Origin of the sequence: Micromonospora sp. NPDC005806 (assembly GCF_042871425.1) — a bacterium.
Taxonomy (GTDB): domain Bacteria; phylum Actinomycetota; class Actinomycetes; order Mycobacteriales; family Micromonosporaceae; genus Micromonospora.
In genome coordinates, this window is sequence record NZ_JBIAIL010000011.1 from 1 (window position 1) to 56,438 (window position 56,438).

The 56,438-nt window shown below is 73.1% G+C and carries 52 protein-coding genes (1 of these 52 running past the window's edge); 41 read left to right on the forward strand and 11 right to left on the reverse strand.

The features are described from left to right. Positions 1-197 precede the first annotated feature (197 nt). Genes ACFYOS_RS14095 through ACFYOS_RS14105 form a run of 3 tightly spaced genes read left to right on the forward strand, consistent with a single transcriptional unit; the run spans position 198 to position 3,399 of the window. Positions 198-851, forward strand: coding sequence for a TetR/AcrR family transcriptional regulator (locus ACFYOS_RS14095; RefSeq protein ID WP_387140152.1), 654 nt, complete (start codon positions 198-200; stop codon positions 849-851). Positions 852-883: 32 nt separating this feature from the next. Further along, a complete protein-coding gene (locus ACFYOS_RS14100; protein ID WP_387140155.1) occupies positions 884-2,326 on the forward strand; it encodes an aldehyde dehydrogenase family protein in 1,443 nt (480 codons plus the stop codon). Beyond that, the gene (locus tag ACFYOS_RS14105) at positions 2,323-3,399 is read left to right on the forward strand and encodes an alcohol dehydrogenase catalytic domain-containing protein (protein ID WP_387140158.1); all 1,077 of its coding nucleotides are present in this window, start codon (positions 2,323-2,325) and stop codon (positions 3,397-3,399) included. The genes ACFYOS_RS14100 and ACFYOS_RS14105 overlap by 4 nt, the downstream gene beginning before the upstream one ends. A gap of 35 nt (positions 3,400-3,434) precedes the next feature. Here the strand turns inward: ACFYOS_RS14105 and ACFYOS_RS14110 are convergent, their stop codons facing one another. Continuing rightward, on the reverse strand, positions 3,435-4,364 hold the full coding sequence (locus tag ACFYOS_RS14110; protein WP_387140161.1) for a TetR/AcrR family transcriptional regulator C-terminal domain-containing protein: 930 nt from the start codon (positions 4,362-4,364) through the stop codon (positions 3,435-3,437). Positions 4,365-4,532: 168 nt separating this feature from the next. Here ACFYOS_RS14110 and ACFYOS_RS14115 point away from each other — a divergent pair, with 168 nt between their 5' ends. From ACFYOS_RS14115 to ACFYOS_RS14140, 6 genes are all read left to right on the forward strand, one after another. Beyond that, complete coding sequence (locus ACFYOS_RS14115) at positions 4,533-5,732, forward strand: FAD-dependent monooxygenase (protein WP_387140164.1); 1,200 nt, start codon at positions 4,533-4,535, stop codon at positions 5,730-5,732. Between the two features lie 228 nt (positions 5,733-5,960). Beyond that, positions 5,961-6,722: an ABC transporter ATP-binding protein gene (locus ACFYOS_RS14120; RefSeq protein ID WP_387140167.1), complete on the forward strand. Its 762-nt coding sequence runs from the start codon at positions 5,961-5,963 to the stop codon at positions 6,720-6,722. Beyond that, positions 6,709-7,401: an ABC transporter ATP-binding protein gene (locus ACFYOS_RS14125; RefSeq protein ID WP_387140170.1), complete on the forward strand. Its 693-nt coding sequence runs from the start codon at positions 6,709-6,711 to the stop codon at positions 7,399-7,401. Before ACFYOS_RS14120 ends, ACFYOS_RS14125 begins: the two co-directional genes overlap by 14 nt. Before the next feature lie 40 nt (positions 7,402-7,441). Continuing rightward, positions 7,442-8,701, forward strand: a complete 1,260-nt coding sequence (locus tag ACFYOS_RS14130; protein WP_387140173.1) for an ABC transporter substrate-binding protein — start codon at positions 7,442-7,444, stop codon at positions 8,699-8,701. Positions 8,702-8,708: 7 nt separating this feature from the next. After that, on the forward strand, positions 8,709-9,590 hold the full coding sequence (locus tag ACFYOS_RS14135) for a branched-chain amino acid ABC transporter permease (protein WP_387140175.1): 882 nt from the start codon (positions 8,709-8,711) through the stop codon (positions 9,588-9,590). Further along, positions 9,587-10,606 (forward strand): branched-chain amino acid ABC transporter permease, encoded by a 1,020-nt coding sequence (locus tag ACFYOS_RS14140; protein WP_387140178.1) that lies wholly within the window; start codon positions 9,587-9,589, stop codon positions 10,604-10,606. The genes ACFYOS_RS14135 and ACFYOS_RS14140 overlap by 4 nt, the downstream gene beginning before the upstream one ends. A 68-nt stretch (positions 10,607-10,674) precedes the next feature. Here the strand turns inward: ACFYOS_RS14140 and ACFYOS_RS14145 are convergent, their stop codons facing one another. Beyond that, positions 10,675-11,232, reverse strand: a complete 558-nt coding sequence (locus ACFYOS_RS14145) for a TetR/AcrR family transcriptional regulator (RefSeq protein WP_387140181.1) — start codon at positions 11,230-11,232, stop codon at positions 10,675-10,677. A 54-nt stretch (positions 11,233-11,286) separates the two neighbouring features. Between ACFYOS_RS14145 and ACFYOS_RS14150 the strand changes: the two genes are divergently transcribed. The 3 genes from ACFYOS_RS14150 to ACFYOS_RS14160 all read left to right on the forward strand — a co-directional run bounded on the left by ACFYOS_RS14150 (position 11,287) and on the right by ACFYOS_RS14160 (position 14,705). Next, the gene (locus ACFYOS_RS14150) at positions 11,287-12,348 is read left to right on the forward strand and encodes an FAD-dependent monooxygenase (protein WP_387140184.1); all 1,062 of its coding nucleotides are present in this window, start codon (positions 11,287-11,289) and stop codon (positions 12,346-12,348) included. Positions 12,349-12,519: 171 nt separating this feature from the next. Beyond that, entirely contained in the window at positions 12,520-14,085 is a 1,566-nt protein-coding gene (locus ACFYOS_RS14155) for an MFS transporter (RefSeq protein ID WP_387140187.1), read from the forward strand. Positions 14,086-14,096: 11 nt separating this feature from the next. Then, positions 14,097-14,705, forward strand: coding sequence for a TetR/AcrR family transcriptional regulator (locus tag ACFYOS_RS14160; protein WP_387140190.1), 609 nt, complete (start codon positions 14,097-14,099; stop codon positions 14,703-14,705). 7 nt (positions 14,706-14,712) lie between these two features. On the opposite strand, the gene ACFYOS_RS14165 is transcribed toward ACFYOS_RS14160, so the two are convergent. Together ACFYOS_RS14165 and ACFYOS_RS14170 are read right to left on the reverse strand one after the other, a co-directional pair. Continuing rightward, positions 14,713-16,632 (reverse strand): helix-turn-helix domain-containing protein, encoded by a 1,920-nt coding sequence (locus ACFYOS_RS14165; RefSeq protein ID WP_387140192.1) that lies wholly within the window; start codon positions 16,630-16,632, stop codon positions 14,713-14,715. A 14-nt stretch (positions 16,633-16,646) separates the two neighbouring features. Next, positions 16,647-17,429, reverse strand: a complete 783-nt coding sequence (locus ACFYOS_RS14170) for a 3-hydroxybutyrate dehydrogenase (protein ID WP_387140195.1) — start codon at positions 17,427-17,429, stop codon at positions 16,647-16,649. Between the two features lie 151 nt (positions 17,430-17,580). Here ACFYOS_RS14170 and ACFYOS_RS14175 point away from each other — a divergent pair, with 151 nt between their 5' ends. The 10 genes from ACFYOS_RS14175 to ACFYOS_RS14220 all read left to right on the forward strand — a co-directional run bounded on the left by ACFYOS_RS14175 (position 17,581) and on the right by ACFYOS_RS14220 (position 28,940). After that, positions 17,581-17,940 carry a DUF1905 domain-containing protein gene (locus ACFYOS_RS14175; protein ID WP_387140199.1) on the forward strand — a complete coding sequence of 120 codons (360 nt, stop codon included), beginning with the start codon at positions 17,581-17,583 and terminating at the stop codon, positions 17,938-17,940. A gap of 104 nt (positions 17,941-18,044) precedes the next feature. Next, positions 18,045-18,572 carry a crossover junction endodeoxyribonuclease RuvC gene (gene ruvC / locus ACFYOS_RS14180; RefSeq protein WP_387140202.1) on the forward strand — a complete coding sequence of 176 codons (528 nt, stop codon included), beginning with the start codon at positions 18,045-18,047 and terminating at the stop codon, positions 18,570-18,572. 155 nt (positions 18,573-18,727) lie between these two features. Beyond that, complete coding sequence (locus ACFYOS_RS14185) at positions 18,728-19,990, forward strand: RNA-guided endonuclease TnpB family protein (protein WP_387140204.1); 1,263 nt, start codon at positions 18,728-18,730, stop codon at positions 19,988-19,990. Between the two features lie 14 nt (positions 19,991-20,004). Next, the gene (ruvA, locus tag ACFYOS_RS14190; protein ID WP_387140207.1) at positions 20,005-20,607 is read left to right on the forward strand and encodes a Holliday junction branch migration protein RuvA; all 603 of its coding nucleotides are present in this window, start codon (positions 20,005-20,007) and stop codon (positions 20,605-20,607) included. Then, positions 20,604-21,668: a Holliday junction branch migration DNA helicase RuvB gene (gene ruvB / locus ACFYOS_RS14195; protein WP_387140209.1), complete on the forward strand. Its 1,065-nt coding sequence runs from the start codon at positions 20,604-20,606 to the stop codon at positions 21,666-21,668. Before ruvA ends, ruvB begins: the two co-directional genes overlap by 4 nt. Before the next feature lie 124 nt (positions 21,669-21,792). Next, the gene (yajC, locus tag ACFYOS_RS14200) at positions 21,793-22,155 is read left to right on the forward strand and encodes a preprotein translocase subunit YajC (protein ID WP_387140212.1); all 363 of its coding nucleotides are present in this window, start codon (positions 21,793-21,795) and stop codon (positions 22,153-22,155) included. A gap of 221 nt (positions 22,156-22,376) precedes the next feature. After that, a complete protein-coding gene (secD, locus tag ACFYOS_RS14205; protein WP_387140215.1) occupies positions 22,377-24,293 on the forward strand; it encodes a protein translocase subunit SecD in 1,917 nt (638 codons plus the stop codon). Between the two features lies 1 nt (position 24,294). After that, positions 24,295-25,482, forward strand: coding sequence for a protein translocase subunit SecF (gene secF / locus ACFYOS_RS14210; RefSeq protein WP_387140218.1), 1,188 nt, complete (start codon positions 24,295-24,297; stop codon positions 25,480-25,482). A 122-nt stretch (positions 25,483-25,604) separates the two neighbouring features. After that, entirely contained in the window at positions 25,605-26,171 is a 567-nt protein-coding gene (locus ACFYOS_RS14215; RefSeq protein WP_387140221.1) for an adenine phosphoribosyltransferase, read from the forward strand. Between the two features lie 291 nt (positions 26,172-26,462). After that, complete coding sequence (locus ACFYOS_RS14220; protein ID WP_387140224.1) at positions 26,463-28,940, forward strand: RelA/SpoT family protein; 2,478 nt, start codon at positions 26,463-26,465, stop codon at positions 28,938-28,940. Positions 28,941-29,016: 76 nt separating this feature from the next. Here the strand turns inward: ACFYOS_RS14220 and ACFYOS_RS14225 are convergent, their stop codons facing one another. Further along, on the reverse strand, positions 29,017-29,859 hold the full coding sequence (locus tag ACFYOS_RS14225) for a peptidylprolyl isomerase (RefSeq protein ID WP_387140227.1): 843 nt from the start codon (positions 29,857-29,859) through the stop codon (positions 29,017-29,019). Between the two features lie 66 nt (positions 29,860-29,925). Then, positions 29,926-30,783, reverse strand: coding sequence for a peptidylprolyl isomerase (locus tag ACFYOS_RS14230; RefSeq protein ID WP_387140230.1), 858 nt, complete (start codon positions 30,781-30,783; stop codon positions 29,926-29,928). Positions 30,784-31,044: 261 nt separating this feature from the next. Between ACFYOS_RS14230 and ACFYOS_RS14235 the strand changes: the two genes are divergently transcribed. The 3 genes from ACFYOS_RS14235 to ACFYOS_RS14245 are packed head-to-tail and all read left to right on the forward strand — an operon-like array spanning position 31,045 to position 34,143. After that, complete coding sequence (locus tag ACFYOS_RS14235; protein ID WP_387140232.1) at positions 31,045-31,764, forward strand: MBL fold metallo-hydrolase; 720 nt, start codon at positions 31,045-31,047, stop codon at positions 31,762-31,764. A 51-nt stretch (positions 31,765-31,815) separates the two neighbouring features. Next, positions 31,816-33,156 carry a histidine--tRNA ligase gene (gene hisS / locus ACFYOS_RS14240; RefSeq protein ID WP_387140235.1) on the forward strand — a complete coding sequence of 447 codons (1,341 nt, stop codon included), beginning with the start codon at positions 31,816-31,818 and terminating at the stop codon, positions 33,154-33,156. A gap of 51 nt (positions 33,157-33,207) precedes the next feature. Continuing rightward, complete coding sequence (locus ACFYOS_RS14245; protein ID WP_387140237.1) at positions 33,208-34,143, forward strand: acyl-ACP desaturase; 936 nt, start codon at positions 33,208-33,210, stop codon at positions 34,141-34,143. A gap of 20 nt (positions 34,144-34,163) precedes the next feature. On the opposite strand, the gene ACFYOS_RS14250 is transcribed toward ACFYOS_RS14245, so the two are convergent. After that, entirely contained in the window at positions 34,164-34,676 is a 513-nt protein-coding gene (locus tag ACFYOS_RS14250) for a PaaI family thioesterase (RefSeq protein WP_387140240.1), read from the reverse strand. Positions 34,677-34,732: 56 nt separating this feature from the next. Between ACFYOS_RS14250 and ACFYOS_RS14255 the strand changes: the two genes are divergently transcribed. From ACFYOS_RS14255 to tnpB, 3 genes are all read left to right on the forward strand, one after another. Next, positions 34,733-35,206: a winged helix-turn-helix transcriptional regulator gene (locus tag ACFYOS_RS14255; RefSeq protein WP_387140243.1), complete on the forward strand. Its 474-nt coding sequence runs from the start codon at positions 34,733-34,735 to the stop codon at positions 35,204-35,206. A 109-nt stretch (positions 35,207-35,315) separates the two neighbouring features. Continuing rightward, positions 35,316-35,897 carry an IS607 family transposase gene (locus ACFYOS_RS14260; protein ID WP_387140246.1) on the forward strand — a complete coding sequence of 194 codons (582 nt, stop codon included), beginning with the start codon at positions 35,316-35,318 and terminating at the stop codon, positions 35,895-35,897. Further along, entirely contained in the window at positions 35,894-37,273 is a 1,380-nt protein-coding gene (gene tnpB, locus ACFYOS_RS14265; RefSeq protein WP_387140250.1) for an IS607 family element RNA-guided endonuclease TnpB, read from the forward strand. The genes ACFYOS_RS14260 and tnpB overlap by 4 nt, the downstream gene beginning before the upstream one ends. Before the next feature lie 12 nt (positions 37,274-37,285). Here the strand turns inward: tnpB and ACFYOS_RS14270 are convergent, their stop codons facing one another. Continuing rightward, positions 37,286-38,116, reverse strand: coding sequence for an SGNH/GDSL hydrolase family protein (locus tag ACFYOS_RS14270; RefSeq protein WP_387140253.1), 831 nt, complete (start codon positions 38,114-38,116; stop codon positions 37,286-37,288). A gap of 244 nt (positions 38,117-38,360) precedes the next feature. Here ACFYOS_RS14270 and ACFYOS_RS14275 point away from each other — a divergent pair, with 244 nt between their 5' ends. Then, positions 38,361-39,419, forward strand: coding sequence for a S1 family peptidase (locus tag ACFYOS_RS14275; RefSeq protein ID WP_387140256.1), 1,059 nt, complete (start codon positions 38,361-38,363; stop codon positions 39,417-39,419). Here the strand turns inward: ACFYOS_RS14275 and ACFYOS_RS14280 are convergent. Both ACFYOS_RS14280 and ACFYOS_RS14285 read right to left on the reverse strand, forming a co-directional pair. Continuing rightward, positions 39,413-39,550: a hypothetical protein gene (locus ACFYOS_RS14280; protein WP_387140259.1), complete on the reverse strand. Its 138-nt coding sequence runs from the start codon at positions 39,548-39,550 to the stop codon at positions 39,413-39,415. The genes ACFYOS_RS14275 and ACFYOS_RS14280 overlap by 7 nt on opposite strands. Further along, positions 39,543-40,301, reverse strand: coding sequence for a DUF998 domain-containing protein (locus ACFYOS_RS14285; protein WP_387140262.1), 759 nt, complete (start codon positions 40,299-40,301; stop codon positions 39,543-39,545). Before ACFYOS_RS14285 ends, ACFYOS_RS14280 begins: the two co-directional genes overlap by 8 nt. A gap of 147 nt (positions 40,302-40,448) precedes the next feature. On the opposite strand from ACFYOS_RS14285, the gene aspS reads away from it, so the two are divergent. From aspS to ACFYOS_RS14305, 4 genes are all read left to right on the forward strand, one after another. Continuing rightward, on the forward strand, positions 40,449-42,272 hold the full coding sequence (gene aspS, locus ACFYOS_RS14290) for an aspartate--tRNA ligase (RefSeq protein ID WP_387140265.1): 1,824 nt from the start codon (positions 40,449-40,451) through the stop codon (positions 42,270-42,272). Positions 42,273-42,339: 67 nt separating this feature from the next. Further along, entirely contained in the window at positions 42,340-43,149 is an 810-nt protein-coding gene (locus ACFYOS_RS14295; RefSeq protein WP_387140267.1) for an SDR family oxidoreductase, read from the forward strand. Between the two features lie 84 nt (positions 43,150-43,233). Continuing rightward, positions 43,234-43,833 carry an ArsR/SmtB family transcription factor gene (locus ACFYOS_RS14300; protein ID WP_387140270.1) on the forward strand — a complete coding sequence of 200 codons (600 nt, stop codon included), beginning with the start codon at positions 43,234-43,236 and terminating at the stop codon, positions 43,831-43,833. Next, positions 43,830-45,203 carry an MFS transporter gene (locus ACFYOS_RS14305; protein WP_387140273.1) on the forward strand — a complete coding sequence of 458 codons (1,374 nt, stop codon included), beginning with the start codon at positions 43,830-43,832 and terminating at the stop codon, positions 45,201-45,203. Before ACFYOS_RS14300 ends, ACFYOS_RS14305 begins: the two co-directional genes overlap by 4 nt. Positions 45,204-45,328: 125 nt before the next feature. Here the strand turns inward: ACFYOS_RS14305 and ACFYOS_RS14310 are convergent, their stop codons facing one another. Then, the gene (locus tag ACFYOS_RS14310) at positions 45,329-46,069 is read right to left on the reverse strand and encodes a GNAT family N-acetyltransferase (RefSeq protein ID WP_387140276.1); all 741 of its coding nucleotides are present in this window, start codon (positions 46,067-46,069) and stop codon (positions 45,329-45,331) included. 465 nt (positions 46,070-46,534) lie between these two features. Between ACFYOS_RS14310 and ACFYOS_RS14315 the strand changes: the two genes are divergently transcribed. The 8 genes from ACFYOS_RS14315 to alaS all read left to right on the forward strand — a co-directional run. Further along, positions 46,535-46,702: a hypothetical protein gene (locus tag ACFYOS_RS14315; protein WP_387140279.1), complete on the forward strand. Its 168-nt coding sequence runs from the start codon at positions 46,535-46,537 to the stop codon at positions 46,700-46,702. Between the two features lie 59 nt (positions 46,703-46,761). Next, on the forward strand, positions 46,762-48,180 hold the full coding sequence (locus tag ACFYOS_RS14320) for an RNA-guided endonuclease TnpB family protein (RefSeq protein WP_387140282.1): 1,419 nt from the start codon (positions 46,762-46,764) through the stop codon (positions 48,178-48,180). A gap of 77 nt (positions 48,181-48,257) precedes the next feature. Further along, the gene (locus tag ACFYOS_RS14325) at positions 48,258-48,470 is read left to right on the forward strand and encodes a hypothetical protein (RefSeq protein ID WP_387140285.1); all 213 of its coding nucleotides are present in this window, start codon (positions 48,258-48,260) and stop codon (positions 48,468-48,470) included. Between the two features lie 74 nt (positions 48,471-48,544). Further along, on the forward strand, positions 48,545-50,050 hold the full coding sequence (locus ACFYOS_RS14330; RefSeq protein WP_387140288.1) for a replication-associated recombination protein A: 1,506 nt from the start codon (positions 48,545-48,547) through the stop codon (positions 50,048-50,050). Positions 50,051-52,203: 2,153 nt separating this feature from the next. Next, positions 52,204-52,821, forward strand: a complete 618-nt coding sequence (locus tag ACFYOS_RS14335) for a hypothetical protein (protein WP_387140593.1) — start codon at positions 52,204-52,206, stop codon at positions 52,819-52,821. A 151-nt stretch (positions 52,822-52,972) separates the two neighbouring features. Continuing rightward, positions 52,973-53,434 (forward strand): DUF948 domain-containing protein, encoded by a 462-nt coding sequence (locus tag ACFYOS_RS14340; protein ID WP_387140291.1) that lies wholly within the window; start codon positions 52,973-52,975, stop codon positions 53,432-53,434. Between the two features lie 25 nt (positions 53,435-53,459). Next, entirely contained in the window at positions 53,460-53,765 is a 306-nt protein-coding gene (locus ACFYOS_RS14345; RefSeq protein ID WP_387140294.1) for a DUF6167 family protein, read from the forward strand. Then, positions 53,762-56,438, forward strand: partial view of an alanine--tRNA ligase gene (alaS, locus tag ACFYOS_RS14350; protein ID WP_387140297.1) — the 5' portion only. The gene runs 2 nt beyond the window's last position; the window shows 2,677 of its 2,679 coding nt (coding positions 1-2,677); its start codon is at positions 53,762-53,764; the stop codon is cut by the window's right edge — 1 of its three bases falls inside, at position 56,438. Before ACFYOS_RS14345 ends, alaS begins: the two co-directional genes overlap by 4 nt.

The window sequence follows — 56,438 nt, forward strand, 5'->3', positions numbered from 1 at the left end:
AACCGACACCGCGCACCCCGCCACGACGTCGGCAAAACCCTCCACCGCGCCCGCACCCAAGCCGACCAGCAAAAACGCAAAGGTTAAAAAACAAGACTAAGGTGCGTGAGCAGGTGGCTCCCAGGAGAGGGGTGGCATGGCGGAACTCGTCCGACGGCGGGCGCACCTCGACGGCGACCCGGCGAGGGTGGGATAGCATGCCGCGACCCCGCCGGGCCCTGCTGAGCCGGGATCGGATCGTCGCCACTGCGCTCGCGTTGATCGACGCCGACGGGCTCGCCGCGCTCTCCACCCGGCGGCTGGCCGCCGCGCTCGGCGTGCAGGGCCCGTCGCTCTACAACCACTTCGCCACCAAGGACGACATCCTCGACGCGGTGGCGGACAGCGTCACCGCGACCGTCGACGTCAGCGGCTTCGGCCGGTACGACTGGTGCGAGGCGTTGCGGCACTGGGCCCGGTCCTACCGCGATGCCCTCGCGGCGCACCCGAACATCGTCCCGTACCTGGCCCAGGGGCCGGGCCGGCGCCCGGCCGCGCTCGCCATGGCCGACGCGGTCTACGGCGCCCTGGTCCGGGCCGGCTGGCCGCCGGCGCGGGCCACCCACATCGGCGCCGCGCTGCGCTACTTCGTGGCCGGCTCCGCGCTCGGCTCGTTCGCCCGGGGTTTCGTCGAGGACCCGGCGCTCTACGCCGCGCACCCGCACCTGGGCCAGGCGCACCGGCTCGCCGGCCATCAGCAGCGCGTCGACGAGGGTGCCTTCGCCCTCGGCCTGGACGCGCTGCTGCACGGCCTGTCCGCCGAGTACGAGCGGACCATCGCCGGGCTGGAGCGCGTCGCCGGCACGGAGTAGCGTCCGAAACCTGCCCCTTCCGGAAGGACGCCATGGAGCTCGCCGCCGCGCCGCCCGCCCTGCTGGTCCGCCGTCACCTGCACGTCGCCGGGGAGTGGGTCGATCCCGCGGACGGCGCGTCGATCCCGGTCGAGAACCCGGCCAGCGGGGAGGTCGTCGGGCGGGTCCCCGCCGGCACCCCGGCCGACGTCGACCGGGCCGTCGCCGCCGCCCGGGCCGCGTTCTCTGGCTGGGCGGCCACTGCCCCCGCAGAGCGGGCCGCCCACCTCGACCGGCTGCACGCCGCGCTCGCCGCCCGGGCCGACGAGATCGCCCGCACCATCGCCCTGGAACTGGGCACCCCGCTCAAGCTCGCCACCCGGGTGCAGGCCGGCCTGCCGTTGACCGTGCTGCGGAGCGTGGTCGACCTGGCCGCCCGCCCGCCGGCCGAGGAGACCGTGGGCAACTCGCTGGTGGTCCGCGAACCCGTCGGCGTGGTCGGCGCGATCACCCCGTGGAACTACCCGCTGCACCAGGTCGTCGCCAAGCTCGCCCCGGCCCTGGCCGCCGGCTGCACCGTGGTGCTCAAGCCGAGCGAGCTGACCCCGCTCACCGCTTACCTGCTCTTCGACGCGGTCGCCGAGGCCGGGCTGCCGCCCGGGGTGGTCAACCTGGTGCCGGGCACCGGGCCGGTCGTCGGCGAGGCCCTCGCCGCCCACCCCGACGTCGACCTGGTCTCGTTCACCGGGTCCACCGCCACCGGCCGCCGGATCGCCCACCTCGCCGCCGACCGGATCGCCCGGGTGGCTCTCGAACTCGGCGGCAAGTCCGCCAACGTGATCCTCGCCGACGCCGACCTGCCCACCGCGGTGAAGGTCGGCGTCGGCAACGCCCTGCTCAACTCCGGACAGACCTGCACCGCCTGGACCCGGATGCTGGTTCACCGGGACCGCTACGCCGAGGCGCTCGACCTGGTCGCGTCGGCCGTCGAGGCGTACCGGCTCGGTGACCCGTTCGACCCGGCGACCCGGCTCGGCCCGCTGGTCTCCGCCGGCCAGGCCGAACGGGTCCGGGGTCACGTCGCGCGGGCCCTCGCCGACGGGGCGCGGCTGGTCGCCGGCGGTCCGGACGCCCCGCTGCCGGCCCGCGGTCATTTCGTCGCGCCCACCGTCTTCGCCGACGTGCATCCGGACAGCGCCCTCGCCCAGGAGGAGGTCTTCGGCCCGGTGCTCGCGGTCATCCCCTTCGACGACGCCGACGAGGCGGTCGCCATCGCCAACAACTCCCGGTACGGGCTGGCCGGGGCGGTCTGGTCCGCCGACGAGGAGGCGGCGCTGGCCGTCGCCCGGCGCTTGCGCACCGGGCAGGTGGACGTCAACGGTGGCGCGTTCAACCCCCTCGCCCCGTTCGGCGGCTACCAGCAGTCCGGCCTCGGCCGCGAGCTGGGCGCCCACGGGATCGCGGAGTTCACCGAGCTCAAGGCGATCCAGCGGTGAGGGCCCTGGTGGTCCGCGGCCGGAACGCCACCTCGGCTGTCGAGGAGGTCCGGCTGCCCGCCCCCGGACCGGGAGAGCTGCGGGTGCGCATCCGCGCCGCCGGCATCTGCCACTCCGACCTGTCCATGGTGGACGGCACGCTCGCGCCCGCGTACCCGCTGGTCCTCGGGCACGAGGCGGCCGGCGTGGTCGCCGAGGCGGGTCCGGGCACCCGGCTGGCCGTCGGCACACCGGTGGTGCTCAACTGGGCCCCGGCCTGCCGCTCGTGCTGGCACTGCCGGCACGGCGAACCCTGGCTCTGCACCGCCAACACCGCCCCCGCGCTGCCCCGGGGCGAGACCGCCGACGGCACCCCGCTGCACGTCACCCTCGGCCTCGGCGCGCTCGCCGAGGAGGTGGTGGTGCCCGAGCGCGCCGCCGTGCCGATCCCCGCCGGGCTGCCCCCGGAACAGGCTGCGCTGCTCGGCTGCGCGGTGCTCACCGGCACCGGCGCGGTCCGCAACACGGCCCGGGTGGCCGTCGGCGAGTCGGTCGCGGTCATCGGGCTCGGCGGGGTCGGGCTGGCCGTGCTCACCGCCGCTCGCCGGGCCGGCGCCGCGCCGATCCTCGCCGTCGACGTCGCCGAGGCCAAGCGGGAGCTCGCCCTCGCCGCCGGCGCCACCGACTTCATGCTCTCCGACGACCGGCTCGCCAAGGAGGTACGCGCGCGCACCGAGGGGCGGGGTGTGGACCACGCCTTCGAGTGCGTCGGCCGCTCCGCCGCCATCCGGGCCGCCTGGCGGCTGACCCGGCGCGGGGGCGCGGTCACCGTGGTCGGCATGGGCGGCAAGGACGACCTGGTCAGCCTCGCCGCGCTGGACATCTTCCACTCCGCCCGCACCCTGCGCTCCTCGGTGTACGGGTCGTCCGACCCCGACCGCGAGGTGCCGGTGTTGGCCGCCGCGCTCGGCGACGGCACCCTCGACCTGCGCCCGCTGGTCAGCGGCACCCTTCCGCTGGACGAGGCGCCGGCGGCGTTCGGTCGGCTGGCCCGTGGCGAGGGTGCCCGCTGGGTGGTCACCTTCCCGGACTGATCCCGCGCCGCGACGGACGGGGCGGCCGCGCCGCGTCAGCGGGCCGTGCCCGACCCCTCGATCAGCGTGGCGTAGCCGTCCAGCAGCCGGCGCAGGCCGAACTCGAAGACGCTGTCCAGGTCCAGGTCGATCGCCTCGTCCAGCGTCGCCAGCGTCGGGTACCGGCCGCCGCTCATCATCCGCTGGAACATCGCTTCGTGGTTGTCCACCCACTGCTCGTCGGTGAGCCCGGTGTCCTGCACGGCGTGCGCCTGCGCCTCCAGGTTGGTGGCGATGCCCCGCACGTACGCCATCAGCGTGACCGCGGCCTGCCAGCGCTGCTGGGTGTCGAGCCCCAGCCCGGCCGTGGCGCGCAGCGCCCACTCGGTGTGCGCCATGCCGTTCGGCAACGGCTGCGGGCGGGACATCGAGATGACGTGTGGCAGCCAGCGATGCCGCTGGTAGACCGTCCACTGAGCGCGGGCGAGCAGTTCCAGGCGGGCCCGCCAGCCGGCCGGCGGCGCGGCGGGTAAGGGCGCGTCGGCCAGCGCCGTATCGGCCATCGCCAGGATCAGGTCGTCCCGGCCGCGGACGTGCCGGTACAGCGCCATGGTGGCGATCCCCAGCTCGGCGGCGATCTGCCGCATCGAGACGGCGGCCAGGCCCCCCGCGTCGGCCAGGCCGATCGCGGTACGCACCAGCCGCTCCCGGCTCAGCTCCGGCTCCGGGTCCGCTGGGCCGCGGCGAGCCCGGGGCGCCGCCGGGCGGGGCGGGGCCACCACGGTGCCCGCGCCGGGTCGGGTCAGGACGAGGCCCTCGTCGCGCAGCAGGGCGAGCACCTTGGTGGCGGTCGCGATGGCCACGCCGTGCTCGCGGGTGATCCGCCGCGCCGACGGCACCGGGTCGCCGGGGCGCAGCTCCCCGAGCGCGATCCGGCGACGGATCTCCGCGGCGATCCGCCGGTACGGCGGCTCCGACCCGGCCATGGCGGCACCTCCGGCACGGCGTACTAGGACGAGGCGTCTCGGTGGGCCCTCGCCGGGCGAGCGTACTAGGTCACCACGAGCCCGGCGGGCCGCGGTGGACCTACCGTCCAGGGCGGACCCGGCGCGGACCGGGTGGACGGTGTACGCACGAACTCGGGAGCGCTGCGAATGAACGACAGGACCGTGCTCATCTCGGGCGCCGGCATCGCCGGCCCCGCCCTCGCCTTCTGGCTGCGCCGGTACGGCTTCGCCGTCACCGTCGTGGAACGGTCGCCCGGCCTGCGTCCCGGCGGGCAGGCGGTCGACGTGCGGGGGACCGCCCGCGAGGTGGTGGACCGGATGGGGCTCACCGACCGGATCCGCGCCGAGTGCGTCCGCGAGCAGGGCATGGCGTACGTCGACGGGCGGGGCGCGGTGCGCGCCCGGATGCCGGTGGATGCCTTCGCCGGGGAGGGGATCGTCGCCGACATCGAGATCGAGCGTGGTGACCTGGCCCGGCTGCTGTACGAGGAGACCCGGGCCGACGTGGAGTACGTCTTCGACGACTCGATCGAGACGCTCACCCAGACCGACGACGGGGTGCGGCTCACCTTCACCCGCTCCGCCCCGCGCACCGTCGACCTGGTGATCGGCGCGGACGGCTCGCACTCGGCCACCCGGGCCCTGGCCTTCGGCCCGGAGTCGGCGTACGTCCGGCCGCTCGGGGCGTACCTGGCGTACTTCACCACCCCGTATCCGGACGAGACCGGCTGGTTCCTGCTGCACAACGCTCCCGGTGGCCGGGTGGTGGGCACCCGGCCCAACCGGCACGGCCGGTCCAGCGCCTTCTTCAGCTTCGCCTCGCCGGCGCTGGATGTGGACCGCCGGGACCGGGCGGCCCAGCAGCGGCTGCTCGCCGCGCGCTTCGCCGACGTGGGCTGGCGGGCCGCCGAGTTGCTGGCCGCGATGGCCGACGCCCCGGACTTCTACTTCGACCGGTACGCCCAGGTGCGGATGGACTCCTGGAGCATCGGGCGGGTGGCGCTGCTGGGCGACGCCGCCTGGTGCCCCTCCCCGCTCACCGGGCAGGGCACCAGCCTCTCGCTGGTCGGGGCTTACCTGCTGGCCGGGGAACTGGCCGCCGCCCGGGGCGACCACCGGGTCGCGTACCGCCGCTACGAGGAGCTGCTGCGGGCGCACGTGACGAAGGGGCAGGAGCTGCCCGGCGGCGGGATCGCCGGGTTCCTGCCGACCAGCCGGGCCGCGATCCGGATGCGGGACGCGTCCATGCGGGCGATGGCCTCCCGCCCGTTGCGCGGGCTGGCCACCCGGCTGTTCTTCAGCCAGGCCGACGGCCTCACCCTGCCGGAGTACGCCGCCACGCGGTGAGGTGGCGGCCCCACATGTCGACGTGCGCCGATCCCGTCCGCTCTCGGTGACCGAGGGTGGGTGGGTCCGTTCGTATGGGGGTCGGGCCCGTGCCATCGCTGTCGAATGTGTGGGTGATCGACATGGTTCGACTCCGTGGCAGCACCGTAGGTTTCCTGCACACGACGGCCCTGTGACCCCTGTCACCGACTTGGTCGTCGCCTTGGCGGACCTGCGGAGGGTGTGGCGATGGCCGGGCAAGCGATCCTGTCGGCCCGCGGGCTGACCCGGGACTTCCGGGGCTTCCGGGCGGTCGACGGGGTCGACCTCGACGTGGCGCCGGAGACCGTGCACGCCCTGGTGGGGCCGAACGGTGCCGGCAAGACCACCCTGTTCAACCTGCTCACCGGCTTCCTGCCGGCCAGCGCCGGGCGGATCGAGCTGGCCGGCCGGGATGTCACCGGCCTGCCCCCGGAGCAGGTGGCCCGGCTCGGTGTGGCCCGCTCCTTCCAGATCACCAGCCTCTTCCCGCAGCTGTCCGCGCGGGAGCACGTGGCGCTGGCCCTCCAGTCGCCCAGCGGGCTGGGCTGGCGGTTCTGGCGCTCGGCGAAGCTGATGCGGCGCTACCGGGACCGCGCCGACGAGCTGCTCGCCATGGTCGGCCTCGCCGAGCTGGCCGAGGCCCCGGCCGAGGCGCTCGCGTACGGGCGCAAGCGGGCCCTGGAGCTGGCGATCGCCCTCGCCCTCGACCCGAAGGTGCTGCTGCTCGACGAGCCCACCGCCGGCATGGGGCTGGAGGACGTCGACCGCACGGTCGACCTGATCGCCACCGTCCGCCAGGGCCGCACCGTCGTCATGGTGGAGCACAACATGAGCGTCGTCGGCCGGCTGGCCGACACGGTCACCGTCCTGCAGGCCGGCAAGGTCCTCGTCGAGGGGCCCTACGAGCAGGTCCGCGCCGACGAGCGGGTCATCACCGCCTACCTGGGAGCCGCCGATGCTGCGCATTGAGAACCTCTCCGCCTGGTACGGCGAGGCGCAGGTGCTGCGGGAGGTGAGCCTGGAGGTGGCCGCCGGCGAGGTGGTCACCCTGGTCGGCCGCAACGGCGCCGGCAAGTCCACCCTGCTGCGCAGCGTGATGGGGCTGCACCCGGGGCAGCGCGGCACGGTGACCCTGGACGGCACGGACCTCACCCGGCTGCCGGCGTACAAGCGGGCGCGGCTCGGGCTCGGCTGGGTCCCCGACGACCGCGGCGCGTACGCCACCCTGACCGTCACGGAGAACCTGACCCTGCCGCCCCGGGTCGGCCCCGACCCGTGGACCCTCGACCGGATCTACGAGGCGTTCCCCGCCCTGTACGCCCGGCGCGACTCGGCGGCCACCATGCTCTCCGGCGGCGAGCAGCAGATGCTCGCCCTGGCTCGGGTGCTCCGGATGGGCGCTCGGCTGCTGCTCTGCGACGAGCCCACCGAGGGGCTCTCGCCGCTGCTCGTGCAGCAGGTCGCCGACCTGCTGCGGGAGGCCAAGAAGCACGGGGTGACCGTGCTGCTGGTCGAGCAGAACCTGCACTTCGCCACCGGCGTCGCCGACCGGCACTACCTGCTGGCCGAGGGACGCATCGCGGAGGCGATGGACAACTCCGAGGTGCGTTCGCGAGAGCGCGAGCTGCTGGCGTACCTCGGCATCTGAAACGACGGCTGACCCGCGCGGACCGCGCGGTACGAAGGGGATGGACATGCGTAGGAGCGTGGGTGTGGCCGCCGCGTCGGCGGCGATGGTGGTGCTGCTCGCCGGCTGCGGCGGCGGTGGCCCCCAGTCCGGTGGCGACTCGAAGCTGACCGGCGACAAGATCGTTCTGGGTGTGCTGAACGACCAGTCCGGGGCCTACTCGGAGCTGTCCGGGAAGAACTCGGTCAAGGCCGTGGAGATGGCCATCGCCGACTTCAAGGCGAAGTACGGCGACAAGGCGGTCACCAAGAACATCACCGTGGAGACCGCCGACCACCAGAACAAGCCGGACGTGGCCAACAGCAAGGCCCAGGAGATGTACGACCGCAAGGGTGTCGATGTCATTCTCGACGTGCCGACCTCCTCGGCCGCCCTCAAGGTCGCGGACGTGGCCAAGGAGAAGAAGAAGCTCTACTTCAACATCGGCGCGGCGACCACCGACCTGACCGGCAAGAGCTGCAACAAGTACACGTTCCACTACGCGTACGACACGTACATGCTGGCCCACGGCACCGGCACGGTGACCACCCAGCAGGTCGGCAAGAACTGGTACATCCTCTACCCGAACTACGCCTTCGGGCAGGACATGGAGAAGAGCTTCTCCGCCGCCATCAGCGCCGCCGGCGGGCAGGTCGTCGGCAAGGACGGCGCACCCTTCCCGAACACCAGCGGCGACTACTCGTCGTTCCTGCTCAAGGCCCCCACGCTCAACCCGAAGCCGCAGGTGCTGGGCACCATGCAGGCCGGCGCCGAGCTGGTCAACGTGGTCAAGCAGTACAACGAGTTCAAGCTGAAGGACAAGGGCGTCGGGCTGGCCGTGGGCCTGATGTTCATCACCGACATCCACTCGCTCACCCCGGCCGCGCTCGCCGGCACCACCTACACCGACGCCTGGTACTGGAACTTCGACCAGCAGAACCGCGAGTGGGCCGACCGGTTCCAGAAGGAGACCGGCACTCGGCCGTCCTTCGCCCACGCGGCCAACTACTCCGCCGCCATGCAGTACCTGGAGGCGGTGCAGGCCGCCGGCACCGACGACGCGGACACCGTGGTCAAGGGGCTGGAGGGCAAGGAGATCAACGACGTCTTCCTCCGCAACGGCAAGATCCGCGCTGAGGACCACCGGGTCATCCACGACGCGTACCTGGCCCAGGTGAAGCCGCAGGCCGAGGTGACCGAGCCGTGGGACTACGTCAAGATCCTCAAGACCATCCCGGCGGCCGAGGCGTTCCGCGCCCCCTCGCCGGACTGCAAGATGTGACGAGCTGATGTCGGGCTTCCTGCAGAACACGTTCAACGGGCTGGTGGGCGGGGCGTTCTACGCCCTGCTCGCCCTCGGGCTCGCGGTCATCTTCGGCATGCTCCGGGTGGTGAACTTCGCCCACGGCGCCTTCTACATGCTCGGCGCCTTCGGAGCGTACGTGCTGCTCAGCGAGGCGGGCGTGCCGTTCTGGGCGGCGCTGGTGATCATGCCGCTCGCGCTGGGCCTGCTCGGCATGGTCCTGGAGCGGGCGGTGATCCACCGGCTGACCCGGCTCGACCCGCTCTACAACTTCCTGCTCACCTTCGGCCTGACGCTGATCCTCCAGGATCTGGTCAAGTCCCGGTACGGCATCCAGTCCAGCCCGTACGCCACGCCGGCCGAGCTGAGCGGGTCGGTCGACTTCGGACTGTTCGACTTCCCGACGTACCGGGTCTTCATCCTCGGCTTCACCGTGCTGCTCTGCGTCGTGGTGTGGTGGGTGCTGGGGCGTACCCGGGTCGGCATGGTGGTCCGGGCGGCCACCGAGCGGCCCGAGCTGACCCGGGCCTTCGGCATCGACGTGGGGAAGTGGGTCACCCCGGTGTTCGGCTTCGGCATCGCCCTGGCCGGGCTGGCCGGGGTCCTCGCCGCCCCGATGCGCGCGGTGAACCCGCTGATGGGCGCCGACCTGATCATCGTGGTCTTCGCGGTGGTGGTGATCGGCGGTCTCGGCTCGATCTTCGGCTCGGTGGCCGCCGGCTTCGGCATCGGCCTCATCCAGGCCTGGGGCGAGGCGTACCTGTCGGACTTCCCGATCGTGTCGCAGACCGTCGTCTTCGTGGTGATGGCCGCGGTGCTGCTCTGGCGCCCGGCCGGCCTGTTCGGCCGTGAGGAGGCCCCGGCATGACCAGCGCCGTCGACACCCCCGCCGAGGAGTCGGCCCGCCCGGCGCCGCCGTCCGGGCTGCTCACCGTGGCCCGGGCGCCCGGCTGGGTCCGGTACGCGCTGCTCGCTGTCGGCCTGGTCGTGGCCCTCTGGCTGCCCAACGGCCTCTACCCGGCGGTCGCGGTGGACATCCTGTGCTGGGCGCTCTTCGCCGTCTCGGTGGACCTGCTGCTCGGCTTCACCGGGCTGATGTCGTTCGGGCACGCCGCATTCTGGGGCACCTCGGCGTACGTCACCGGCCTGGTGGCGATCCACGCCGGCCTGCCCTTCCCGGCCGCCGTGCTGGTCGGGGCCCTGGCCGCGGCGGTGCTCGCGGTGCCGATCGGCTACCTCGCGGTCAAACGCACCGGGATCTACTTCGCGATGGTCACCCTGGCCTTCGCGCAGATGGTCTACTACGTGGCCAACGAGTGGCGGTCGGTCACCCAGGGCGAGAACGGGCTGCAGGGCGTGCCGCGCTCGCTCTTCGGGGTCGACCTCTCTGACGACTACTACTTCTACTACGCGATCCTGCCGATGGTGCTGCTCGGCCTCGCCGCGGCCTGGCGAATCGTGCACTCGCCGTTCGGCCGGGTGCTGGTCGGCATCCGCGACAACCCGGCCCGGGCCCGCGCGCTCGGCTACCCGGTGCACCGGTACAAGCTGACCGCGTTCGTCCTCTCCGGATTCCTCGCCGGGCTCGGCGGCGGGCTCTTCGCGGTCGGCCACCGGTTCGTCTCCCTGGACGTGCTGCACTGGACCACCTCCGGCAAGGCCGTCATCGTGGTGGTGCTCGGCGGCATCGGCACCCTGTGGGGCGGGGTGCTCGGGGCGGCCCTGGTGGTCCGCCTGGAGGACTGGCTGTCGTTCTCCGGCTTCGAGGCGATCGGCCTGGTCACCGGCGGCATCTTCGTGCTCGTCGTGCTGCTGTTCCGACGCGGCATCTGGGGCACCGTGGCTCACCTGGCCCTGCGTCGCGGAGTCGGCCGGCGCAGGTGAAAGGTAAGGAGGGGCCCCTTCTCAACGTCTCCGGTAGAGCAGGGGCCCCCTTTTGACACTGGGTTCGCTCAGCCGGGCAGGACGCCGCGGAGCAGGGCGGCGATCGCCCCCTCCGGGTCGAAGCCATCCTCCGGGCAGGCGAGCTGGTTGCTGAACAGCCCGTCGATCAGGGCAAGCAGCATCCGGAAGTGCGCCGGCGGGTCGGCCGAGCCGAGTGCCGCGACCACCGGTACGCCCCACTCCGCCAGCCGTTGCCGGCCGGCCGCGATCTCCCGCTGCAACCCCGGCTGGACGGCCGCCTCGACGAAGAGCGCGTGCCGGGCCAGGACGAGCATTCGGCCCTCGGCGGTGAGCTGCCGGATCATCCGGCCGAGCACCGTGACGAACGCGGCCACGTCGCCGGGGGGAAGGTCGGCGGCGAGCTGGTGCCACGTCTGCGTCTCGACCTCCACGAGCCGGGCGAAGACGCCGGCGATCAGCGCGTCCCGGGTGCGGAACTGGTTGGACGCCGAGCCCTCCGGCAGGCCTGCCTCGGCGTCGACCGCTCGGTGGGTGAGCTGCCGGAGCCCCCGGGTGCCGAGCACCCGGATGGCCGCGTCGAGCAGGAGCTGTCGCCGATCCGTCACGAGGAGAGACTACAGGCGTAGTGCGGGCGACTACATCTGTAGTACGGTGCCGGCATGGGGAAGCGTGCGGCCGTCATCGGCGGCGGGATCGGTGGGCTGGCGGCGGCGATCGGGCTGCGCGTGGCTGGCTGGGAGGTGACCGTCCTGGAGCGGTCCGCGGCGCTGCCGGAGACCGGCACCGGGCTCGGCATCTGGCCCGGCGCGATGCGCGCCCTGGACGCCCTCGGGGTGGGGGAGGAGGTGCGGCGGCGGGGGCGCCGGCAGGCCGGCGGGTCGATCCGGCGCCCGGACGGCACCCGCATCGCCGTGATCGACGTGGGTCGGCTGGAGCGGCGGCACGGCGAACCGGTGCACCTGGTCACCCGCCCGGTGCTGCTCGCCGCCCTCGCCGGCGCGCTGCCGCGCCCGACGGTGCGATTCGCCGCCCCCGTGACCGATCCCGGCGCGCTGACCGGGGCGTACGACCTGGTGGTCGGGGCGGACGGGATCAACAGCGTGGTCCGGGCCGCGCTGCACGGCGACCGCTACCCGCTGCGGTACGCCGGCACGGTGGCCTGGCGCGGGGTGGCCGACGTCGACGTCCGGGTCGGCGGCGAGACCTGGGGTCCGGGCCGCAAGTTCGGCGTCACGCCGGAGGTCCCGGGGCGGACCAACTGGTACGCCGCGGTCGCGCTACCCGAGGGGCACCCGCCGCCCGTCGACGACCGGGCCGAGCTGCTCCGCCTCTTCGGTGACTGGCACCAGCCGATCCCCCGGCTGCTGGAGGCGCTCGCCCCGGACGGGATCCTCCGCCACGAGGTGCGCGACCTCACCCCGCTGCCGTCCTATGTGTCCGGTCGGGTGGCCCTGCTGGGCGACGCCGCCCACGCCATGACGCCCGACCTCGGGCAGGGCGCCTGTCAGGCACTGATCGACGCGGTGGCACTGGCCGACTGCCTGCGCGACACCGACGATGTCCCGGCCGCGCTCCGGGCGTACGACCGGCAGCGGCGTCGGCCGACCCAGCGGATGGCCGCGGCGGCCCGGTGGGCCGGCCGGCTCGCCCAGGCCCGCCGCCTTCTGCCGGCCCGGGACGCCGTGCTCCGGCTGGCCCTGGCCGCCGGGCCGCCCGCCTGAGCCACCCGTGGGAGTGGGCCCGGCACGGGGCGGGGTCACCCCCACGGGTGAACTGGCACACAAACGATACGAACCGGTTCCGTATCGAAATCCTCTCGCCTAGGCTCGGCACTGTTACGAGTCTGCCCCGTTTCGTATTTCGACGCGGGTGAACCGGGGGGAGAACCGGGCATGGAACCGCACGAGAACACCGGACACCCGAGGAGGTGGGCGATCCTGGGGGTGCTGGTGATCAGCCTCCTCGTGGTCGTCCTCGACAACACGATCCTCAACGTCGCCCTGCGTACCCTCGCCGACCCGGTGCACGGCCTCGGAGCCAGCCAGGGCGAGCTGGAGTGGGCGATCAACTCCTACACGCTGGTCTTCGCCGGCCTGCTCTTCACCTTCGGCGTCCTCGGCGACCGCCTCGGCCGCAAGCGTTTCCTGGTCGTCGGCCTGGCCCTGTTCGGGCTGGCGTCGCTGCTGTCCGCGTACGCCCAGGACCCGGGCCAGCTCATCGCCACCCGCGCGCTGATGGGCGTCGGCGGCGCGGCCATCATGCCGGTGACCCTGTCGATCATCTCCAACGTGTTCGACCCCCGCGAGCGGGCCCGGGCGATCGGCATCTGGGCCGGCGCGGTCGGCCTGGCCGTGGCCATCGGCCCGGTGCTCGGCGGCGCCCTGCTGGAGCACTACTGGTGGGGCTCGGTCTTCCTGATCAACGTGCCGGTGGTGGCGCTCGGCGTGGTCCTGGTCGCCGCGCTGGTGCCCGAGTCCCGTGACCCGAAGCCCGGCCGGGTGGACCTGCTCGGCGTGCTGCTCTCCGTGGTCGGCCTGGTCGCTCTCACCTACGGCATCATCGACGGCGGCGAGCACGGCTTCGACCGGCCGCTGGTCTGGGTGGCGATCGTCGGTGGGCTCGCGGTGCTCGGCTGGTTCGTCGCCCACGAGCTGGGCAGCGACCACCCGTCGCTGGACGTGCGGCTGTTCCGGGTGCCCCGGTTCGCCGCCCCGGTGGCGATGGTCGGGCTGGTCTTCTTCGCCGCCATGGGCGTGATGTTCTTCGGGGCGTTCTACCTCCAGCTGGTCCGCGGCTACAGCCCGCTGGAGAGCGGCCTGCTCTTCCTGCCCTTCGCGGCCGCCCAGCTGATCTTCGCGCCGCGCAGCGCCGCCATGGTCCGCCGCTACGGCGGCCGGGCCGTCTCCGCCGTCGGGCTGCTGCTCACCGCCGCCGCCCTCGGCGCCTTCGTCTTCATCGACGCGGACACGCCGATCTGGATCTTCTCGGCGCTGGGCTTCGTGCAGGGCGCCGGGATGGCCAACATCATGCCGCCCGCCACCGAGTCGATCATGTCGGCGCTGCCCCGGGAGAAGGCCGGCGTCGGCTCGGCGGTCAGCAACACCGTCCGCCAGGTGGCCGGCGCGCTCGGCGTGGCGGTGCTCGGCTCGGTGCTCTCCGCCGTCTACCGCAACGACGTGGCTGCCGCGGTGGCCGACCTGCCCGGCCCGGTCCGCGACGCGGCCCGGGAGTCGATCTCCGGCGCGTACGCCGTCGCCGGCCGGCTCGGACCCGGTGCGCCCCGGCTCATCGCGGCGGCGAACGACTCGTTCGTGTCCGCGATGCACTGGGCGGCGGCGATCTCCGCCCTGGTGGCCGCCCTCGGCATCGTCATCGTGCTGCGCTGGATGCCCGGCCGGCCGGTGATCGCGACCGAGACCCGGCCGGCCTCCGAGCGGGAGTTGGCCGGGACCGCGTAGGTTCGGCGACAATGTCTGACATGAGTACCCACGCCGATGCTCCGCGGTCGCCCGGGCGACCGCGGAGCGTCCGCGCGGACGAGGCGATCGTGCAGGCCACCCTCGACCTGCTGGCCGAGGGGAGCACCATCGAGGCGCTCTCCATCGAGGCGATCGCCGCCCGCGCCGGGGTCGGCAAGGCCACCATCTACCGCCGCTGGTCCGGCAAGGAGGCGTTGCTGCTCGACGCGCTGCGCACCCTCAAGGGCACTCCGCCGCAGCCGGCCGGTCACTCGGTCCGCGACGACCTGGTGCTGCTGGTCGGCGCGATCGGGCACAACATCGACCCTCGGGCCGCCAAGATTATGCCGTGTCTGGTGCCCGAGGTGAACCGCAGCCCGGTTCACTACCAGCTCTACAAGAACATGGTCGAGCCGCGCCGGAAGCTGATCCGGCAGGTGCTCGAACGCGGGATGCGCAGCGGGGAACTCCGCGCCGACCTGGACGTCGACCTGGCGATGGCGCTGCTGAGCGGGCCCATGCTGATGCAGCGGATGCTGCGCTGGCAGCCGGAGCTGGACGACAAGGTCCTGCCGGAGCGGGTCGTCGACGCCGTGCTGGACGGCCTCCGCGCCCGCTGACCGCCGGTCAGCCGGCCGGCGAACGCAGGCGGTGCAGGCGCAGGGCGAGCTGCACCTCCAGAGCGCGCTCCGGCTTCTGCCAGTCCGCCCCGAGCAACTGCCCGACCCGCTCCAGCCGCTGGGTCACCGTGTTCACGTGCACGTGCAGCAGCTCCGCCGCCCGCGCCAGGCTGCCGCCCACCCCGAAGTACGCCTCGAGCGTCTTCACCAGCGCGGTGCCCCGCCGGGCGTCGTAGTCGACCACCGGCCCGACGGTGGCGGTGAGGAACCCCGCCACGTCCCGGTCGCCCGAGTCGCCGACCGCGCCCAGCAGCAGCCCCACGAACCCCAGCTCGGCTGTGCTCGCCCCCTGCCCGGCGCGACCCAGCGCGCCCAGCGCGGTCAGGCAGCGTTCCGCCTCGGCGAACGTGGTGGTCAGGGACGCCGGGCCGGTGCACGGGCCACTCGCCCCGGCGGTCACCGGCCGGCCGGTCACCCGCGACAGGTCCCGGGCCACCGCCCGCGCCGCGCCGCCCGCGTCGCCGCCGGGCAGCATCAGCACCACCCGACCGTCGCGCGCCGCCGCCAGCCCACCCCGGGTCGAGGCGTACGTGGTGGCCCAGGAGAACACCCGCTGCCGGGCCGAGCCGGTCGCCGCGATGGCGTCGTCGCCGACCGCCACCAGCACGTGCGGGGCGTCCAGATCCACCCCGAGCCGGCGGGCCCGGCTGCGCAGCGCGTCGGTGTCCCGCAACGGCCGGGCGATCAGGTCGTCCAGCAGCTCACCCCGGACCCGTCCCTCCGCCTCGGCCACGGTCCGGCGGAACAGCAGCAGCAACGCGGTGACCAGCGCCGCCCGCTCCAGGATCCGCTGGTCGGCGTCGACCAGCTCGCCGTCCGGACGCAGCACCAGCGCGCCCAGGTTCTCCGCGCCGGCCACCACCGCGGCGTACCAGAGCGGACCCCGGCGGACGCTGCGCCCCTCGGTCCGGGACGCGGCCACCGCCTCCACGATGTCCGCCCGGTCCGGCTCCTCGATCTCGCCCACCCGGGCCAGCCGCCGCCCCTCGGCGTCCAACGCCAGCAGCGCCCCGCCGAGCACCTCGGTGACCGCCGCCGCCACGTCCTCCATGCCACCGCCGCGGACCACCAGGGCGGTCATCCGGTCGTGCGCGGCCGCGGCCCGCTCCACCGAGCTGCTGTGCGCGCGGATCGTGCTGTTTGCCGTCGACAGCTCCTCCAGCGCCGAGCGGGTCTCCGCCAGCAGCCGCGCGGTGTCGATCGCCACCGCCGCGTGCGCCGCGAGGGAGACCAACAGCGACACTTCCTCCCGGGCGAACGGCCGGGCGGACCGGTTGGCCGCGTACAGCACGCCGATCGACGTCGAGCCCAGCCGCAGCGGTACGCCGAGGATCGCCACCAGGCCTTCCTCGCCCACCCCGGCGTCGATCTCGCCGGTGTGCCGGAACCGCTCGTCCTCCGGGTAGTTGGCGGTGACGTACGGGGTGCCGGTCTGGGCCACCAGCCCGCCCAGGCCGGCGCCCATCGGCAGCCGCAGCCGCTGGAACCGCGCCGAGATCGAGCCGTCGGTGACCCGCATGTACGTGTCGCCGCGCTCGTCGTCGTTGAGCGTCATGTACGCCACGTCGGTGCCGAGCAGGCTCCGGGCCCGGTGCACGATCGCCCGCAGCACGTCGTCCAGGTCGCGCAGCCCGGCCAGGTCGCTGGCCGTGTCGTACAGACCGGACAGCTCGATCTCCCGCCGGCGCCGGCGCTCCAGCAGCGCGCGGACCCGCAGCGCGACCACCTTCGCCTGCTCCAGCTCGGCCAGCCGCTCGGCCGGCAGGCCGGCGGCCCGGGCGGCGACCAGCGGCCCCTCGAACTCGACCGCGGCGGCCTCCCGGGCCAGCAGTTCCAGGAACTCGACCGGCGACGACATGACCGACATTGTGCGCGGCGCCACTAGTTGGCCGTCCAGCCCCCGTCGAGGGCGATCGAGGCGCCGGTGATGAACGCGGCCGGCGGCGAGCAGAGGTACGCGACCAGTTCTGCCACCTCCTCCGGCTCGATCAGGCGCTTGATCGCCGCCCGGGCCAGCATGATCTTCTCGACCACCTCGTCCTCGCCGATGCCGTGGCTGGCCGCCTGGTCGGCGATCTGGCTCTCCACCAGCGCGGTCCGCACGTACGCCGGGTTGATGCAGTTGGCGGTCACCCCGTGCGCGGCGCCCTCCAGCGCCACCACCTTCGACAGCCCCTCCAGGGCGTGCTTGGCCGAGACGTACGCCGCCTTGTACGGCGAGGCGCGCAGCCCGTGCACCGAGGAGACGTTGACGATCCGGCCCCAGCCGTTGGCGTACATGTGTGGCAGTGCCCGCCGGATCAGCAGGAACGGGGCCTCGACCATCACCCGTTGGATGTACTCGAAGCGCTCGACCGGGAAGTCCTGGACCGGCGCGACGTGCTGGAGGCCGGCGTTGTTGACCACGATGTCCACGTCGACGTCGAGCCGGTCCACCGCGGCCGGGTCGGCCAGGTCGATCCCCTCGGCCCGCCCACCCGCCTCGGCGGCCACCGCGTTCGCCGCCTCCACGTTGCGGTCGACCACCAGCACCGCCGCGCCGGCGGCCGCCAGGCGCAGGGCGCAGGCCCGTCCGATGCCGCTGCCACCACCGGTCACCAGGGCGCTGCGACCGGAGAGGTCGACGCGTACGACGTGGGGGACCGCCACGGGTTCTGCCGTCATGGCGCACAAAGCTACGAGCTGTGTGGCCGGCGGCACATGGGGTGACAGCACATACTCGACCACTTCAGTGTGTGGCAGGACCCACAGCGGCCCGGGCTCGGTGGGTGCGCAGCCGTCGGCCGGCCCGGGGCCGGTGTCGGAGGGTCGTGGCATGGTGGCGGCGACCGCCACGACCGGGATCCATCGCCCGGGCGCGGCGGCCGAGGGCCGCGACGGTCGAGAGGTGGACATGACGGACGGGACGACGACCTTCGAGGCGACCCTGATCCGCTGGTCGGGAGCCGGTGGCTGGGTGTTCGCCCAGGTGCCGCAGGCGCACGCGCCGGACGCGGCGGGCCCGTTCGGCCGGGTGCCCGTCACCGCCACCGTCGACGGCCGCACCTGGCCGACCAGCGTCTGGCGGGATCGGCGGGCCGGCTGGCTACTGCCCGTCCCGGCCCGGATCCGGGCCGGCAAGGACGACGGGGATACCGTCAGCATCGCGCTCGAGGTCGACCCCACCCGGCGGTGACCCAGGTCGGCGGGGCGCGCTGGCGTGTCCCGCCCGGCGGCCGTCCGGCGGCACCAGTAGGGTGTCGAACACACGTACTGCTGGCGGCTGGGGGAGGAGGCGGCGTGCGGGTGCTCGGCGTCGACCCGGGGTTGACCCGGTGCGGGGTCGGCGTGGTCGAAGGCGTGCCGGGGCGGCCCTGCACACTGATCGCCTACTACGTCGTCTACACCGACCCGGCCGACGAGCTACCGCTGCGCCTGCTGCACCTGGACCGGACGCTCACCGACCTGGTCGCCGAGCACCGCCCCGACGCGGTCGCCGTCGAGCGGGTGTTCACCCAGCACAACGTCCGCACCGTGATGGGCACCGCCCAGGCCAGCGGGATCGCGGTGCTCTCCGGGGCGCGGGCCGGCCTGCCGGTGCAGACCTACACGCCGAGCGAGGTCAAGGCGGCGGTGACCGGTTCCGGTCAGGCCGACAAGGCGCAGATGACGACGATGGTCACCCGGCTGCTGCGGCTGCCCGAGCCACCGCGGCCCGCCGACGCCGCCGACGCCCTGGCCCTGGCCATCTGCCACGTCTGGCGCGGCGGCACCCGGTCCAAACTGGCCGCCGCGGCCGAACGGGCACGACGAGGGCGGAGCGCCTAGTGAAGGTCACCCGGATCGCGTACTCCACGGGCCTGAACCCGGGCAAATACGCCGCCCTAGTAGAGCAGGCCCAACGGCTGGGTCGGGTGCGCAGTGAGGTGTGGCAGCGTTACGGGTCCGTCGCTGGTGTCGGGTCCGGGTTGAGGGATCGGCAGGTGCGGGACCGGTGGCTGGCTGACGGCACGCACCTCCAATTCGATGTGCTGGCGAACGCGTGGAAGGAAACCGTCCGCGACGCCGTGGCCGACATCGCGGCGAACCTCGAGGCGGCCAAGGCGCACGTGCGCCCGGCGATCAGCCGACGCACCAACGATCCGGCCGAACGCAAGCGGATGTTCACCGCCCTAAAGGCCGACCGGTGGGCCAACGACCCGTTCCTGGCTCGGCATATGCGCAAGCACTGGAAGCGTGGCCGCAACCGCACGCACGATCAGATCGTCGTGCGCGCCGACCAGCACCACACCGTTGCTGACGCGCGCGGCCGGTTGTGGCTCGCTGTTCCCGGCCTCGAACGCCGCAAGATGGTCAAGATCGCGCTGTCGACGACCGTCGCGCCGACGGGCACGCTGCGGCTGATCCTGCGCCGGGGTCGGGTCGAGGTGCACTACCAGATCGACGCGTCCCAGATGCGGTCCTCGCAGCGGCCCTGCGGCGACCGGACGATCGGCGTCGACAAGGGCTACGCCGAAGCCCTGACCGACTCCGATGGCGACCCCCACGGCACCGGCCTCGGCCAACTGTTGACCAGCGAGTCGGACCGGTTGAAGGACCGTAACCGGCGTCGGGCGAAGCTGCGCTCGATCGCGAACACCGCCGTGCTGCGTGGTGACCACGCGAAGGCGCATCGGATCAGGGCCAACAATCTCGGCACCGTCAAGCGGGACCGACAGGCTGCCCGGCACCGCGCCAAGGTGCGTACGGAGATCTTCACCGCGGTGCACCGGGTCGTGGACAAGGCCGCCACCGTGATCGCCGAGGACCTCACCAAGAGGTTCGCGGCGCGTAAGACTCTCGGCAAGAACGTGAATCGGCGTCTCGCCGCGTGGACCAAAGGGGTCACCGCCGAGGCGCTGACAAGCGTGTCGGAGCGCAGAGGTTCTGCGCTCGTTCCCGTCAACGCCGCCTACACCTCACAAACCTGTCACCGCTGCGGCCGGCTCGGCCGACGCAGTGGGGACCGGTTTCACTGCACCTGGTGCGGGGTGGTGTGGCAGGCCGACGTGAACGCCGCGATCAACATCCTGCAGCGAGCAGGCGACCCCGACATCGCCCTGCACACCCCACACCACAAGGTGAAGCAGATCCTGCAGGATAGGACCGATCGCCACCGGACCAGACTGCCGGTCCAGGACTCCAGCCCGGCCATCGCCGAGCGGAGAGCGAACCATCCGAGCCGCTCGACAACGAACTACCGGTAGGAAGCAGGATTGCGATGATCGCCAGTGTGCGCGGCACGGTGACCGCGACCGGTCCGGACCACGCGGTGGTGGAGGTGGGCGGCATCGGCCTGGCGGTGCAGTGCGCCCCCGGCACCCTCGCCGAGCTGCGGGTCGGCCAGCCGGCCCGGCTCGCCACCAGCCTGGTGGTCCGGGAGGACTCGCTCACCCTCTACGGGTTCGCCGACGACGACGCCAAGCAGCTCTTCGAGCTGCTCCAGACCGCCAGCGGGGTCGGCCCCCGGCTGGCCCAGGCGGTGCTCGCCGTGCACACCCCGGACGCGGTCCGCAAGGCCATCGCCAACGCCGACACCGCCGCGCTGACCCGGGTGCCCGGCATCGGCAAGAAGGGCGCCGAACGCCTCGTCCTCGAGCTGCGCGACCGGATCGGTCCGGTGCCGGTCGGCCCGGACGGGGCCGCCGGGGTCACCGCGGGCGCCTGGCCCGAGCAGGTCCGCCAGGCCCTGGTCGGGCTCGGCTGGACGGCCGGCCAGGCCGAGCAGGCGGTGGCCGCCGTCGCGGAGACCGTCGACGGGGAGACCCCGCCCGTGCCGGTCCTGCTCAAGCAGGCCATCCGTCTCCTGGGCCGGACCCGATGACCGACGACAACCTCGTCTCGGCGTACGTCAGCGACGCGGAACGGGACGCGGAGGCCAGCGTCCGGCCGAAGCGCCTCGCTGACTTCATTGCCCAGGATCGGGTCCGCGACCAGCTCGACCTGCTGTTGCAAGGGGCGATGCGGCGCGGCAGCCCGCCCGATCACATCCTGCTGTCGGGACCGCCCGGCCTCGGTAAGACCAGCCTGGCCAACATCGTCGCGGCCGAGCTGGGCTCGGGGATCCGGGTGACCAGCGGCCCGGCGATCGAGCGCTCCGGCGACCTGGCCGCCATCCTGACCAGCCTCACCGAGGGCGACGTCCTCTTCATCGACGAGATCCACCGGATCGCCAAGCCGGCCGAGGAGCTGCTCTACAGCGCGATGGAGGACTTCCGGGTCGACGTGGTGGTCGGCAAGGGGCCGGGGGCGACCGCGATCCCGCTCGACGTCGAGCCGTTCACCCTGGTCGGCGCGACCACCCGGTCCGGCCTGCTCACCGGGCCGATGCGGGACCGGTTCGGCTTCGTGGCCCACCTTGACTTCTACGCCCCGGCCGATCTGGAGGCGCTGCTGCGCCGCTCGGCCCGGATCCTCGGCGTGCCGATCACCGACGAGGGCGCGGTGGAGATCGCCGGCCGGTCCCGCGGCACGCCGCGCATCGCCAACCGGCTGCTGCGCCGGGTGCGTGACTTCGCCGAGGTCCGGGCCGATGGCGTGGTCACCCTGGAGACCGCCCGGGCCGCCCTCACCGTGTACGACGTCGACGCCCTCGGCCTGGACCGGCTGGACCGCGCCGTGCTCACCGCGCTGGTCGACTCGTTCCGGGGCGGCCCGGTCGGGCTCTCCACCCTCGCCGTGGCGGTGGGGGAGCAGCCGGACACGGTGGAGGAGGTCTGCGAGCCCTTCCTGGTGCGGGCCGGGCTGCTGGCGCGTACCCCCCGGGGGCGAGTCGCCACCGAGGCCGCCTGGCATCACCTGGGGCGTACGCCACCGAATGGTACATTTGGCGCGGATGCCCCCCCGGCGCCCGATCTGTTCTCTGTACAGACCGATCAGCCGTGATCCGAACGTGATCTGTGCCGCATTCGGTGTTCCCAGGGGCAGGGACTAGACTTCGCCGCGGTCTTACAGGACGTGAGAATCCGCCTCCGCTCCGGCGCCCCTCGGGGCGCCCGGCCGGAGACCAATGGGAAGGTCGACAACCGTGCATTACCTAGCAGCGGGTGGTGGGGGAGCCGGCGGTCTGACGCCGATCCTCATGATCGCTCTGCTCTTCGGCGTCATGTACTTCATGATGATCCGCCCCCAGCAGAAGCGGCGCCGCGAGGCCGAGCAGATGCAGTCCGCGCTCTCCCCGGGCGACGAGGTCGTCACCATCGGCGGGCTCTACGGCACGGTCACCGACGTGGACGACGAGACCGTCCTGCTCGAGGTGGCCCCGGGCGTGCAGAGCCGGTACGCGCGCCCCGCCGTCGCCCGGGTGGTCAACCGGGCCGAGGCTCCCGCGGCCGAGACGATCACCGAGGACGCGGAGCCGGTCAAGGAGTGACCGTCGGCCCCGGAAGGGGCAGCGGATTCACCCGTACAAGTGGATAGTTGGGTCGGCGTCCGACGCCGGCACCCGCACATCCCGCCCGACGCCCCCGCCTCGGGACCGGGGCGGTGTGCCGGCGGGTGACGCCGACCCGCCAGAGCAGTCGGGCGGACACCCCCGGCCCGACTTCGTCGCCGCTGCCCAGCGGCGCGACCGTACAGGGAGACAAGACAGCCGTGGCACCACCTCAGGGACAGATGCGCCCCGGACGGCAGCTCGCCGTTCTCGGGCTCGTCTTCGTCGTCCTCTATCTATTGGTGTTCTTCTCGGGCGGCGCCAGCGGCGGCTGGAAGGACCGGTTGGAGCCCCGGCTCGGCCTGGACCTGATCGGCGGCACCCGGCTGACGCTCGAGGCCACCAACAGTGTGGACGGCAAGCCCCCGACGGCCGCCAACCTCGAGGAGGCGCGCCAGATCATCGAGAGCCGGGTCAACGCGTACGGCGTGGCCGAGGCCGAGGTGGTCACCGAGGGCAACCGCAACATCGTCATCTCCCTGCCCGGCTCGAACCGGGACCTGACCGACGTCGGCAGCGCCGCCGAGCTGCGCTTCCGCAAGGTCCTCAAGGCGACCGACGGCAGCGGCCAGACCGCCGCCCCGGCCCCGACCGCCACCCCGGCCCCCTCGGGCAGCGCCACCCCGGCGCCGTCGGGGAGCGCGACGCCGGCGCCGTCCGGCAGCGCCGCGCCGAAGGTCACCTCCTCGCCGAGCGCCGGCGGGCAGGGCGGCATGGCCCCGACGCCCAGCGCCAGCGCGGCCGCGCCGACCCCGTCGGCCACGCCGAGCGCCGCCGCACCGAGCCCGAGCGCCAGCGCCGCACCGGTGCCGCAGAGCATCGAGCAGCAGCGCAAGGCCGTCGAGCAGAAGGTCGGCCCGGCCGCCTGGGGCGCCGCCACCGGCCTGAAGGCCCCGGCCGATCTCACCGCCGACCCGTCGCTGGCCGAGAAGCTCAAGCCGTTCGGCACCCTCTCCCCGCAGGAGATCGCGGTGCTCCCGGTCGACATGCAGTTCAACGTCCCGACCATCACCTGCGCCCAGCTCGACAAGCGGCCGCCGGCGTCGATCAAGGACGAGAAGCAGACGGCGGTGGCCTGTGAGGCTGGCGCCAAGTACCTGCTCGACACGGCGAAGGTGGTCGGCACCGACGTCAGCGACGCCAACGCGGTGCTCGACCAGACCAGCTCCTGGGTGGTCAGCCTGAAGTTCACCGGCAAGGGCCAGGAGCGGTGGACCGCGCTGACCCGCGAGGCGTTCACCAACGAGGGCCAGGCCTGCGACCAGACCGCGCTCGGCCAGGACGGCAAGTGCCGCGTCGCGGTGGTGCTGGACAACGAGATCGTCTCGTCCCCGGAGATCCAGGGCGTGCTGACCGGTGATTCGCAGATCACCGGCAACTTCAACAACAAGACCGCGAACGCGCTGGCCAGCCAGCTCCGCTACGGCGCGCTGCCGGTGACCTTCGTGCCGCAGGAGCAGCAGAACGTCACCGCGACCCTGGGCTCCAGCCACCTGCAGGCCGGTCTGCTCGCGGCCGGCATCGGCATGCTGCTGGTCATCATCTACTCGTTCTTCTACTACCGGCTGCTCGGCTCGGTCATCTTCCTGAGCCTGGTGCTCTCCGGCCTGCTGGTCTTCGGCTCGCTGGTGGTGCTCGGCCGGTCGATCGGGTTCACCCTCACCCTCGCCGGCCTCGCCGGCATGATCGTCTCGCTCGGTGTGGCGGCGGACTCGTTCGTCATCTACTTCGAGCGGCTCAAGGACGAGATCCGGGAGGGACGCAGCCCGCGTAGCGCGGTGCCGCGGGCGTGGATCCGGGCCCGCCGGACGATCATCTCGGCGAACGCCATCACCCTGATGTCCGCCGTGGTGCTCTACATCGTCTCGGTCGGCGCGGTGAAGGGCTTCGCCTTCGCGCTCGGCCTGGCGACGGTCCTCGACCTGGTCGTCGTCTTCCTCTTCCGTCACCCGATCATGACGATGTTCGCCCGGACCCGGGCGTTCCTGTCCCCGCGGGTCAGCGGTCTCGGCCGGGCCCTGCCGGCCCGGTCGGCCGAGCAGGGCACCGCCCGCAACCCGCGCGTCAAGGAGGCCTGAGATGGCAAAGACTGGTCTGGCGTCCCGGCTCTACCGGGGCGAGGCCGATCTCAACATCGTCGGCCGGCGCAAGCTGTGGTTCGGTGTCGCCGGTGTGCTGGTGCTGATCGCCGTGTTCAGCTTCGCCATCCGGGGCTTCAGCCTCGGCATCGAGTTCGCCGGCGGCAATTCGTTCCAGGTGCCGGCCAGCGTCGGCACCCTGACCCAGGCCGAGGACAAGGTCAACGCGGCCCTGCAGGCCAAGGGCGGCGGCGCCGAGGTGGTCACCGCGCAGAAGGTCGGCAGCACCAGCGGTGAGTACTACGAGTTGCGCACCTCGCAGCTCACCGCCGAGCAGGCCAACGCGGCCAAGACCGAGATGGCGCAGTCGTTCGGCATCCAGCCGGACCAGATCAGCGGCAGCCAGGTCTCCGAGGCCTGGGGCAGTCAGGTCACCTCCCGGGCCGTGCTCGGTCTGCTGATCTTCATCGCGGTGGTGGCGATCTATCTGATCCTGCGCTTCGAGTGGCGGATGGCGGTCGCGTCGATCGCCTCGCTGCTCACCAACCTGGTCCTCACCGCCGGCATCTACTCGCTGGTCGGCTTCGAGGTCACTCCGTCGACGATCATCGGTTTCCTCACCATCCTGGGCTTCGCGCTCTACGACGTGGTGGTGGTCTTCGACAAGGTCCAGGAGAACACCCGGGGCATCACCGCGAACAACAACATGACCTACGGCGAGGCGGCCAACCTGGCCCTCAACCAGAGCCTGATGCGGTCGCTGAACACCTCGGTGGTCGCCCTGCTCCCGGTCGGTGGTCTGTTGTTCATCGGTGCGGGCCTGCTCGGCGCCGGCACCCTCAAGGACCTCGGTCTGGTGCTGTTCGTCGGTATGGCCGTGGCGTTCCTGACCTCGATCCTGCTGGCCACCCCGCTGCTGGTGCTGCTGAAGAACCAGGACCCGCGGATCAGCGCGCACAACAAGCGGGTGCTGGCCCGGCGCGGCGCCATCGCCCGCGGCGAGGTCGCCCCGAAGGGCGCGCCGCGGGTGGCGCAGGCCGACGAGGCCATCGACCCGGAGGCGGCGGCCCTGGCCGGAAGCGCGCCGAAGGTGGGCGCCCGGCCGGTCGGCAAGCGCCCGACCGGCGCCCGGGGCGGCCGCCCCGCCGGCGGCGGGGGCAACCGGCCGGGCGGCGCGAAGCGCCGCTGACCGGGATCGGGGTAACCGACCAGTTCGGGGAGACCCGGTAGGAATCGACCGGACGGCGTCCGCCATGCTGTGCGAGCAGCATGACGGACGCCGTCGTCGTTCGAAGGGACATGGGACGTACCGTGACGGAGACCCACACCACCGGGGTACGGGGAGACAGCGGCCCGGAGGTCGCCCGACTGGTCGCCAGCCGCGTGCTGGACGTGCCGGATTTCCCCAAGCCCGGGGTGATGTTCAAGGACCTGATGCCGCTCTTCGCCGACGGCGACGTCTTCCGCGAGGTGATCGACGGGATCGTCGCGTACCACGGGCGTGACTCGTTCGACGCGGTGGCCGGCATCGAGGCGCGGGGGTTCGTGCTGGCCGCGGCCATCGCGTACGCGACCGGGGTTGGCGTGGTGCCGGTGCGCAAGGCCGGCAAGCTGCCCCGGGCCACGCACACCGCCTCCTACGCGCTGGAGTACGGCGAGGCGACCCTGGAGGTGCACCAGGACGCCTTCACCGCCGGCCACCGGGTCCTCGTGGTGGACGACGTGCTCGCCACCGGCGGCACGGCCGAGGCCACCCTCGACCTGGTCGAGCGGGCCGGGGGCACGGTCGCCGGCTTCACCGTGCTGCTGGAGCTGGGCTTCCTGAAGGGGCGGGAGCGACTCGCCCCGCGTCCGATCCATGCCCTGCTGACCGTTTGACGCGCCGGTCCGTCGGCCTGACCCGTCGGGGTCCGTCCGGCGGAGCGGCGGCGTACCCTGCGTGCGGGTAGCATTGCCCTTTGCTGACCGGACGGGTCACCGTCCGGTGGCGCGACGACCGGCCGCACGGCCTGCGCGGTGCGGGGCCGCCGGGACCGCGAGGTCCCCGGTGGCCGGACGCGGACCACGTCGACCGGGACGGTCGTCGCGGAACAACGCCGGCCCCACGGCCGGTTGAACAGGACGTCGGCCGGACGGCCGGCGCATCCCCGGCGAGCGGTGAGGAGGCCGGTGTCCCACGATGTCGTCCCTCCGGTGGAGGGCACGGTGCACCCGACAGGCGACGCGGACGGCTCGGTGACCGAGCGGAGCGGCAACCCGCCGGTGACCGGCTCCGGCGGCGGGCCGGACGGCAGGACGGACGGCGGCACGTCGTCCGGCGGGGCGGTCGTGGTGCCGCTCCGGGCCGACGGCGCTGGCGAGCCCTCGCCCGGCGGCGGCTTCGCCCTCTCCAACGCCCCGACCGGGCGGCGGGTGCGCGCCCGGCTGGCCCGGTTCAACGCGCCGTGGCAGACCTCCCAGGTCAGCGAGGTCCTGGAACCGCTGATCGCGACCCACCGGGAGAACCACCCCAAGGCCGACGCCCGGCTGCTCCAGCGGGCGTTCGACACGGCCGCGCGCTGGCACTCGGGTCAGTACCGGAAGTCCGGTGACCCGTACATCACCCACCCCCTCGCCGTGGCGACCATCCTGGCCAACCTCGGGATGGACACCACCACGCTGGTCGCGGCGCTGCTGCACGACACGATCGAGGACACCGAGTACACCCTCGACCAGATGCGCGCCGACTTCGGCGGCGAGGTCGCCCTGCTGGTCGACGGCGTGACCAAGCTCGACAAGGTCAAGCTCGGCGACGCCGCCAAGGCGGAGACGATCCGCAAGATGGTCGTCGCCATGGCCAAGGACCCGCGGGTCCTGGTGATCAAGCTGGCCGACCGGCTGCACAACATGCGTACCCTGACCTTCCTGCCCCGGCCGAAGCAGGAGCAGAAGGCCAAGGAGACGCTGGAGATCCTCGCCCCGCTGGCCCACCGCCTCGGTATGAACACCATCAAGTGGGAGCTGGAGGACCTCGCCTTCGGCACCCTGTTCCCGAAGCGGTTCGAGGAGATCAACCGCCTGATCGGGGAGCACCAGCCGCAGCGCGAGGCGCTGCTGCGCCAGGTGACCCAGAAGGTGTCCACGGACCTGAAGGCCGCCAAGATCAAGGCGGAGACCACCGGTCGGCCGAAGCATCTCTACTCGATCTACCAGAAGATGATCGTGCGGGGGCGCGACTTCAACGACATCTACGACCTGGTCGGGGTGCGGATCCTCGTCGACACGGTGCGGGACTGCTACGCGGCGCTGGGCGTCATCCACGCCAACTGGCAGCCGGTGCCGGGCCGGTTCAAGGACTACATCGCCATGCCCAAGTTCAACATGTACCAGTCGTTGCACACGACGGTCATCGGGCCCACCGGCAAGCCGGTGGAGATGCAGATCCGCACCTACGCGATGCACCGCACCGCCGAGTTCGGCATCGCCGCGCACTGGAAGTACAAGGAGCACAAGGGCACCCCGGTGGTCGGCCCGCCGGCGCACATCGACGAGATGACCTGGCTGCGCCAGCTGCTCGACTGGCAGCGCGAGGCGGCCGATCCGAGTGAGTTCCTCGACGCGCTCCGGTTCGACCTGTCGAGCCAGGAGGTGTACGTCTTCACCCCGAAGGGTGACGTCATCCCGCTGCCGACCGGGTCGACGCCGGTGGACTTCGCGTACGCGGTGCACACCGAGGTCGGGCACAAGTGCATCGGCGCCCGGGTCAACGGCAAGCTGGTGCCGCTGGAGTCGACCCTGTCCAACGGCGACGTGATCGAGATCTTCACCTCGAAGTCCGACACAGCCGGCCCGACGCAGGACTGGCTCGGCTTCGTCAAGAGCCCACGCGCCCGCACCAAGATCCGCCAGTACTTCAACAAGGAGCGGCGCGAGGAGGCGATCGAGGCCGGCAAGGACTCGATCGTCAAGGCGATGCGCAAGCAGGGCATGCCGCTGCAGCGGATGCTCACCTCGGACGCGCTGATGGCGATCGCCCGGGACCTGCACCTGGCCGACGTGGCCTCGCTCTACGCGGCGGTCGGCGACAGCCAGGTCTCGGCGCAGTCGGTGGTGCAGAAGCTGATGGCCACGTACGGCGGTGAGGAGGGCGCGGCGGAGGACATCGCCGAGACCGCCGTCGCCACCCGGCCGCCGCGCAGCCGAGCCTCCAGCCACGACCCGGGTGTGGTGGTGCGCGGGGTCAGCGACGTCTGGATCAAGCTGGCGCGCTGCTGCACGCCGGTGCCGCCGGACGCCGTCTTCGGCTTCGTCACCCGCTCCGGCGGGGTGAGCGTGCACCGGGACGACTGCGCCAACGCCGAGGACCTCAAGGCGCAGAGCGAGCGGGTGGTCGAGGTCAGCTGGAAGCTGACCTCCGCCTCCACCTTCCTGGTTGCCATCCAGGTGGAGGCGCTCGACCGGCACAAGCTGCTGGCCGACGTGACCCGGGTGCTCTCCGACGAGCGGGTCAACATCCTCTCCGCGACCGTCACCACCACCCGGGACCGGGTGGCGGTGAGCCGGTTCAGCTTCGAGATGGCCGACCCGAAGCACCTGGGGCACCTGCTGGCCGCGGTCCGCAAGGTCGACGGGGTGTTCGACGCGTACCGGGTCACCTCGGGGGCCTGAGGCTCCCTCCGACGTACGGAAAAGCGCCCGCCGGCTTCGTCAGCCGGCGGGCGCTTCCGCATGGTACGGGCGGCTCTCAGCCCCCCTGGATGTCGCTCATCGTCAGCTTGTTGATGACGATCTCCTTCTTCGGGTGACCGCCACCGGCCGCCTTGGCGTAGGCGCCGTCGTCACCGGCCGCCGCAACCTGCTTCACCAGGTCCATGCCGCCGGTGATGGTGCCCAGGACGGTGTAGTTCGGGTCGAGCGGGGAGTCGCCGTAGACGATGAAGAACTGGCTGCCGGTGCTGCCCGGCTGGCCGGAGTTGGCCATCGCGATGACGCCCTCCGGGTAAGGCGGCCGCTGCTCGGTGGGCAGGTTCTCCTCGGTCACGTTGTAGCCCGGGCCGCCGGTGCCGTCGCTGTCCCGCCAGCCGTTACCGGTCACGCTCGGGTCGCCGCACTGGAGCACCTTGATGCCCTCGGTGACCAGCCGGTGGCACTTGGTGTTGTCGAAGAAGCCCTTGCTGGCCAGGTAGGTGAAGCTGCCCGCCGTGCACGGCACCTTGGTGCGGTCGATCTTCGCGGTGACCGGGCCCAGGTTGGTGTCGATCGTCATGGTCTGGGTGCCCTTGTTGTCCTGCTGGTTCGGGGGCACGCCGACGTCCTTGACCTGCTTGGAGCGGGCCTCCTTCGGCACCTCGTTGTAGGCGCACTGCGAGTAGCCCGCCGTGCCGGCGGCCTCCTGCTTCTTGTCGCCGTCACCGCCGAGCGAGGTGGCCAGCCAGACGGTGCCGGCGACCACGAGCACCAGCACGGCCGCGGCGCCGACGATGGCCTGCGTCTGCCGGCGCTTGCGGGCCCGGGTGGCGCGCTCGGCCATCTCCCGCTCGAGTCGGGCCCGCGCCGCCGCGCGCTGCCGCTCTCTCGTGGACGTCACGGTCACTCCTCCGGTGTATCTCGGGTGCGGCACTGCCGCTGCTGCTCAGGGGTCGGATGGGCCGGGTCAGCCGGCGCTGGGGCTGGCCGACGGCGCGCCGGCGGCGGCGTTCACCTCGCCGACGGTGAGGCTCTGGATCACCACGTCCGTCTTCGGCGTGACCTTGGCTCCACTCCCATTGTCCACGGTCGGGAGGGCACCGATCTTCTCCAGCACGTCCAGGCCGCCGGTGACCTTGCCGATCACGGGGTAGGCCGGCTTGGCCGGGTTGAAGTCCTTGAAGAAGATCAGGAACTGGCTGCTGTTGGCGCCCGGCGGGTTGGCGATCATGGCGACCGTGCCCTTCGGGTACGCCGGGGCCTGGCCCGGGGCCGGTGAGCCGGACGGGCTCGGCGCCGGCGTGGGGACGTTCTCGTCGTAGAACGAGTACGCCGGGCCGCCGATGCCGGTGCCGCTCGGGTCGCCGCAGCGCAGCGCGCCCTCGGTGGTGATCTCGTGGCACTTGGTGTTGTCGTAGAACGACTTGCCGGCCAGGTACGAGATGCTCGCCGCCGCGCACGGTGCCGAGGCGAGGTCGAGGTCGGCGGTGATCGGGGCGCCCTGGTTGGTGGTGACCGTCATCGCCCGGGTGCCGGCGGTCGGCAGGTCGGTGGTCTTCGGCTTGCCGACGTCCTTGAGGTTGTTGTTGGCGGCGGCGTCCTGGGGAGTCCAGAGACAGATGTCCTCGGCGGCCGTCTTGTCCGGCTTCGAGTCGAACGCGCCGAGCGCCCACGCCGAACCGAACACGATCAGCACGAGCACCAGGGCGGCACCGACGCCGGCCTGGATCTGCCGGCGGCGCTTCGCCGTGGCGGCCCGCCGGGCGAGCTGCCGGTCGAACTTGGCCCGCGCCAGTTTGCGCTGCCGGTCCCTGCTGGAAGCCACCCGTGCTCCCCTTCCTCTACCCTGGTCCTCGCCGGCGCCGGGCGCGGTCCGCCCGTCGGGTGCGCAGGTGCGCCACGCCACACGCCCGCCAGAGTGTACGGGTACCGGCTGGGAAAGTGGTGTACGAGGTACGGCCTCGGTCTATCGGGCGTTGTCACTGTGCTTGCCGAGGTCGCTGGGAACGTGGGCCGGGGGAAACCAGTCGCCGGTGCGACTAGGCTGATGATCGGGACGACGACTGTAACGGGAAGGGGAGCGGACGTGCTCGTAGCCGGCTTTCCCGCGGACGCCTTCGGCACCAACTGCTATGTGGTGGCGACCGCGCCGGGGGAGCAGTGCGTGGTGGTCGACCCCGGCATCGGGGTGCTCGACCGGCTCGACGCCGTGCTCGCCGAGCACCGCCTGCACCCGGCTGCCGTGCTGCTCACCCACGGCCACCTCGACCACACCTTCTCCGTAGCGCCGGTCTGCGGCGCCCGTGGCATCACCGCGTACGTCCACCCGGACGACCGGGAGCTGCTGGCCGACCCGGCCAAGGCGCTGTCCATGGACCTCACCCAGCTCTTCGGCGGACGGCTGCCGTACGCCGAGCCGGAGGACGTGGCCGAGCTGACCGACGGCGCCACGCTGAGCCTCGCCGGCCTGGAGATCACCGTCGACCACGCCCCCGGCCATACCGGCGGGTCGGTGCTGTTCCGGATGCCCGGCGCCGGCTCGCCCTGGGAGGCCGAGCAGATCTGCCTCTCCGGCGACGTGCTCTTCGCCGGCTCCATCGGCCGCACCGACCTGCCGGGCGGCAGCATGCCCCGCATGCTGGCCAGCCTCCGGGAGAAGGTCCTCCCGCTGGCCGACGACACCGTCGTCCTGCCCGGCCACGGCCCCGCGACCACCATCGGCCGCGAGCGCGCGACCAACCCGTACCTCCTCGAGGTCGCGGGGACCGGCGGCGCGCGCCCGGCCGCGCCCACCCGCGGTCTCTGACGCCGCGACCACGACCTGTCCGCGCCGCCCGCGGCGCACAAGGAGTACGCCATGAGCAAGCCCACGCCCATCTCCGGCTTCCCGGAGTGGACGCCCGCCCAGCGGATGATCGAGCAGTTCGTGCTCGACCGGATCCGCGCCACCTTCGAGCTGTACGGCTTCGCCCCGCTGGAGACCCGTTCGGTCGAGCCGCTGGACCAGCTGCTGCGCAAGGGGGAGACCTCAAAGGAGGTCTACGTGCTGCGCCGGCTGCAGGCCGACCCGGAGAGCGCGGCCGGCGACGACGCGCTCGGCCTGCACTTCGACCTGACCGTGCCGTTCGCCCGCTACGTGCTGGAGAACGCCGGCAAGCTCCAGTTCCCGTTCCGCCGCTACCAGATCCAGAAGGTGTGGCGGGGTGAGCGCCCGCAGGAGGGGCGCTACCGGGAGTTCCTCCAGGCCGACATCGACATCGTCGACCGGGACACCCTGCCGGCCCACTACGAGGCCGAGATGCCGCTGGTGGTCGGCGACGCGCTGCGCTCGCTGCCCATCCCGCCGGTGCGCATCCAGGTGAACAACCGCAAGATCTGCGAGGGCTTCTACCGGGGGATCGGGCTGACCGACCCGGAGGCGGCGCTGCGCGCGGTCGACAAGCTGGACAAGATCGGCCCGACCAGAGTGGCCGAGCTGCTGGCGGAGACGGCCGGGGCGAGCGAGGCGCAGGCCAAGGCCGTCCTGGCGCTGGCGGAGATCTCCGCGCCGGACGCGTCCTTCGCCGACGCGGTCCGCGCCCTCGGGGTGAGCGACCCGCTGCTCGACGAGGGCATCGCGGAGCTGGTCGCGGTGGTGGAGACCGCCGCGGCGCACTCGCCCGGCCTCTGCGTCGCCGACCTGCGGATCGCCCGCGGCCTGGACTACTACACCGGCACCGTGTACGAGACGCAGCTGCTCGGGTACGAGCGGTTCGGCTCGATCTGCTCCGGCGGTCGCTACGACAACCTGGCCAGTTCGGGCACCGTGCGCTTCCCCGGGGTGGGCATCTCGATCGGGGTGACCCGGCTGCTCGGCCTGCTCTTCGGCACCGGCGCGCTGTCAGTCTCCCGCGACGTGCCGACCTGCGTGCTGGTCGCGGTCTCCAACGAGGACGAGCGACCGGCGAGCAACAAGATCGCCGAGGCGCTGCGCTCCCGCGGGATCCCCACCGAGGTGTCACCGAGCGCGGCCAAGTTCGGCAAGCAGATCCGGTACGCCGAGCGGCGCGGCATCCCGTACGTCTGGTTCCCCGGCGCCGAGGGCGACCAGGTGAAGGACATCCGCTCCGGTGAGCAGGTGGCCGCGGCGGCGGGCGAGTGGACCCCACCGCGGGCGGACCTGAAGCCACTGGTCGGCCCCGCGTCGACTGGCGCCTGACGACGATTCGACCTACGGTGGCGTAACTTACGCCACCGTAGGGAGATCGCCGTGACCGTGCTCAGCCAGACCGCCCTGCTCCTCGAACTCGAGCCCGTGGTCGAGAAGAACCTCGACCGCCACCTGTCGCTGGCCAAGGAGTGGTTCCCGCACGAGTACGTGCCGTGGAGCGAGGGGCGCACCTTCGACGGCCCGCTCGGCGGCGAACCCTGGGCGGAGGGCGACTCGACGCTGCCCGAGGTGGCCCGGACCGCGCTGATCGTCAACCTGCTCACCGAGGACAACCTGCCCTCGTACCACCACGAGATCGCCACCCTCTTCGGCCGGGACGGGGCGTGGGGCACCTGGGTGCACCGATGGACCGCCGAGGAGGGACGGCACGGCACCGCCATCCGGGACTACCTGACGGTGAGCCGGGCGGTCGACCCGGTGGCCCTGGAGCGGGCCCGGATGGTGCACATGTCGGCGGGCTACCGCAACGCGCACGGCGACGAGGTGCTGCACTCCCTGGCGTACGTCTCGTTCCAGGAGCTGGCCACCCGGATCTCGCACCGCAACACCGGCCGGGCCACCGGCGACCCGACCTGCGAGGCGCTGTTGGCCCGGGTGGCGGCCGACGAGAACCTGCACATGGTCTTCTACCGCAACCTGCTCGGCGCGGCCTTCGAGCTGGCCCCGAGCCAGGCCCTGCGGGCGGTCGCCGACGTGCTGGCCGACTTCCAGATGCCGGGTGTCGGCATCGAGGGCTTCGCCCGCAAGTCGGTGGCCATCGCCCTGGCCGGCATCTACGACCTGCGCCAGCACCGGGACGAGGTGGTCGTCCCGGTGCTGCGCCAGTGGAACATCTTCGACGTGACGGGGCTGGACGCCGACGGCGAGGCCGCCCGGGACCAGATCGCCGCCCACCTTGACACCCTGGACACCCAGGCCGCCCGCTTCGAGGACAAGCGCGCCGCGCGCACCGCCCGCCTCGCCGCCGCCCGCTGACCCGCCCCCAGGTGGCTGGGTCAGGCGGGGGTGCTGTCGAGCGGGAAGAGGAGGCAGCTCGACGTGGCGTGGGCGATGAGGCGGTCCCGAGTGTCCGTCAGGCGGGCCTCGGCGAGGGCGGTACGGCGACCACGCTGGAGGACGGTGCCCTCGCAGCGCAGTCGGCCGCTGTCGACCGTCACCGGCCGCAGGAACTTCACGTTCAGGTCCAGCGAGGTGTAGCCGACGCCGACCGGCAGGGTGGTGTGCACCGCGCAGCCGGCGGCGGTGTCGAGCAGCGTGGAGATGACTCCGCCGTGCACGGTGCCGAGCGGGTTGTAGTGGAACTCCTGCGGCACGAGCTCGACGGCGACGCGGCCCTCGTCCGCCTCCATCCGGGCCATGTCGATCAGGTGCATGACCGGCGGCGCGGCCAGCTCCCCGGCGATCATCGCGCGCAGCAGCTCCAGGCCGCTGCGCCGGCCGATGTGCGCGGCCCCGGCCACCGGATCGGACCAGGAGAAGGTGCGGGTGCGATCCTGCGTCTGTGTCATGGACTCAGCCTCGCAGCGCGTTGCTGAGTCTGTCAATCAGACCTAGCCTGGTCGACATGAGACCTGTGGCACTGGACTGGTCGGTGGAGAACTGCACGATCGCCCGGGCGATGACCGTACTCGGCGAGCGCTGGACCCTGGTCGTGCTCCGCGAGGTCTTCAACGGCGTACGCCGCTTCGACGACATGCGGGTGCGCACCGGCATTCCCCGGCAGGTGCTCACCAACCGGCTCGCCATGCTGGTCGAGCAGGGGGTGCTGCGCCGGGGGCCGTACCGGGAGCCGGGCAGCCGGGTGCGGCACGAGTACCGGCTCACCGGCAAGGGGCTCGACCTGTGGCCGGTGCTGGTGGCGGTGCTCGGCTGGGGCGACCGCTACCTGGCCGACCCGGACGGCTCGCCGCTGGCGGTGGGCCACCGCGACTGCGGCGCCGAGGTCCGGGTCGCGTTGCGCTGCGCCGAGGGGCACGAGCTGACCGACCCGCGTGACGTGCTGCCCCGGCCCGGGCCAGGGGCGCGCCGCCGGGCCTGAGGCGCGACCCGGCGCGCGGTCCCCCGGGTCCGCGCGCCGGGCGGGGGAGGGTTCCCGCTGTTGCCGGTTGGGTCGGCGTGAGTGCTCAGGAGTTCGCTAGATGGTTGGCGTGAACCTGAAGGAGTGGGCAGTATCTCAGGGTGTGTCGTATGCGACCGCGCGGCGGTGGTTCGCGGCCGGGAAGCTGCCCGTTCCCGCCTACCAGTCTGGCCGGCTGATTGTGGTTGGTGAGCCGGCACCTTCTGCGCCTGGACGACAGGTGGTCGCGGTGTACGCGTGCGTGTCGTCGGCTGATCAGCGCGCTGACCTTGACCGGCAGGTTGCCCGGGTGACCGTCTGGGCTACCGGGCAGGATCTGAGGGTGGGCCGGGTGGTCACTGAGGTGGGTTCCGCTTTCGATGGGCGTCGTAAGAAGTTCCTCGCGTTGCTGGCTGACAAGGCGGTGTCGACGATTGTGGTGGAGCATCGGGATCGGTTCGCCCGGTTCGGTGCCGAGTACGTGGAGGCCGCGTTGTCTGCGCAGGGCCGCCGTCTGCTGGTGGTCGACCCGGCCGAGGTTGATGACGATCTGGTGCGCGACGTGACCGAGGTCCTGACCTCGTTGTGCGCCCGCCTGTACGGGCGTCGGGCCGCCGCCGACCGGGTCCGCCGCGCGGTCGACGCCGCGACCGGCGGGGTGAGCGCGGCGTGAGGGTGGTGCAGGCGTACCGGTTCGCGTTGGATCTGACTGCGGGGCAGGAGCGTGACGTGCTCGCCAACGCGGGCGCGGCCCGGGTGGCGTACAACTGGGCGCTGGCCCGGGTGAAGGCGATCATGGACCAGCGCGCCGCGGAACGCACCTACGGTGTGCCTGAGGAGTTGCTGACCCCGACCCTCGGGTGGAATCTCGCGGCGTTACGCAAGGCGTGGAACCAGGCGAAGCCGGACGTGGCGCCGTGGTGGCGGGAGTGTTCCAAGGAGGCGTTCAACACCGGCCTGGACGCGCTGGCCTGCGGCTTGAAGAACTGGTCCGACTCGCGTACGGGCAGGCGGGCGGGGCGGCGGGTCGGGTTCCCGCGGTTCAAGTCCCGTCGCCGCAGCACGCCGAGCATCCGGTTCACCACGGGTGCGATCCGGGTGGAGCCGGACCGCCAGCATGTCGTACTGCCCCGGTTGGGCCGGCTCAAGCTGCACGAGTCTGCCCGCAAACTCGCCCGCCGTCTGGAGGCGGGCACGGCCCGGATCCTGTCCGCGACCGTGCGCCGTGACGGCGGGCGGTGGCATGTCGCGTTCTGCGTCGAGGTCGATCGGGCCGAGCGCGCCCCGGCGCGTCCGCAGGCGGTGGTCGGGGTGGACGTCGGGGTGACGCACCTGGCGGTGCTGTCCACCGGCAAGCTCGTACCCAACCCCCGGCACCTGGATGACGCGGCCCGCCGAATGCGGCGTCTCGCGCGTCGGTTATCCCGCAGAGTGGGGCCGGATCGGCGTACCGGCCAGCGGCCGTCACAGCGGTGGGAACGGGCCCGCCGGCAGGTGGCCCGGGCGCACGCGCGGGTGGCGAACCTGCGCCGCGACGGCCTGCACAAGCTCACCACCCGCCTGGCCCGCGAGTACGGCACTATCGTGGTCGAAGACCTCAACGTGGCCGGCATGCTACGCAACCGCCGGTTGGCCCGCCGCGTCGCCGACGCCGGGTTCGGTGAAATCCGCCGGCAGGTGACCTACAAGACCGGATGGAACGGCGGCCACCTGGTGGTGGCCAACCGCTGGTATCCCTCCAGCAAGACCTGCTCGGGCTGCGGCACGGTGAAAGCCAAGCTGGCCCTGTCCGCGCGTACCTACACCTGCACCACCTGCGGCCTGGTCCTGGACCGGGATGTGAATGCCGCACGTAACCTCGCCGCGATCGCGGCTGAGGCGACCACCGCCGGGAGTGGCCCGGTGGCAGGACGTGGAGCCGACCGTAAGACCCGCCCCGGCAGGCAGGTGGCCGTGAAACGTCAACCCGGCACCACCCAAACGGGTAAGACCGGGACCGTCCCACCCTCAGGCGGGACTACCGACCATGTACTCACTAGAGCGCACTGAAAGGTAACGGAACTACCAGCCGAAGCCGTTGGCGTACGTGACGCTGGCGAGCACCGCCTGCCCGCTGGTGTTGGGATGGAAGTAGTCCCAGGTGGAGACCTGGCTCAGCACGAACGGGTAGTTGAACACCGCGTTGTCGTCGAAGTCGCAGTTCGCGCCGTACGCCGCACAGGCCTGGGCGAGCTGGGTGTTGAAGTCGACCACCCGCTGCCGGACCCGGGCCCGGCGGTCGACGTCGGCCTGGCTGGTGGAGGTCGGGTTCGCCAGCATGGACTGGCAGATCCCGAACAGCGACCAGGCGGAGCGGGCGCTGCCGCTGTCCTTGCCCACGAACCAGAGCCGGTAGATGTCCGGGATGCTGATCACGGCGACCCGGGCGTCGGGCAGGCCGGCCCTGATCCGGTTGAGCGCGCTGTCGATGTTGGCCCGGAAGGTGGCCACCGAGGTCATCGTGGATTCCGAACCGGTGCAGGCGTCGTTGGCGCCGATGAGCATGGTGACGTACTCGACGCCCTGGCTGACCGCGGTGCCCGCCTGGCCGTACATGTCGGCGGACTTGGCACCGGTCTTCGCGTCGTTGTGGTTGCGGCCCTGGATGGTCGGGTTGACCGCGCGGATCCGCAGGTAGTGGCTGTTGACGCTGGAGTAGTCGCCGGTGCTGAACGACCGGGAGGTGCAGTCGACGTACCAGCCGCACGCGTTGAAGCCGCGGGTGATGGAGTCGCCCATGCTGGCCATCGAGTTGGGGGGTGGGCCGGCGGCGGCGACGGCGGGGCTGGCGCCGAGCAGGACGAGGGCGGTGGCGCTGGCGAGGGTGGCCAGGGCGCGTCGGACGAGGGTCATGGTGGCCTCCGGATCACGCGTGCCGGCGTGCTGCGGTGGCCAGATCGCATAGACGACGCTCTGTGTCCACAATGTGGCGTCGGGGTTACGGCGGGCGGCGGGTGAATTCGGGCAAAGGGACGTCTTGTTTAGGATCTTAAATATGTGAATACTTTGGGCCTCGGCCGGTTTCCCCAGGTCGGCCGGGTTGTCCTCGGGCGCGTCCGGATGACGGTGCCCGTCACTCCTCCCAGGAGGTTGTCACATGCGACCCACGAGGTCCTCGCTGCGCCGTGCCGCCGCCATCGCCGTGGCCGGCACCCTCGTCACCGGCTCGCTCCTCGGCGCACCCGCCCAGGCGGCCCCTGCCTCGCCCGCATCCCCCGACGCCGCCGCCACCCTCGCCGCCAAGCTCGGCGACCGCGCCGCCGGCACGTACGCCGACGCCAGCGGCAAGATGATCGTCGCGGTGACCGACGCCGCGGCCGCCCGCCAGGTGCGCGCGGCCGGCGCGACCCCGAAGCTGGTCACCCGGGGCGCCGCCCAGCTCAACGCCGCCACCGCCGAGCTGGAGCGGTCCGCCAAGATCCCGGGCACCGCCTGGTGGATCGACCCGGCCACCAACCAGGTCGTCGTCTCCGTGGACAGCACCGTCACCGGCGCCAAGCTCGACCGCGTCAAGGCGGCCGCCGCCCGCACCGGCCGCGCGGTCCGCATCGAGGCGGAGGCCGGCGTGCTCAGCACCCGGATCAACGGCGGGCAGGCGATCTACGCCGGGGGCGGTGGCCGCTGCTCGCTCGGCTTCAACGTCCGCAGCGGCTCCGGCACGTACTACTTCCTGACCGCCGGGCACTGCACCAACATCTCGGCGAGCTGGTACACCAACTCCGCCCAGACGACCTACATCGGCCCGCGCGTCGGCACCAGCTTCCCGGGCAACGACTACGGCATCGTGCGGTACGACAACACCGGCCTGTCGCACCCCGGCACCGTCTACCTCTACAACGGCACCTCGCGTGACATCACCGGCGCCGGCAACGCGTTCGTCGGCCAGAGCGTCTCGCGGTCCGGCAGCACCACCGGCGTGCACGGCGGATCGGTCACCGCGCTCAACGCCACGGTGAACTACGCCGAGGGCAGCGTCTCCGGCCTGATCCGCACCACCGTCTGCGCCGAGCCCGGTGACAGCGGCGGTTCGCTCTTCGCCGGCAACACCGCGCTGGGCCTCACCTCCGGCGGCAGCGGCAACTGCTCCTCCGGCGGCACCACCTACTTCCAGCCGGTCACCGAGGCGCTGAGCGTCTACGGCGTCAGCGTCTACTGATCGATCCGCTGCGCGCGGGCCGCCGGGTATCCGGCGGCCCGCTCCGCGTACCGGGGCGATGCGCCGGGACGGACCGGGCGGCCGAGGAGCGGGCCCGGGGGCTCGCCGAGGGCGACGTACGGGTCAACCATCTGCTCCCGGCCGATCCGGACGGACCGGCCGGGCATCACCCGACGACCGCGGCGTCGTTCGTCGCGTGCCGGGGCCGCCCGGCGGACCGGCGCCGACCCCCGTCCGCCCGGGCGCCCGCCGGGCGGAGAGCAGCGCGACCAGCGGCCAGACGGCGACCGCCACGGCGGTGACCCGCTCGGCCAGCCCGGTCCGCGAACCACCGTTCACCTCGACGGCGAACCAGCCGAACAGGGCCAGCAGCAGCACGGTCACGGTCAGCGCCACCGGCCGGCGGAACGCCCACGGCGGCCGGACCGCGTGGACACCGGTTACGACGTCCGGGCCGGCGGGCGGGGGTACGCCGCGCCGGAGCGTGCGGGGCAGGCGCAGCGCCGAGCCGGCCGGCCAGAGCGCCAGCGCGAGCACGGCCACCGTGGCCACGGTGCCGTGCCCCAGGGAGCCGCCGACCCTCGGGCGGGGGAAGGCGATCAGCGCGATGGTGGCCACCCCGCCGACGGCGAGCAGGAACCGGCTGGGCAGCCCCGCCGCGTGCAGCACGGCGGCCGTGCCCAGGTAGCAGCAGCCGAGCAGGACCAGGCAGCCGGTCATGATCCACGGATCGGTCGCACCCTGCCCGGCCAGCTCGCTGATGGTGTCGCGGACCGGGTCGTACCCCGGTGGCTGCCGGGCACCCGCCACCGTCCACCCCGCCACCAGCAGGACGGGCGCGGCCGCGGCCGTGGCGACGGCCCAGCTCGGTACGGCACGCACCCGGCCACGTTAACCGTCCGTCCGGACCGCGACCGGCGTTCGCCGTACCCCGGGAGGTGGCCGGCCTGCCGGGTGCCCCGGAGGAAGTCCGGCCCACCCTGACAGAATGCGGGGAGCAGCCGTGGAACAGATGAGGAGACGCAAGCCGTGATCCGTACCCACAATGCCGGAAGCCTGCGCGCCGCGGACGCCGGCTCGACGGTGACGCTCGCCGGGTGGGTGGCCCGCCGGCGCGACCACGGCGGTGTCATCTTCGTCGACCTGCGCGACGCCTCCGGCGTGGTCCAGGTGGTCTTCCGCGAGGAGGACGCGCACGCGTTGCGCAACGAGTTCTGCGTGAAGGTCACCGGCGAGGTGACCCGCCGCCCCGAGGGCAACGAGAACCCGGACCTGCCGACCGGTGCGGTCGAGGTGACCGCGACCGCGCTGGAGGTGCTCTCCGAGGCGGCCCCGCTGCCGCTGCCGGTCGACGACCAGATCGAGGCCGGCGACGACATCCGGCTCAAGTACCGCTACCTGGACCTGCGCCGCAGTGGCCCGGCGAAGGCCATGCGGCTGCGCTCGCGGGCCAGCCAGCTCGCCCGCACGGTGCTGCACGAGCGGGACTTCCTGGAGATCGAGACCCCGACGCTGACCCGGTCCACCCCCGAGGGCGCCCGCGACTTCCTGGTCCCGGTCCGCCTCCAGCCCGGCAGCTGGTACGCGCTGCCGCAGTCGCCGCAGCTGTTCAAGCAGCTGCTCATGGTCGGCGGCATGGAGCGGTACTACCAGATCGCCCGCTGCTACCGGGACGAGGACTTCCGCGCCGACCGGCAGCCGGAGTTCACCCAGCTCGACATCGAGATGTCCTTCGTCACCGAGGACGACGTCATCGAGCTCGGCGAGGCGATCGTCGCGGCGCTCTGGTCCGACCTGGCCGGCTACCAGATCCCCCGGCCGATCCCGCGGATCACCTGGCACGACGCGATGTCCCGGTACGGCTCGGACAAGCCGGACCTGCGCTACGGCGTCGAGCTGACCGAGCTGACCGACTACCTGCGCGGCACCGAGTTCCGGGTCTTCGCCGGCGCGATCGACGCGGGCGGCTACGTCGGCGCGGTGGTCATGCCGGGCGGCGCGGGCCAGACCCGCAAGGAGCTGGACGGCTGGCAGGACTGGGCCAAGGCGCGCGGCGCGCGGGGCCTGGCGTACGTGGTGCTCGACGCGGAGACCGGCGAGGCGCGCGGCCCGGTGGCCAAGAACCTCTCCGAGGCGCACCTGGCCGGGCTGGCCGACGCGGTCGGCGCCAAGCCGGGCGACGCCATCTTCTTCGCCGCCAGCACCGACACCCGCGAGGCGCAGGAGCTGCTCGGCGCGGCCCGGATCGAGATCGCCAAGCGGGCCAACCTGATCGACGAGAGCGCCTGGGCGTTCTGCTGGGTGGTCGACGCGCCGATGTTCGAACCGGCCTCCGACCAGGAGAGCGGCCGGGCGGGCGGCTGGACGGCCGTGCACCACCCGTTCACCTCGCCGAACACGGAGTGGGTGGACCGGTTCGAGGAGGCCCCGGACCGCGCCCTGGCCTACGCGTACGACATCGTCTGCAACGGCAACGAGATCGGCGGCGGCTCGATCCGTATCCACCGCGGCGACGTGCAGCAGCGGGTCTTCGACCTGCTCGGTATCACCGCCGAGGAGGCGCAGGACAAGTTCGGCTTCCTGCTGGAGGCGTTCAAGTACGGTGCCCCGCCGCACGGCGGCATCGCGTTCGGCTGGGACCGGGTCTGCATGCTGCTCGCCGGCGCGGACTCGATCCGCGAGGTCATCGCCTTCCCGAAGACCCGCGGCGGCTTCGACCCGCTGACCGGCGCGCCGACGCCGATCACCGCCCAGCAGCGCACCGAGGCCGGCATCGACGCCAAGCCGAAGGCGGCGACCGGCCCGCACGCCGGCACCGCCGGCCCGGTCGCCCCGGTGGCCGACCCGACCTGATCGTTCTCGTGATCGAGAGGTCTCCGCCATGATGGCGGGGACCTTTCGATCTTTCTGGGGGTACGACATGACACTGCTGGTGGTAGGGGCCAGCGGCTTCCTCGGCGCCGAGGTGTGCCGGCAGGCGGTCGCCGCAGGACAGTCGGTGGTCGGCACGTACCACTCGGCCGCCGTCGCGGTGCTGGGCGTCGCGGCCCGCCGGCTGGACGTCACCGACCGCGCCGCCGTGCGCGCGCTGCTGACCGAGGTACGCCCCGACGCCGTCGTCAGCACCCCCTACCGGTACGACGACTGGACGGTCACCGCCGACGGGGCGGCCCACGTCGCGTACGCGGCGGCCGAGGTGGGGGCGCGGCTGGTGCACCTGTCCAGCGACGCGCTGCACGCCGGACGGCCGGCGCCGTATCTCGACGAGGACGTGCCGTCCCCGGTGTTCATGTACGGGGCGGCGAAGGCGGCGGCGGAGACGGCGGTGCGGGCGATCGACCCGGGCGCGGTGCTGGTGCGAACCTCGCTGATCGTGGGGGAGGGGAGCAAGCAGATCCAGCTCTGCCGCGACGCGCTCGCCGGCCGGGCGACCCTCTTCACCGACGAGCTCCGGTGCCCGGTGGACGTGGCAGACCTCGCCGCCGCCGTCCTGGAACTCGTGCTGTCCGAGTACGCGGGCCTGCTCAACGTGGCCGGACCGGACGCGGTGAGCCGCGCGGAGATGGGCCTCCTCGTGGCCCGGCAGCTCGGCCTGGACTCGGCCGGTCTGAAGACCACCACCAGCGCGGCGTCCGGCCTGCACCGGCCCGCCGAGGTACGCCTCGACTCCTCCCGCGCCGCTGGCCTGCTGCGTACCCGGCTGCGCGGCATCACCGAACTCCTCGCCTGACGCTCGTCCCCACCCTGCCGGATCATGCACACTCTCTATGCAAGAGTCTTGTGCATAGAGAGTGTGCACAGATATTGTGCATCCATGGAGAACGACGAGAAGCCGGAGCGGCGGGCGCCGCGTGCGGTCCGGCTGAACCACCGCCAGGTGCGGGTGCTGGCGCACCCGCTGCGGTTGCGCCTGGTCGGGGCGCTGCGGGTCAAGGGGCCGGCCACCGCCACCACCCTCGCTGAGCTGCTCGGCACCAACACCGGGGCCACCAGCTACCACCTGCGTCAGCTCGCCGAGGTGGGGCTGGTCGTCGAGGATCCCGACCTCGGCACCGGGCGGCAGCGCTGGTGGCGGGCCGCGCACGACGTCACCAACTGGGAGCCGACCGACTTCGACGACGACCCCGACGCCCGGGCCGCGATCGAGTGGATCCAGGGCGACCAGGTGCGCCTGCTGGTCGAACACGCGGAGCGGTGGTTCGCCGCCCAGCACGAGTGGTCGCCGGCCTGGCGGGACGCCTTCGGCATGGGCGACATCTTCATGACCGTCCCGCCCGCCCGGCTCGAGGCGCTCAAGGCCGAGTTGTGGCAGCTCCTCGAGCGCTACCGGAACGAGGCCGACCCGGCCGAGCCCGACGCCGAGCGGGTGCAGATCTTCCTCGCCGCCTATCCGCTGTTCCAGGAGATGCGATGACGACTCTGTCCGTACGCCAGGTCCGGTTCCGCTACCTCACCCTCTACGCGCTGCGCTGGCTGCCCGCGGGCCTGATGATCCCGGTGATGATCCTGCTGATGCAGGAACGTGGCCTGTCGCTGTCCCAGATCGGCCTGGTCGCCACCGCGCAGGGGCTGGTCGTCCTGGCGCTGGAGCTGCCCACCGGCGGCTTGGCCGACGCGCTCGGCCGCAAGCCGGTCCTCGCCGTCGCCTGGGCGATCTGCCTGGTCTCCCTGGTGCTGTTCGCGGTGGCCGACTCGTTCTGGCTCTTCTTCCTGGTCTGGGCGTTGCAGGGCGTCTACCGGGCGCTCGACAGCGGCCCGCTGGAGTCCTGGTACGTCGACGCCACCCTGGCCGCCGACCCGGACGCCGAGTACGAGCGCGGCCTGGGCTGGGCCGGCACCGTCATCGGCGTCGCCATCGGGGCCGGCGCGCTGCTCAGCGGCGGTCTGGTCGCGCTCGGGCCGATCGGCCCGGTCAGCGCGCTGACCCTGCCCGTGCTGGTCGCCGTCGCGCTCCAGGCCGTCTCGCTGGCCGCGCTGCTGGTGATGCTCGTGGAGACCCGGCCGGCCAAGGGCGCCGGGGCGCTGCGCGCCTCGATGGTCGAGGCGCCCCGGATGGTCGGTCACGCGGTCGGCCTGCTGCGCCGCTCCCGGGTGCTGCTCGCGCTGGTCGCGGTCGAGTTGTTCTGGGGCTTCGGCATGGTCACCTTCGAGTCGCTGCTGCCGATCCGCCTCTCCGAGGTGGTCGGCGACGCCGATCGGGCGGCGGCGCTGCTGGGGCCGGCCGGTTCGGCGGCCTGGCTGGCCAACGCGGCCGGCGCCGCGCTGACCCCGCTGCTGCTGCGCCGGCTCGGGGCCGCGCCGGCCGCCGCGCTGATGCGGATCCTGCAGGGCGTGACCGTGGTCGGCATGGGCCTGCTCGCCGGCCCGGTCGGGGTGCTCGTCGCCTACCTGGCCTGCTACACCGTGCACGGCGCGTCGAACCCGCTGCACATGGGGCTGCTGCACCGCCAGGTGGACGGGCCGTACCGGACCAGCGTGCTCTCGCTGAACTCGATGATGGCCCAGCCGGCCGGGGCGCTCGGCGGGGTCGTGCTGACCGCGCTGGCGGACCGCAGCAGCGTCAGCGTCGCCATGCTGGTCGGCGCAGTGGTGCTCGCGCTGGGCGCGCCGCTCTACCTGCCGGTCTGGCGGGCCGGCCGGGCCGGTGCCCCGGATCCGGCGACCGCCGCGGCGGGAGAGCGGGTGGTGGCGCCGGACGAGCGGGTCACCGGGCCGGACGGCTCGCTCGCCGGTCCAGCGCCCGTCCCGGCGCCAGACCCGGCGACCTCGGGCAGCGTGCGGTAGGGGCGAGTGGAACGCGATGGAGGTCAACCCGCCTGGTTGGCCTCCATGGCGTTCCACCGAAGGTGGCGGTCCCGGACGGCCGGCGGCGGGTGAGACCGAAGGCATCCTCCCCCGGCCGGGCGTGCTCAGCCCAGGTGGATCGAGCTGCGGGGCTCGGTGCCGGTGTAGCCGAGGCGGCGGTAGAGCCGGATGGCGCCGACGTTGTCGGTGTAGACGCCGAGCGCCACGTGGTCGTACCGGCCGAGCAGGGCCCGGGTCATCCCGGCGGTGAGCGCCGCGCCGAGCCCCCCGCCCCGCCGGTCGGGCGCGACGGTGAGGCCGGCGAGGAAGCCGATGTCGCCCCGGCTCCGGTCGGCCCCGCAGGCGACCAGGTGGTCGCCGTCGCGGATGCCGTACCAGTCGACGATGCGCGGGTCGCCCGGGCGGGAGGTCGTGGTGGGAAAGGCGCTCTCGATCAGCGCGTCGAGGGCGGGGTGGTCGGCCTCGGTGAGCCGGACCACCCGCTCCTCCCCGGCCTGCTCCGGCGGGGCCGTCGTGGTCCAGAGGAAGTCCCACTCGTCCAGCCGGGCCACGGTGAACCGCTCGGCCACCTCGTCCGGCGTGGCCCGGGGCAGGTGCAGCCACTGGCCGGCGTGCAGCGTCCCGTCCGCGACCAGGCTGGCGAAGGCGTCCAGCGCCGGCCCGGCCGGCCCCAACGCCCCGCCGGCCGGTCCCTGCTCCGGCGGGAGCAGCCAGCCCACCGCGCCGTCGCGCCGCCACCCTCGCGGCTCGTGGTCCCGCCAGAGGGCGTGCCGGGCGTAGGGGTGGTGGTCGGCGGCGGCGAGCAGGGCGTCCCGACCCACCAGGACCTGGTCGGCAGTGATCATGCAGCCAGCCTACGAGAGGAGGAGCGACTAGTCGTGAGACACCCTTCCCAGATCCGTCCACAATGGACTATTGTGGGCGGTGTGTATCGGATCGGTGAGTTTTCCAAGGGTGATCCGACTGGTGAGCAGAGTGGGCCGGTGGCCGGTGGCCGGTGGCCGGTGGGAGGCGGAGGGTCGGAAGGTGGCGCGTCGTCTGCCGTCGGGCCAGCGGTATTTCGAGGATTTCGATGTGCGCAAGGTGCTGTAGCGGGGCTTCGACACCGACCGGCGGAAGATCGTGGTGTACTGCCGGATCTCGTCATCGGGGCGCGAGGTCGGCCTGGCTCACAGCTGGCGGCAATCCAGCACATCTGCCTGGCTCGCGGTCTGGCCGTGGACGAGTGGGTCAGCAAGGTCGGCGATGGGATGAACCTGCGCCGGAGAAGTTCTGGCACTGATGGATGCCGTCGACCGGAGGGAGATTGCATGGTGGCGCACAAGGACAGGCTGGCCCGGCTGGGCATTGAAATCCTGGAGCATGTAACGACGCGTAGCGGCCGCGAGATCATCGTGGCCAACCAGGAGGCGATGTCCCCGCAGCAGGAGTTGGTGGAGGACTCCTGGCCATCGTGCACACCTTCTCGCGGTGACTAGACGGTCTGCGGCTACGAGATGGAGCTGAAGAGGGCGGATCTGGCCGTGGAGGATGACCGGTGAAGGTCACCCAGATCGCCTACTCGTTGCGACTGAACCCGGGCAAGTACGGCGCCCTGGTAGAGCAGGCCCGCCGGCTTGGCCGGGTGCGCAGCGAAGTGTGGCAGAGCTTCGGCTCGATTGCCGGTGTCGGGTCCGGGTTGAGAGACCGACAGTTGCGGGACCGGTGGCTGGCTGACGGGACGCACCTGCAGTTTGGTGTGCTGGCGAACGCGTGGAAGGAAACCGTCCGCGATGCCACGGCCGACATCGCGGCGAACCTGGAGGCGGCCAAGGTCGAGGTCCGGCGGGCGATCAGCCGACGCACCGACGATCCGGTGCAGCGCAAGCGGATGTTGGCCGCACTGCAGGCCGAGCGGTGGGCGCAGGATCCGTTCCTGGCTCGGCAGATGCGCAAGCACTGGAAGCGGGGCCGCAATCGCACTCATGATCAGATCGTGGTGCGCGCCGACAACTACAACACCGTCGTCGACGGGCGCGGCCGGTTGTGGCTGGCAGTCCCGGGCCTGCAACGCCGCAAGATGGTCAGGATCCCGCTGTCCACGAACGTGGCCCCGACGGGGACGCTGCGGCTGATCCTGCGCGGCGGTCGGGTCGAGGTGCACTACCAGATCGACGCGTCGCAGCTGCGCTCGTCTCAGCGGCCGTGCGGTGACCGGAGGATCGGCGTGGACAAGGGCTACACCGAGGCCCTGACCGACTCCGACGGTCAGCCCTACGGTGTACGGCTGGGCGAACTGCTGACCGCCGAGTCGGACCGGCTGAAGGAACGCAACCGCCGGAGGGCGAAGCTGCGGTCGACCGCCAACACCGCCGCCCGGCGCGGCGACCACGCGAAAGCGCACCGGATCAGATCCAACAACCTCGGCACCGTGAAGCGGGATCGGCAGGCCGCACGGCACCGGGCGCGGGTACGTACGGAGATCTTCACCGCCGTGCACCGGGTCGTAGACAAGGCCGCCACCGTGGTCGCCGAAGACCTCACCAAACGCTTCGCCGGGCGCAAGACGTTCGGCAGGAACATGAACCGGCGCCTCGCCGTGTGGACCATGGGGGTCACCGCCGAGGCCCTCAGAAACGTGTCGGAGCGCAGAGGTTCTGTGCTCGTTCCCGTCAACGCCGCCTACACCTCACAAGCCTGTCACCGCTGCGGCCGGTTCGGCCGACGCAGCGGGGACCGGTTTCACTGCACCTGGTGCGGGGTGGTGTGGCAGGCCGACGTGAACGCCGCGATCAACATCCTGCAGCGAGCCGGCGACCCCGACATCGCCCTGCACACCCCCCACCACAGGGTGAAGCAGATCCTGCAGGACCGGACCGATCGCCACCGGACCAGACTGCCGGTCCAGGACTCCAGCCCGGCCACCACCGCCGAGCGGAGAGCTAACCATCCGAACTGCTCAGCGACGAGCAGCTAATCGGAAGCAGATTGACGGAGAGACCGTTTGGGTACATCCCTCGCCGACCTACTGGGACCCCCACCGGAGGAACGACAATGCTCGCCATTCTCGCGGCCATCGTGTTCGGCCTCGCGCTGCTGCTCGACTTCCTGAACACCAACCTCGGCGCCCCCGACCTGTTCAACTACCAGACCCTCAGCCTGATCGGCTTCCTGCTGCTCTCCCTCTACCTGGCCGGGGTCGGCTCCGGTGCGCGTGGCGGGGGCGGCGGCCGCTGGTACCGGGGTCGGCGGCCGGGGCGCGGCTGACCGGAACGGATCATCCGGGCCCGGCCCACGGCGCGATTCCAGCGTCGTCGGCCGGGCCCGGTACTGTTCTCGTGATGGAATCCGACGCCCTCTTCACCCTCGGCGAACCCGCCGGAGCGCCCCCCGGCGCCCCCGCCGGTTCCGGCGGCGTCGACGCGTTCTCGGCCACCCGCGCGGATTCGCCGCTGCCCGTCCGGATGCGGCCGGCCAGCATCGACGAGCTGGTCGGGCAGGACCACCTGCTCGCCCCGGGCGCCCCGCTGCGCCAGCTCGTCGAGGGCGCGGCGCCGATGTCGGTGATCCTCTGGGGCCCGCCCGGCAGCGGCAAGACCACCATCGCCCACCTGGTGGCCCGGGCCACCGACCGCCGCTTCGTCGCCATGTCCGCGCTGACCGCCGGGGTGAAGGACGTCCGGGCCGTGATCGACACCGCCCGGCGGCAGCGCCGTGCCGGCGGCCCGCCGACGGTGCTGTTCATCGACGAGGTGCACCGGTTCAGCAAGACCCAGCAGGATTCGCTCCTCGCCGCAGTGGAGGATCGGACGGTCACCCTGCTCGCGGCGACCACCGAAAATCCCTACTTCTCGGTCATCTCGCCGCTGCTGTCCCGCTGCGTGCTGCTCACCCTCCAGCCGCTGGACGACGACGCCGTGCGCGGGCTGCTGCGCCGCGCGGTCGCCGACGAGCGCGGGCTGGGTGGCGCGCTCACCCTGGAGACCGAGGCGGAGGACCACCTCGTCCGCCTGGCCGGCGGCGACGTCCGCAAGGCGCTGACCGCCCTGGAGGCGGCGGCCGCCACCGCCACCGCGCGCGGCGCCGGTCGGATCGACCTGGCCGCCGCCGAGCAGGCCGTCGACGTCGCCGCCGTCCGGTACGACCGGGACGGCGACGCCCACTACGACGTGACCAGCGCGTTCATCAAGAGCATGCGCGGTTCGGACGTGGACGCGGCGCTGCACTGGCTGGCCCGGATGCTGGTGGCCGGCGAGGACGCCCGGTTCATCGCCCGGCGCCTGGTCATCTTCGCCAGCGAGGACGTCGGCCTGGCCGATCCCATCGCGTTGACCGTCGCCACCGCCGCCGCGCACGCCGTCGAGTACGTCGGGCTGCCCGAGGCGCAGCTCAACCTCTCCCAGGCGGTGATCCACCTGGCCACCGCCCCGAAGTCCAACTCGGCGACCACGGCGATCGGCGCGGCCATCGCCGACGTGCGCGCCGGCCGGGGCGGGCCGGTGCCGCGGGGCCTGCGGGACGCGCACTACGCCGGCGCCCGCGGGCTGGGCCATGGCGCCGGTTACCGCTACCCGCACGACGACCAGCGTGGGGTGGTCACCCAGCAGTACGCTCCGGACGATCTCGTCGGGACCGACTACTACCGGCCCAGTGGCCATGGCGCGGAGCGTGCGGTGGCCACCCGGCTGCCGCTGCTGCGCCGGATCGTGCGCGGGCTGCCGGCACCGGCGGCCCGCGCGGATACCGCCGCGCCGGCCGCTGCCAACGGTGGTCGCCCGGCGGGTACGGAGCAGGTCAACGGGGCGAACGAGGGCGGCAGCGACGCCGTCGGGGAGGGTCAGCAGTGATGGCGCGTGATCCGGAGCGGCCGGAGGACGGCCCCGAGGAGCGGCGCGACCCTCGTGCCAAGGGCCGCCGGTGGGGGCGGGGCAGGGCCGACGCCGAGCCGGACGAGGCAACCGCCGGCGAGGAGTTCGGCTGGATCGACGACCTGCGGACGGCGAAGCAGCAGCGTGCCGAGCTCGGCCCGGACGGTGGCGCGCCCGCGCAGCCGTCCGGCGCCGTGCCGCCCCCGCGCGGCGGGATGCCGCCCGCCGGCCCGGGACCCCGGCAAGCCCCGCCGACGGCCGAGCCGCCGCGTGGTGCCCGCCCCGGCGCGGTGCCGCCCCCGGCCGCCGGCCGGCCGGGCCCGGACGGGCCACCGGTCCGTCGCGCACCGGCGGACGCCGGACCGGCCACGCCTCCGGTACGCCCCGGCGGTTCCGACCCGGCTGCCGCCCGGCGTCGCCCGGTCGACGGCCCCCGGACCGGCGGGTCCGAGCCCGGCCGGCACCCCGCCGAACCGCCCCGGCGCGGCGGGGGGCCGACCGGCCAGCACCCGCCCGTTCCCCCGACCGGCGGCCGGATGAGCGGTCCGGCCGGTCCGCCCGGCCGGGTGGCGCCGCCCGCCGGCTGGCCGCCGCCGGGTACGAGCGTGCCGCCGGACGGCCCGCGCGCGGTCCCGCCCACCCCACGTGGTCGCCACGGATCCGACGGCCCCGGCGGTCCGGCCCCCGGCCCGCACCCGGGCGCGGTCGACCCGGCCGCCCGGCCCGTCTCCGGCGCCGGTCGGCGCTCCCTTCCCGACGGTGCCGAGCCCGGCGTCCGTCCGGTCTCCGGCGCCGGTCGGCGGGCGGCCGAGCCCGGGACGGGCCGCGCCGGAGTGCCCTCGGCACGCGCGGCAGCCCCCGGCCACCCCGTCGACCCGGTCCCCGGCGTTGCGCGCCCGGGCGACCCCGAGCCCCGCCGTCGCCGGGCCCAGCCCGATCCGTCCGTCGAGAGCGGGCCCCGAGTGGACGGTCCGGTCGGCGGGCGCGCGGGGGGTCGCCGTCGGGCCGACGAACCCGACCAGCCGCCGGTGGTTCCGCGCAGCGGGAACGCCGGCGTTTCGTCCGATGGTCCCCCCGCCGGCCGCCGGGGAGAGGGACCGGCCGCGCCCACCGGGCGGCGCGCCGCGCCCGACGCCCCGGCCGGCCGCCGGGCCGCCGCCGACGACACGGCCCCGTCCGTCGGTCGCCGGGCGGCTGCTGAGGACGGGGCGACCCGCGGCGGTCGGCGCGCGGCTCCCGAGGACCCGGCCGGTCGTCGGGCCGTCCCGGAGCCGTCGGACGGCCGCCGGTCCGCCGCTGCCGCGGCGTCCGCCCCTGGAACGCGCCGGGCGGGTCGCGAGGAGACCGACGAGCCGCGGCCGCAGCGCCCCGAGCGGCCGGCCGACTGGCTCCGGCAGGCCGGGCGCACCTCGCACACCGATCCCGCCCTGCCGGCGGTCAGACGGCCCGCCGGGTCCCCGCCGGGCGAGTCGACCTCGGGCCGTCAGGCCGCGCCCGCCGGCCCCGACCGCGCCCCGACCGGACGGGCCAGCGCGCCCGCCGTGCCGCCCGACCCGTCCCTCCCCGCCCGGGGAGCCGCGCGTCCCGGTGGCCCGGCCGGTCGACCCGCCGGTCCCGCCGAGACCGGTCGGATCGCCAGGCCCGACGCGGACCGTACGGGCGGCCTGCCGTCCGGCGGGGATCCCGCGCGGACGGGCGGCCTGCCGACCGGCGGCGATTCCGCCCGCACCGGCGGGCTGCCGGCCGGCCGGCCCGCGCGTACCGGGCAGCCCGGTGGTGAGCCGGATCCGCGGGCCGGCACGGGTGGACCGGCGGTGGCCCGGGCGGCCGCCGCGGTGGCCCGACCCGGCGCAACCGACGAGCGGCCGGCCGGCCGGGCGACCCCGCACGCTCCGGAGCCGGCCCGGCCGGGCCCGGGCGGCCCGGCGGCCGTACCCCCGCCGGGGCCCGGCGGGCCGGCGGTGGCCCGGGCGGCCGCGGTCGTACCGCCGGTGGAGCCGGCCGGGCCGCGTCCCGGACCGGCCGACGGGCCGGGACCGGCGCTGCGGCGGGCCGAGGCCGAGCCCGCGGAGAACGAGGCCGCGACACCGGCCGGCGTCCTGCGCGGCGCCCGCTCCGAGCTGCGCCGCCAGATGCGCGCGCGGCGACGGCTGCGGATGGGCATCCTCGCCCTGGTCAGCCTGGTGCTGCTGGGCGCGGTCCCGCTCTACTTCGGGCTGCGCACGCTCAGCCATGACCCGGCCTTCGACACCCTCGACCAGCTGCAGGTGCCCTCCTGGGCCGCGGTGAAGACCGTCGACAATGTCAGCGGCAGCCGCTGGTGCCTGCAGGACTGCCGGCTGCGTGAGCGGACGGTCGAGTCGCAGAAGGCGTACAAGGAGACCGCGCAGGCGTACGCGGCGGCCCTGGCCAAGGAAGGCTGGCGGCGCTGGAAGGTCGACCGGTGCCCGGAGGAGCCGGTCAAGGGCAGCTACACCTGCTGGCGGCGGGACGAGCTCACCCTGGACCTCTGGGTACGCGACCCCACCTGCGTGCCGCCGCCGGTGAACGGGGAGCCCGCGCCTTCTCCGGCGCCCTCGCCCGCAGCGGGAAAGTGCACCGGGTCGTTGGTGTCGGTGAAGGTCCGCAACGCGATCGACGACGAGCGGACCGCGCCACAGCCAAGCACTGACCCGTCACTCACCGGTGAGGACCCGTACCCGACCCTCACCGACGATCCGCTCGGCGAGCTGACCCGCTCACCGTCCTGAGCCGCTTTCCATCACGGACGGTAGGGTCTGGTGCTGGCGGGGCCCGCCAGCACCCGCTGACCGCGGTGGGTCGGCGCGGGGCGAAGTGGGTAGGACGGTCGCGCGTCCCGGCGCGTCGGGCACCGGGACACTGCTTGAGGAGGACATGCGCGTGAGTGGTGGAGAGATCGCTGCGCTGATCGCGGCTGGCGCGTTCCTGATGCTGGTACTCGTGCTGGCGGTGCCGATCCTGCGGCTGCGGCACACCGTGGACGCGACGACCCGCATGATCACCGAACTGAACGACCGCACCACGCCCCTGCTCGGTGACGTCAACACCACGGTGAAGAACGTCAACACCGCCCTGGAGCAGGTGCAGACCTCCCTCGACGGGGTCAACCTCCAGCTCGCCAAGGTGGACACCATGACCACCCACGCGCAGAACGTGACCGCCAACGTGGCGAACCTGGCCGCCGTGGTCTCCGCCGCTGCCGCGAACCCGCTGGTCAAGGTGGCCGCCTTCGGTTACGGCGTACGCAAGGCCGCGGCCGCCCGCCGGCACGCGGAGGACGAGCGCGAGGCCCGCGACATCATCAAGCAGCGGCGCCGCGCTGAGAAGCGCGCCACCCGGTGACCCGGCCGAGCGGGAGGATGTGAACATGAAGCGGTTGTTCTGGCTCGGCGTCGGGCTGGCCGTGGGCGTACTGGTGGTGCGCAAGGCCACCCGCACCGCGCAGGCGTACACGCCGGCGGGCATCGCCAGTGGCCTGTCCGAGTCCGCGGGCAGCCTCGTCGGCTCGGTCCGGAGCTTCGTCGACGACGTCCGCGCGGGGATGGCCGAGCGCGAGCAGGAGATCCACGAGGCCTTCGCCCGCGGCGAGGCGTACGACGACCAGTTCGCCGAGCTGCGGGAGGACCCGCGGATCGGCGATCGAGAGATTTTCCCGGAGGAGCACCAGCGATGAAGACGGCGGAGATCAAGCGGCGGTACCTCGCCCACTTCGAGGCGAACGGCCATGCCGTGGTGCCGTCCGCTCCGCTGCCCGCCATCAACGACCCGAACCTGCTGTTCGTCAACGCCGGCATGGTGCAGTTCGTCCCCTACTTCCTGGGCCAGCAGACCCCGCCGTACACCCGCGCGGTCAGCGTGCAGAAGTGCATCCGGACGCCGGACATCGACGAGGTCGGCAAGACCAGCCGGCACGGCACGTTCTTCCAGATGAACGGCAACTTCTCCTTCGGCGACTACTTCAAGGACGGCGCCATTCCGCTCGCCTGGGACCTTGTCACCAAGCCGGTCGACCAGGGCGGCTTCGGGCTGGACCCGGAGCGAATCTGGCCGACCGTCTACCTCGACGACGACGAGGCGTTCCAGATCTGGCGGTCGGTGGGCGTGCCCGCCGAGCGGATCGTCCGCCGGGGCAAGGCGGACAACTTCTGGTCGATGGGCATCCCCGGCCCGTGTGGCCCGTGCTCCGAGCTGTTCTACGACCGCGGCCCCCAGTACGGCCGCGAGGGCGGCCCGGCGGTCGACGAGGACCGGTACATGGAGTTCTGGAACCTCGTCTTCATGCAGTTCGAACGGGGTCCGGGCACCAGCAAGGAGGACTACCCGATCCTCGGCGAACTGCCGGCGAAGAACATCGACACCGGCATGGGCCTGGAGCGGATGGCCTCCATCCTCCAAGGCGTCGACAACCTCTACGAGATCGACGAGGTCCGGCCCATCCTCGACAAGGCCGCCGAGCTGACCGGGAAGCGGTACGGTGCGCGCTCCGGCCACGTGGCCAGCGAGTCGCACCCGGACGACGTCCGGCTGCGGGTGATCGCCGACCACGTGCGGACCGCGCTGATGCTGATCGGCGACGGGGTGACCCCGTCGAACGAGGGCCGCGGCTACGTGCTGCGCCGGATCATGCGCCGGGCCATCCGGGCGGTGCGCCTCCTCGGCTACCAGGACCGGGCGTTGCCCGAGCTGCTGCCGGTGGCCCGCGACTGCATGGCCCCGTCCTACCCGGAGCTGGCCGAGGACTTCGGCCGCATCTCCCAGTACGCGTACGCCGAGGAGGACGCCTTCCTCGCCACGCTGCGGGCGGGCACCACCATCCTGGACACCGCGATCGCCGAGACCAGGTCGGCCGGGAAGTCGGCGATCTCCGGCGACAAGGCGTTCCAGCTGCACGACACGTACGGCTTCCCGATCGACCTGACCCTGGAGATCGCGGCCGAGCAGGGCCTCCAGGTCGACGCGGAGGGCTTCCGCCGGCTGATGGCCGACCAGCGCAGCCGGGCCAAGGCGGACGCGCAGGCGCGCAAGACCGGCCACACCGACGTGTCGGCGTACCGGTCGGCGCTGGACGCCGGCGGGCCGGTGGAGTTCACCGGCTACACCGAGCTGAACCGGGAGTCCCGGGTCCGCGCCCTGCTCGCCGACGGCGCGCCGGTGGCCGCGGCGGTGGAGGGGGACACCGTCGAACTGGTGCTCGACACCACGCCGTTCTACGCCGAGGGCGGTGGCCAGCAGCCCGACCAGGGCCTGATCACGGTCGGCGGCGGCCAGCTCGAGGTCTTCGACGTGCAGCAGCCGGTGCCTGGCCTGGTCGTGCACCGGGCCCGGGTGGTCCGGGGCGAGGTGCGCGCCGGGGAGACCGGGTACGCCGAGATCGACGTGTCCCGGCGCCGGGCGATCTCCCGCTCGCACACCGCGACCCACCTGGTGCACCAGACGATGCGCAACTTCCTCGGCGAGTCGGCCACGCAGGCGGGTTCGCTGAACGCGCCGGGCCGGCTGCGGTTCGACTTCAACACCCCGACCGGGGTGGCGCCGAGCGTGCTGCACGACGTCGAGCAGCAGGTCAACGAGGTGCTCCTGGCCGACCTGGAGGTGCACGCCTTCATCACCAGCCAGGAGGAGGCGCGCCGGATCGGCGCGATGGCCCTCTTCGGCGAGAAGTACGGCGAGCGGGTCCGGGTCGTCGAGGTCGGCGACTACGCCCGCGAGCTGTGCGGCGGCACGCACGTGGCCCGCTCGGCGCAGCTCGGCCTGGTCAAGATCCTCTCCGAGGCGTCGGTCGGTTCCGGCGTCCGGCGGATCGAGGCCCTGGTCGGCATGGACGCGTTCGGCTTCCTGGCCCGGGAGCACCTGCTGGTCTCCCGGCTGGCCGAGCTGTTCCGGGTCCCCGGCGACCAGGTCGCCGACCGGGTGGAGCAGACCGTCACCCAGCTCCGCGACGCCGAGAAGGAGCTGGAGAAGCTCCGCGCCCAGCTGGTGCTGGGCGGCGCGGCGACCCTCGCGGCGCAGGCCAAGGACGTGCGGGGGGTCGCGTACGTCGGCACCGAGGCACCCGAGGGCGCGGCCGGCAACGACGTGCGGACCCTGGCCCAGGAGATCCGGGGCCGGATCGACCCGGCCCGGCCGGCGGTGGTCGCCGTGGCCGCCCGGTCGGGCGGTAAGGCGTCCCTGGTGGTGGCCGTCAACCAGGCCGCCCGGGGCCGGGGGCTGACCGCGAAGGACCTGGTGAAGGCGGCCTTCTCCGGTCGGGGCGGTGGCAGCGACGACCTGGCCCAGGGCGGCGGCCTGCCGGCCGCGGAGGCACCGAACCTGCTGGCGACCGTGGAGAAGGCCATCGCGGACGCGT

Coding starts and splice junctions, on each gene's coding strand:
- ACFYOS_RS14095 (WP_387140152.1), top strand. CDS start 198: ATGCCGCGACCCCGCCGGGCCCTGCTGAGCCGGGATCGGATCGTCGCC.
- ACFYOS_RS14100 (WP_387140155.1), top strand. CDS start 884: ATGGAGCTCGCCGCCGCGCCGCCCGCCCTGCTGGTCCGCCGTCACCTG.
- ACFYOS_RS14110 (WP_387140161.1), bottom strand. CDS start 4,364: ATGGCCGGGTCGGAGCCGCCGTACCGGCGGATCGCCGCGGAGATCCGT.
- ACFYOS_RS14115 (WP_387140164.1), top strand. CDS start 4,533: ATGAACGACAGGACCGTGCTCATCTCGGGCGCCGGCATCGCCGGCCCC.
- ACFYOS_RS14120 (WP_387140167.1), top strand. CDS start 5,961: ATGGCCGGGCAAGCGATCCTGTCGGCCCGCGGGCTGACCCGGGACTTC.
- ACFYOS_RS14125 (WP_387140170.1), top strand. CDS start 6,709: ATGCTGCGCATTGAGAACCTCTCCGCCTGGTACGGCGAGGCGCAGGTG.
- ACFYOS_RS14130 (WP_387140173.1), top strand. CDS start 7,442: ATGGACATGCGTAGGAGCGTGGGTGTGGCCGCCGCGTCGGCGGCGATG.
- ACFYOS_RS14135 (WP_387140175.1), top strand. CDS start 8,709: ATGTCGGGCTTCCTGCAGAACACGTTCAACGGGCTGGTGGGCGGGGCG.
- ACFYOS_RS14140 (WP_387140178.1), top strand. CDS start 9,587: ATGACCAGCGCCGTCGACACCCCCGCCGAGGAGTCGGCCCGCCCGGCG.
- ACFYOS_RS14150 (WP_387140184.1), top strand. CDS start 11,287: ATGGGGAAGCGTGCGGCCGTCATCGGCGGCGGGATCGGTGGGCTGGCG.
- ACFYOS_RS14155 (WP_387140187.1), top strand. CDS start 12,520: ATGGAACCGCACGAGAACACCGGACACCCGAGGAGGTGGGCGATCCTG.
- ACFYOS_RS14160 (WP_387140190.1), top strand. CDS start 14,097: ATGTCTGACATGAGTACCCACGCCGATGCTCCGCGGTCGCCCGGGCGA.
- ACFYOS_RS14165 (WP_387140192.1), bottom strand. CDS start 16,632: ATGTCGGTCATGTCGTCGCCGGTCGAGTTCCTGGAACTGCTGGCCCGG.
- ACFYOS_RS14170 (WP_387140195.1), bottom strand. CDS start 17,429: ATGACGGCAGAACCCGTGGCGGTCCCCCACGTCGTACGCGTCGACCTC.
- ACFYOS_RS14175 (WP_387140199.1), top strand. CDS start 17,581: ATGGTGGCGGCGACCGCCACGACCGGGATCCATCGCCCGGGCGCGGCG.
- ruvA (WP_387140207.1), top strand. CDS start 20,005: ATGATCGCCAGTGTGCGCGGCACGGTGACCGCGACCGGTCCGGACCAC.
- ruvB (WP_387140209.1), top strand. CDS start 20,604: ATGACCGACGACAACCTCGTCTCGGCGTACGTCAGCGACGCGGAACGG.
- yajC (WP_387140212.1), top strand. CDS start 21,793: ATGGGAAGGTCGACAACCGTGCATTACCTAGCAGCGGGTGGTGGGGGA.
- secF (WP_387140218.1), top strand. CDS start 24,295: ATGGCAAAGACTGGTCTGGCGTCCCGGCTCTACCGGGGCGAGGCCGAT.
- hisS (WP_387140235.1), top strand. CDS start 31,816: ATGAGCAAGCCCACGCCCATCTCCGGCTTCCCGGAGTGGACGCCCGCC.
- ACFYOS_RS14250 (WP_387140240.1), bottom strand. CDS start 34,676: ATGACACAGACGCAGGATCGCACCCGCACCTTCTCCTGGTCCGATCCG.
- ACFYOS_RS14255 (WP_387140243.1), top strand. CDS start 34,733: ATGAGACCTGTGGCACTGGACTGGTCGGTGGAGAACTGCACGATCGCC.
- ACFYOS_RS14270 (WP_387140253.1), bottom strand. CDS start 38,116: ATGACCCTCGTCCGACGCGCCCTGGCCACCCTCGCCAGCGCCACCGCC.
- ACFYOS_RS14275 (WP_387140256.1), top strand. CDS start 38,361: ATGCGACCCACGAGGTCCTCGCTGCGCCGTGCCGCCGCCATCGCCGTG.
- ACFYOS_RS14280 (WP_387140259.1), bottom strand. CDS start 39,550: ATGGTTGACCCGTACGTCGCCCTCGGCGAGCCCCCGGGCCCGCTCCTC.
- ACFYOS_RS14295 (WP_387140267.1), top strand. CDS start 42,340: ATGACACTGCTGGTGGTAGGGGCCAGCGGCTTCCTCGGCGCCGAGGTG.
- ACFYOS_RS14300 (WP_387140270.1), top strand. CDS start 43,234: ATGGAGAACGACGAGAAGCCGGAGCGGCGGGCGCCGCGTGCGGTCCGG.
- ACFYOS_RS14305 (WP_387140273.1), top strand. CDS start 43,830: ATGACGACTCTGTCCGTACGCCAGGTCCGGTTCCGCTACCTCACCCTC.
- ACFYOS_RS14310 (WP_387140276.1), bottom strand. CDS start 46,069: ATGATCACTGCCGACCAGGTCCTGGTGGGTCGGGACGCCCTGCTCGCC.
- ACFYOS_RS14315 (WP_387140279.1), top strand. CDS start 46,535: ATGGTGGCGCACAAGGACAGGCTGGCCCGGCTGGGCATTGAAATCCTG.
- ACFYOS_RS14325 (WP_387140285.1), top strand. CDS start 48,258: ATGCTCGCCATTCTCGCGGCCATCGTGTTCGGCCTCGCGCTGCTGCTC.
- ACFYOS_RS14330 (WP_387140288.1), top strand. CDS start 48,545: ATGGAATCCGACGCCCTCTTCACCCTCGGCGAACCCGCCGGAGCGCCC.
- ACFYOS_RS14335 (WP_387140593.1), top strand. CDS start 52,204: ATGCGCGCGCGGCGACGGCTGCGGATGGGCATCCTCGCCCTGGTCAGC.
- ACFYOS_RS14345 (WP_387140294.1), top strand. CDS start 53,460: ATGAAGCGGTTGTTCTGGCTCGGCGTCGGGCTGGCCGTGGGCGTACTG.